The organism is Lederbergia galactosidilytica, from assembly GCF_017873565.1.
In the GTDB taxonomy this organism is placed as follows: domain Bacteria; phylum Bacillota; class Bacilli; order Bacillales; family Bacillaceae_C; genus Lederbergia; species Lederbergia galactosidilytica.
This window is the reverse complement of sequence record NZ_JAGGKH010000022.1, coordinates 1-57,671: the sequence shown is the minus strand read 5'-3', so window position 1 is coordinate 57,671 and position 57,671 is coordinate 1. Positions and strand designations below refer to the sequence as shown.

The 57,671-nt window shown below is 38.1% G+C and carries 57 protein-coding genes and 1 tRNA gene (1 of these 58 running past the window's edge); 57 read left to right on the top strand and 1 reads right to left on the bottom strand.

Annotation, left to right across the window (positions count from 1 at the left end; genetic code table 11):
- The 15 genes from dnaX to rsmI form a co-directional block, all read left to right on the top strand.
- Positions 1–1,162, top strand: the 3' portion of a protein-coding gene (dnaX, locus tag J2Z23_RS18825) for a DNA polymerase III subunit gamma/tau (RefSeq protein WP_057987634.1). It extends 521 nt beyond the left edge of the window; the window shows 1,162 of its 1,683 coding nt (coding positions 522–1,683); its start codon lies beyond the left edge, outside the window; it ends in the stop codon at positions 1,160–1,162.
- A 20-nt stretch (positions 1,163–1,182) separates the two neighbouring features.
- The gene (locus J2Z23_RS18820; RefSeq protein WP_057987636.1) at positions 1,183–1,500 is read left to right on the top strand and encodes a YbaB/EbfC family nucleoid-associated protein; all 318 of its coding nucleotides are present in this window, start codon (positions 1,183–1,185) and stop codon (positions 1,498–1,500) included.
- 14 nt (positions 1,501–1,514) lie between these two features.
- Complete coding sequence (gene recR / locus J2Z23_RS18815; protein ID WP_057987637.1) at positions 1,515–2,111, top strand: recombination mediator RecR; 597 nt, start codon at positions 1,515–1,517, stop codon at positions 2,109–2,111.
- 269 nt (positions 2,112–2,380) lie between these two features.
- On the top strand, positions 2,381–2,590 hold the full coding sequence (locus J2Z23_RS18810; RefSeq protein WP_057987639.1) for a YaaL family protein: 210 nt from the start codon (positions 2,381–2,383) through the stop codon (positions 2,588–2,590).
- Between the two features lie 139 nt (positions 2,591–2,729).
- Positions 2,730–2,993 (top strand): pro-sigmaK processing inhibitor BofA family protein, encoded by a 264-nt coding sequence (locus J2Z23_RS18805; RefSeq protein ID WP_057987641.1) that lies wholly within the window; start codon positions 2,730–2,732, stop codon positions 2,991–2,993.
- A 276-nt stretch (positions 2,994–3,269) separates the two neighbouring features.
- A complete protein-coding gene (locus J2Z23_RS18800; protein WP_057987643.1) occupies positions 3,270–3,443 on the top strand; it encodes a sigma factor G inhibitor Gin in 174 nt (57 codons plus the stop codon).
- Between the two features lie 79 nt (positions 3,444–3,522).
- Positions 3,523–4,941 carry an aminotransferase class I/II-fold pyridoxal phosphate-dependent enzyme gene (locus J2Z23_RS18795; RefSeq protein WP_057987645.1) on the top strand — a complete coding sequence of 473 codons (1,419 nt, stop codon included), beginning with the start codon at positions 3,523–3,525 and terminating at the stop codon, positions 4,939–4,941.
- A 124-nt stretch (positions 4,942–5,065) separates the two neighbouring features.
- Positions 5,066–5,701 carry a dTMP kinase gene (gene tmk / locus J2Z23_RS18790; RefSeq protein ID WP_057987647.1) on the top strand — a complete coding sequence of 212 codons (636 nt, stop codon included), beginning with the start codon at positions 5,066–5,068 and terminating at the stop codon, positions 5,699–5,701.
- Positions 5,702–5,795: 94 nt separating this feature from the next.
- A complete protein-coding gene (locus J2Z23_RS18785; RefSeq protein ID WP_057987735.1) occupies positions 5,796–6,125 on the top strand; it encodes a cyclic-di-AMP receptor in 330 nt (109 codons plus the stop codon).
- Positions 6,126–6,718: 593 nt separating this feature from the next.
- Complete coding sequence (gene holB / locus J2Z23_RS18780; protein WP_057987649.1) at positions 6,719–7,720, top strand: DNA polymerase III subunit delta'; 1,002 nt, start codon at positions 6,719–6,721, stop codon at positions 7,718–7,720.
- Complete coding sequence (locus J2Z23_RS18775; RefSeq protein WP_057987651.1) at positions 7,713–8,537, top strand: PSP1 domain-containing protein; 825 nt, start codon at positions 7,713–7,715, stop codon at positions 8,535–8,537. Before holB ends, J2Z23_RS18775 begins: the two co-directional genes overlap by 8 nt.
- 15 nt (positions 8,538–8,552) lie before the next feature.
- Complete coding sequence (gene yabA, locus J2Z23_RS18770; RefSeq protein ID WP_057987654.1) at positions 8,553–8,918, top strand: DNA replication initiation control protein YabA; 366 nt, start codon at positions 8,553–8,555, stop codon at positions 8,916–8,918.
- A 342-nt stretch (positions 8,919–9,260) separates the two neighbouring features.
- The gene (locus J2Z23_RS18765) at positions 9,261–10,007 is read left to right on the top strand and encodes a tRNA1(Val) (adenine(37)-N6)-methyltransferase (protein ID WP_057987655.1); all 747 of its coding nucleotides are present in this window, start codon (positions 9,261–9,263) and stop codon (positions 10,005–10,007) included.
- A complete protein-coding gene (locus J2Z23_RS18760; RefSeq protein ID WP_057987658.1) occupies positions 9,991–10,296 on the top strand; it encodes a GIY-YIG nuclease family protein in 306 nt (101 codons plus the stop codon). The genes J2Z23_RS18765 and J2Z23_RS18760 overlap by 17 nt, the downstream gene beginning before the upstream one ends.
- Positions 10,259–11,134, top strand: coding sequence for a 16S rRNA (cytidine(1402)-2'-O)-methyltransferase (gene rsmI, locus J2Z23_RS18755; protein ID WP_420795709.1), 876 nt, complete (start codon positions 10,259–10,261; stop codon positions 11,132–11,134). Before J2Z23_RS18760 ends, rsmI begins: the two co-directional genes overlap by 38 nt.
- 90 nt (positions 11,135–11,224) lie before the next feature.
- Here the strand turns inward: rsmI and J2Z23_RS18750 are convergent, their stop codons facing one another.
- A complete protein-coding gene (locus J2Z23_RS18750; protein ID WP_057987662.1) occupies positions 11,225–11,503 on the bottom strand; it encodes an AbrB/MazE/SpoVT family DNA-binding domain-containing protein in 279 nt (92 codons plus the stop codon).
- A 433-nt stretch (positions 11,504–11,936) separates the two neighbouring features.
- On the opposite strand from J2Z23_RS18750, the gene metG reads away from it, so the two are divergent.
- The 42 genes from metG (at position 11,937) to lysS (ending at position 57,425) form a co-directional block, all read left to right on the top strand.
- Positions 11,937–13,895, top strand: coding sequence for a methionine--tRNA ligase (gene metG / locus J2Z23_RS18745; protein WP_057987664.1), 1,959 nt, complete (start codon positions 11,937–11,939; stop codon positions 13,893–13,895).
- 176 nt (positions 13,896–14,071) lie between these two features.
- Positions 14,072–14,839, top strand: a complete 768-nt coding sequence (locus tag J2Z23_RS18740) for a TatD family hydrolase (protein WP_057987666.1) — start codon at positions 14,072–14,074, stop codon at positions 14,837–14,839.
- Positions 14,840–15,269: 430 nt separating this feature from the next.
- Complete coding sequence (locus J2Z23_RS18735; protein WP_064468021.1) at positions 15,270–16,547, top strand: G5 and 3D domain-containing protein; 1,278 nt, start codon at positions 15,270–15,272, stop codon at positions 16,545–16,547.
- Positions 16,548–16,905: 358 nt separating this feature from the next.
- Positions 16,906–17,463: a ribonuclease M5 gene (gene rnmV, locus J2Z23_RS18730; RefSeq protein WP_057987669.1), complete on the top strand. Its 558-nt coding sequence runs from the start codon at positions 16,906–16,908 to the stop codon at positions 17,461–17,463.
- Positions 17,463–18,341 carry a 16S rRNA (adenine(1518)-N(6)/adenine(1519)-N(6))-dimethyltransferase RsmA gene (rsmA, locus tag J2Z23_RS18725; protein WP_057987671.1) on the top strand — a complete coding sequence of 293 codons (879 nt, stop codon included), beginning with the start codon at positions 17,463–17,465 and terminating at the stop codon, positions 18,339–18,341. Before rnmV ends, rsmA begins: the two co-directional genes overlap by 1 nt.
- A gap of 160 nt (positions 18,342–18,501) precedes the next feature.
- Positions 18,502–19,362 (top strand): sporulation peptidase YabG, encoded by an 861-nt coding sequence (gene yabG / locus J2Z23_RS18720; RefSeq protein ID WP_209974837.1) that lies wholly within the window; start codon positions 18,502–18,504, stop codon positions 19,360–19,362.
- A 402-nt stretch (positions 19,363–19,764) separates the two neighbouring features.
- Positions 19,765–20,034 (top strand): biofilm formation stimulator Veg, encoded by a 270-nt coding sequence (gene veg, locus J2Z23_RS18715; protein WP_057987673.1) that lies wholly within the window; start codon positions 19,765–19,767, stop codon positions 20,032–20,034.
- Positions 20,035–20,545: 511 nt separating this feature from the next.
- Positions 20,546–20,731, top strand: coding sequence for a small, acid-soluble spore protein, alpha/beta type (locus J2Z23_RS18710; RefSeq protein ID WP_057987675.1), 186 nt, complete (start codon positions 20,546–20,548; stop codon positions 20,729–20,731).
- Between the two features lie 563 nt (positions 20,732–21,294).
- The gene (gene ispE, locus J2Z23_RS18705; protein WP_057987677.1) at positions 21,295–22,149 is read left to right on the top strand and encodes a 4-(cytidine 5'-diphospho)-2-C-methyl-D-erythritol kinase; all 855 of its coding nucleotides are present in this window, start codon (positions 21,295–21,297) and stop codon (positions 22,147–22,149) included.
- 91 nt (positions 22,150–22,240) lie between these two features.
- Complete coding sequence (gene purR, locus J2Z23_RS18700) at positions 22,241–23,074, top strand: pur operon repressor (protein ID WP_057987679.1); 834 nt, start codon at positions 22,241–22,243, stop codon at positions 23,072–23,074.
- A 46-nt stretch (positions 23,075–23,120) separates the two neighbouring features.
- Positions 23,121–23,495, top strand: a complete 375-nt coding sequence (locus J2Z23_RS18695) for a RidA family protein (RefSeq protein ID WP_057987681.1) — start codon at positions 23,121–23,123, stop codon at positions 23,493–23,495.
- A 392-nt stretch (positions 23,496–23,887) separates the two neighbouring features.
- A complete protein-coding gene (spoVG, locus tag J2Z23_RS18690) occupies positions 23,888–24,181 on the top strand; it encodes a septation regulator SpoVG (protein ID WP_057987739.1) in 294 nt (97 codons plus the stop codon).
- A 273-nt stretch (positions 24,182–24,454) separates the two neighbouring features.
- Positions 24,455–25,828, top strand: a complete 1,374-nt coding sequence (glmU, locus tag J2Z23_RS18685; protein WP_057987683.1) for a bifunctional UDP-N-acetylglucosamine diphosphorylase/glucosamine-1-phosphate N-acetyltransferase GlmU — start codon at positions 24,455–24,457, stop codon at positions 25,826–25,828.
- Between the two features lie 13 nt (positions 25,829–25,841).
- Entirely contained in the window at positions 25,842–26,801 is a 960-nt protein-coding gene (locus J2Z23_RS18680; protein ID WP_057987685.1) for a ribose-phosphate diphosphokinase, read from the top strand.
- A gap of 284 nt (positions 26,802–27,085) precedes the next feature.
- The gene (locus tag J2Z23_RS18675) at positions 27,086–27,712 is read left to right on the top strand and encodes a 50S ribosomal protein L25/general stress protein Ctc (protein WP_057987687.1); all 627 of its coding nucleotides are present in this window, start codon (positions 27,086–27,088) and stop codon (positions 27,710–27,712) included.
- Between the two features lie 196 nt (positions 27,713–27,908).
- A complete protein-coding gene (gene pth / locus J2Z23_RS18670) occupies positions 27,909–28,469 on the top strand; it encodes an aminoacyl-tRNA hydrolase (RefSeq protein ID WP_057987689.1) in 561 nt (186 codons plus the stop codon).
- A 67-nt stretch (positions 28,470–28,536) separates the two neighbouring features.
- A complete protein-coding gene (locus tag J2Z23_RS18665; protein ID WP_057987692.1) occupies positions 28,537–28,767 on the top strand; it encodes an anti-sigma-F factor Fin in 231 nt (76 codons plus the stop codon).
- A gap of 487 nt (positions 28,768–29,254) precedes the next feature.
- The gene (gene mfd / locus J2Z23_RS18660) at positions 29,255–32,770 is read left to right on the top strand and encodes a transcription-repair coupling factor (RefSeq protein ID WP_209974829.1); all 3,516 of its coding nucleotides are present in this window, start codon (positions 29,255–29,257) and stop codon (positions 32,768–32,770) included.
- Positions 32,771–33,593: 823 nt separating this feature from the next.
- The gene (gene spoVT, locus J2Z23_RS18655) at positions 33,594–34,130 is read left to right on the top strand and encodes a stage V sporulation protein T (protein WP_057987697.1); all 537 of its coding nucleotides are present in this window, start codon (positions 33,594–33,596) and stop codon (positions 34,128–34,130) included.
- A gap of 154 nt (positions 34,131–34,284) precedes the next feature.
- The gene (locus J2Z23_RS18650) at positions 34,285–35,871 is read left to right on the top strand and encodes a putative polysaccharide biosynthesis protein (RefSeq protein ID WP_082881286.1); all 1,587 of its coding nucleotides are present in this window, start codon (positions 34,285–34,287) and stop codon (positions 35,869–35,871) included.
- A gap of 10 nt (positions 35,872–35,881) precedes the next feature.
- Positions 35,882–37,339 carry a bifunctional methyltransferase/pyrophosphohydrolase YabN gene (yabN, locus tag J2Z23_RS18645; RefSeq protein WP_057987699.1) on the top strand — a complete coding sequence of 486 codons (1,458 nt, stop codon included), beginning with the start codon at positions 35,882–35,884 and terminating at the stop codon, positions 37,337–37,339.
- A gap of 76 nt (positions 37,340–37,415) precedes the next feature.
- Positions 37,416–37,682 (top strand): RNA-binding S4 domain-containing protein, encoded by a 267-nt coding sequence (locus tag J2Z23_RS18640; RefSeq protein WP_057987742.1) that lies wholly within the window; start codon positions 37,416–37,418, stop codon positions 37,680–37,682.
- 107 nt (positions 37,683–37,789) lie between these two features.
- A complete protein-coding gene (yabP, locus tag J2Z23_RS18635; RefSeq protein ID WP_057987701.1) occupies positions 37,790–38,089 on the top strand; it encodes a sporulation protein YabP in 300 nt (99 codons plus the stop codon).
- Complete coding sequence (gene yabQ, locus J2Z23_RS18630; protein WP_209974827.1) at positions 38,086–38,712, top strand: spore cortex biosynthesis protein YabQ; 627 nt, start codon at positions 38,086–38,088, stop codon at positions 38,710–38,712. The genes yabP and yabQ overlap by 4 nt, the downstream gene beginning before the upstream one ends.
- A gap of 18 nt (positions 38,713–38,730) precedes the next feature.
- Complete coding sequence (locus J2Z23_RS18625) at positions 38,731–39,126, top strand: FtsB family cell division protein (protein ID WP_057987705.1); 396 nt, start codon at positions 38,731–38,733, stop codon at positions 39,124–39,126.
- A 72-nt stretch (positions 39,127–39,198) separates the two neighbouring features.
- Positions 39,199–39,621 (top strand): S1 domain-containing RNA-binding protein, encoded by a 423-nt coding sequence (locus J2Z23_RS18620; RefSeq protein ID WP_057987707.1) that lies wholly within the window; start codon positions 39,199–39,201, stop codon positions 39,619–39,621.
- Positions 39,622–39,836: 215 nt separating this feature from the next.
- A tRNA-Met gene (locus tag J2Z23_RS18615) sits at positions 39,837–39,910 on the top strand.
- Positions 39,911–40,409: 499 nt separating this feature from the next.
- Positions 40,410–42,890 (top strand): stage II sporulation protein E, encoded by a 2,481-nt coding sequence (gene spoIIE, locus J2Z23_RS18610; protein ID WP_209974825.1) that lies wholly within the window; start codon positions 40,410–40,412, stop codon positions 42,888–42,890.
- 164 nt (positions 42,891–43,054) lie between these two features.
- Positions 43,055–43,789, top strand: coding sequence for a VWA domain-containing protein (locus J2Z23_RS18605; RefSeq protein WP_057987711.1), 735 nt, complete (start codon positions 43,055–43,057; stop codon positions 43,787–43,789).
- A complete protein-coding gene (locus tag J2Z23_RS18600) occupies positions 43,764–44,705 on the top strand; it encodes a protein kinase domain-containing protein (protein ID WP_338018446.1) in 942 nt (313 codons plus the stop codon). Before J2Z23_RS18605 ends, J2Z23_RS18600 begins: the two co-directional genes overlap by 26 nt.
- A gap of 240 nt (positions 44,706–44,945) precedes the next feature.
- Positions 44,946–46,379, top strand: a complete 1,434-nt coding sequence (gene tilS, locus J2Z23_RS18595; protein WP_238482857.1) for a tRNA lysidine(34) synthetase TilS — start codon at positions 44,946–44,948, stop codon at positions 46,377–46,379.
- Positions 46,376–46,921: a hypoxanthine phosphoribosyltransferase gene (gene hpt / locus J2Z23_RS18590; protein ID WP_057987715.1), complete on the top strand. Its 546-nt coding sequence runs from the start codon at positions 46,376–46,378 to the stop codon at positions 46,919–46,921. Before tilS ends, hpt begins: the two co-directional genes overlap by 4 nt.
- A gap of 99 nt (positions 46,922–47,020) precedes the next feature.
- Positions 47,021–49,024, top strand: coding sequence for an ATP-dependent zinc metalloprotease FtsH (gene ftsH, locus J2Z23_RS18585; protein WP_209974823.1), 2,004 nt, complete (start codon positions 47,021–47,023; stop codon positions 49,022–49,024).
- 301 nt (positions 49,025–49,325) lie between these two features.
- Complete coding sequence (locus J2Z23_RS18580) at positions 49,326–50,585, top strand: erythromycin esterase family protein (RefSeq protein WP_158323855.1); 1,260 nt, start codon at positions 49,326–49,328, stop codon at positions 50,583–50,585.
- Positions 50,586–50,763: 178 nt separating this feature from the next.
- Entirely contained in the window at positions 50,764–51,528 is a 765-nt protein-coding gene (locus J2Z23_RS18575) for a type III pantothenate kinase (protein ID WP_057987721.1), read from the top strand.
- A 14-nt stretch (positions 51,529–51,542) separates the two neighbouring features.
- The gene (hslO, locus tag J2Z23_RS18570) at positions 51,543–52,418 is read left to right on the top strand and encodes an Hsp33 family molecular chaperone HslO (protein WP_057987723.1); all 876 of its coding nucleotides are present in this window, start codon (positions 51,543–51,545) and stop codon (positions 52,416–52,418) included.
- Positions 52,419–52,543: 125 nt separating this feature from the next.
- Positions 52,544–53,470, top strand: coding sequence for a cysteine synthase A (gene cysK, locus J2Z23_RS18565; protein WP_057987725.1), 927 nt, complete (start codon positions 52,544–52,546; stop codon positions 53,468–53,470).
- A 136-nt stretch (positions 53,471–53,606) separates the two neighbouring features.
- Positions 53,607–54,419, top strand: a complete 813-nt coding sequence (gene folP / locus J2Z23_RS18560; RefSeq protein ID WP_338018447.1) for a dihydropteroate synthase — start codon at positions 53,607–53,609, stop codon at positions 54,417–54,419.
- A gap of 1 nt (position 54,420) precedes the next feature.
- Positions 54,421–54,783 carry a dihydroneopterin aldolase gene (gene folB, locus J2Z23_RS18555; protein WP_057987728.1) on the top strand — a complete coding sequence of 121 codons (363 nt, stop codon included), beginning with the start codon at positions 54,421–54,423 and terminating at the stop codon, positions 54,781–54,783.
- A complete protein-coding gene (folK, locus tag J2Z23_RS18550; protein WP_057987730.1) occupies positions 54,783–55,310 on the top strand; it encodes a 2-amino-4-hydroxy-6-hydroxymethyldihydropteridine diphosphokinase in 528 nt (175 codons plus the stop codon). Before folB ends, folK begins: the two co-directional genes overlap by 1 nt.
- Positions 55,262–55,480: a helix-turn-helix domain-containing protein gene (locus J2Z23_RS18545; RefSeq protein ID WP_057987731.1), complete on the top strand. Its 219-nt coding sequence runs from the start codon at positions 55,262–55,264 to the stop codon at positions 55,478–55,480. Before folK ends, J2Z23_RS18545 begins: the two co-directional genes overlap by 49 nt.
- A 457-nt stretch (positions 55,481–55,937) precedes the next feature.
- Entirely contained in the window at positions 55,938–57,425 is a 1,488-nt protein-coding gene (gene lysS / locus J2Z23_RS18540; RefSeq protein WP_064468023.1) for a lysine--tRNA ligase, read from the top strand.
- The last annotated feature ends 246 nt before the right edge of the window (positions 57,426–57,671 follow it).

Sequence of the window (57,671 nt, the reverse complement as noted above, 5' to 3'; positions counted from 1 at the left end):
TAAAAGAATAACATCACAAGATCTAGTCAATAGAATGGTTCATATTGCTTCAGAATCTGAGTTGAAGTATGAAGAAAAAGCTTTACATGTTATTGCGCAGGCAGCAAGCGGTGGGATGCGGGATGCTTTAAGTTTATTAGACCAAGCCATTTCCTTTAGCACTGATCAAGTGACAGTTGAAGATGCTTTAACGGTTACAGGATCTGTTTCGCAAAATTACTTGAACAAGTTAGTTCATGCTATCCACGAAAAGAATGTATCCGAATCTTTGTCCATCCTTGAGAAGTTAGTGTTAGATGGGAAGGATCCGATCCGCTTTGTTGAAGATTTAATTTTATATTTTCGTGATCTTTTATTGTATCAGACAGCCCCTAATCTTGAAGAGTCACTGGAAAGAGCTATGTTAGATGATGATTTCATCGAACTTGCTAAAGCTATACAACCAAGCCAAATATATGAATATATGGATGTGTTAAATAAGACACAACAGGATATGAAGTTCTCAGATCATGCAAAGATCTATCTGGAAGTATGTCTTGTGAAATTATGTCAGACGAAAACAGAAACGAATATCAATCATTTGGATGGTGTACAGGAATTACTAACAAAGATCGATAGGCTAGAGAAACAAGTAGAAGATTTAAAAGTAAATCGTCCTGTGCTGGAAGAACAACCTCAGGCAAAATCAACAAAAAAGCCAATACGAGCAAACAGAGGCTTCCAAGCGAATACAAGGAAAATTCGTGAAATATTAAATGAAGCGACACGGGATAATTTAAATCTTATTAAGAGTCAGTGGGGAAATCTCCTCGAACAACTGAATAATCGACAAATGCGATCCCAGGCAGCTCTATTAATGGATGCAGAACCTGCTGCAGCCTCACCGACTGCCTTTGTTATAAAATTTAAATATGAAATTCATTGCAAAATGGCTATGGAAAATACGAAGTTTTTAGAAGTGACTGCTAATCTCATTGAGGAAATCACTGGAAAAAGGCTTCAATTTGTAGGAGTCCCTGAACCTCAATGGCTAGAAATCCGCGAAGATTTTCTACAACATCAGGGACAGGAGCAAGACCAAGAAGGAGAAGAAACTCCAGATCCACTTATTCAGGAAGCTGTAAATCTAGTTGGAGAAGACTTAATTGAAATTAAAAACTAAATGGAAGGGAATGGAATAATATGCGTGGAATGGGAAATATGCAAGGTATGATGAAGCAAATGCAAAAGATGCAAAAGAAGATGGCTCAGGCTCAGGAGGAGCTAGGTGAAGAACGGATTGAAGCAACAGCTGGAGGCGGAATGGTGACCGTTGTTGTTTCTGGTCATAAAGAAGTACTTGAAGTGAAAATTAAGGAAGAAGTTGTTGATCCAGAGGATATAGAAATGCTTCAAGACCTTGTTTTAGCTGCTGTTAATGAAGCAATGAAGCAAGCTGATGAATTAACAAATCAGACGATGGGGCAATTTACTAAAGGAATCAACCTTCCTGGATTCTAGGAGGTTAGCTTATTATGCATTACCCCGAACCAATATCCAAGCTGATTGATAGCTTTATGAAATTGCCGGGAATTGGGCCTAAGACAGCAGCCCGCCTGGCATTTTTCGTTTTAGATATGAAGGAAGATACTGTTCTTGACTTTGCAAAGGCCCTTGTCAATGCAAAACGAGACTTAGGATTCTGTTCCGTTTGTGGGCATATTACAGATCAGGATCCTTGCTATATTTGTAAGGACTCGAAGCGAGATAGAAGTGTCATCTGTGTTGTACAGGAATCAAAAGATGTAATTGCTATGGAAAAAATGAAAGAATATCATGGCTTATATCATGTTCTTCATGGTTCTATATCTCCAATGGAAGGGATTGGACCTGAAGATATTAATATTCCTGATTTATTAAAGAGACTTCAAGATGAGACTGTTCAAGAAGTGATCTTAGCAACGAATCCAAATATTGAGGGAGAAGCAACGGCTATGTATATTTCCCGATTGCTTAAGCCGTCGGGAATTACGGTAACAAGGATTGCCCATGGTCTTCCAGTCGGTGGAGATCTGGAGTATGCGGATGAAGTAACTTTATCCAAAGCCTTGGAGGGACGTAGAGAAGTGTAAGTTTTCTTTACGGAGACCAACAGGATAGGGAGTGCTTGTGTAAACAAAACGACAGTACATCACGAACTTAGCCGATGTTCTGGTTAATAACCCTGAAGCTATAAAGGGAAAATGCACCCTTTATAGCTTCAGGAACATTTGCTTGTCGGAGGCCAACAGGATGTTGGTCAGGAAGGCGTTGCGCCAGGACGGCGCGAATTTAGCCTTTCTTCTTACATCAAGGTGCTGGTGCTTTTCTTATAAAGGACTCATTCTTAGAGGTGGCGTACATGTTTCAAAGAAAAAAGCTTCGAAAGGAATATAATCAAAAGCTTATTGAGCTAATGGAAAATGCAAAGAAAGATTGGATGTATTTTTCTCAGTTAGAAGAGATGAGTTATGAGTATGATGAAGAATTGCATCGATTAGCTCTTCTAGCAAAATCAAAGTACTTTTTTCTATTCCGGGAAGCTAAAAAAAGGAAAATCTCCATAAGATAATGGCTCAGAGAGACTATGCTTGGGATAAAGGAAACAGCGGAGAATATGAATGTTTACGTCCTTTTGCATAGTTTTCTTCGTTCTTTTTGGACAAACCTTACATATAATAGTGGAAAGGATTGATTCCAGGGGGGAAAAGATGAGTCCAATCATAGTCATATCCATTATTTCTGGAGTGGTACTTCTGCTTTTAGTGGTGGGTTTACCAACGAAGGTATTTCGCTGGATTGGCCTGTCGTTTATGAAACTTCTCATCGGTGCTTTATTTTTATTTTTTCTAAACGCTGTTGGCAATCAATTTGGCTTGGCTGTTCCGATTAATTTCATTACATCAGCTATATCTGGCTTTCTCGGATTACCGGGTGTTGCCGCCTTAGCCATCATTCAGCTATGGATCTTTTGAAAAGTTCGTTCTAGGGGAACGGACTTTTTTGTTTTTTTTTGAGTAAGAAAACATGAGTGTCAATTTCATTGCCAGTGAGTAGTAATTAATTTAATGAGATATCACTGAAATCTTATGCTTATCCGCTTCCATACAGAATATTCCTGTTTTATTTGTGGATGTACAGACACACGAAATGTTCTTATTGCATAATAATAATTGTAATTGGATTAATGTTGGAAATTGTGTATACAAATATGAGGAAGTGGCCAAACTAAATGCTACGGAGGTGGAGAAATGGAAAAGTGCATTATTTGTGAAAAGCCTCAGAAGCATGGTATTCATTTATATACATCGTTTATTTGTACAGATTGCGAGAAAGCTATGGTACAAACAAGCACCCAAGATCCTGATTATCAATTTTATATTAAACAATTAAAAGTTATTAAGGAAAATAAGATTTATTCGTAAACCAGGTGACAAGGGAGCGCCTGGTTTTTGTATGCTTAAGCATAGTATAATGAGGGAAAATAGAAATGAGGTATCATGAATGAAGCAAGAGCAGATACCAATTTATGAACGAATGATTCAATTTTATAAGGAAAAGCCGATTTCCTTTCATGTGCCGGGCCATAAAAATGGCAGATTGTATGATGGTTTAGATTCAGCCTTTGCTCAAATTGCTCAATTAGATGCAACAGAATTAACAGGTTTAGATGATTTGCATGCTCCCGAAGGAGTCATTAGAGAAGCTCAAGGTTTATTAACAGATCTTTACCAATCACGAAAAAGTTATTTTTTAGTAAATGGAACAACGATTGGAAACTTAGCTATGATTCTAGCTTGTTGCAAAGAGGGAGACATGGTGTTGGTACAGCGTCAGTGTCACCAGTCTGTTTTAAACGGATTACGTCTGGCTAAGCTTAAGCCAGTTTTTATTGCTTCTACGATAAGAGAAGATGGTGAAACAGAATTAATGGTAGAAACGGTACAAAAGGCATTTCAGCAGTACCCAGCCATTCGAGCTTGTATTTTTACTTATCCCGATTATTATGGCCAAACGTTTGAGCTCAAGACGATGATTGAAATTGCTAAGCAAAACCAAGCACTTGTTTTAATCGATGAGGCTCATGGTGCTCACTTTTGTTTAGGAGACCCGTTTCCTTCATCATCCCTTCAGCTCGGGGCTGATATTGTTGTCCATTCAGCCCATAAAACATTACCTGCTTTTACTATGGGATCTTATTTACATATTAATAGTGATTATGTGCCAGTTAAAAAAGTAGAAAGGTATTTAAAGATACTCCAATCCAGTAGTCCATCTTATTTAATCATGGCATCTTTAGATTTAGCTCGGCATTACTTGGCCCATTATTCAAAAGAGGATCTTATTTATACTAAACAGCATAGCCAAGAGTTTATGGGGAAGTTACGGCAATTTCCAGGTGTTCAGGTAATCCAAAGTGAAGATCCACTGAAAATGATGGTTCGCCATCGCACGTTGTCTGGATATGAATTACAAAATAAATTTGAACAAGCCGGAGTGTATCCTGAACTAGCAGATCCACTACAGATCCTTCTGATCTTTCCATTATTAAAAAAGGGACTGTCCTATCCATTTGATCGGGCGTTACAGCAATTACAAAGCTTATCTTGGACAGATGGACAAGCACAAAAACAGCCCATGCAAAATATAATATGGCAAGAAAGCATAGCGATTACAACATTAGCTCTTTCTTATGAAGAAATGGAAGATCGAGAGGACGAATGGGTAGTAATGGATGAGTCTGTCGGAAGAGTAGGCTCACAGATGATTACTCCTTATCCTCCGGGGATTCCCTTGATTTTGCCAGGAGAGAAAATAACGAGGTACCATATTGAGCAAATAAAAAGGCTAATGAAGTTAGGGGCAAGGTTCCAAGGAGGTATGGATTCTCTACGAAATGGGAAGTTAGCTGTTTTCAAATAAAGGGTTGAGATCATCTTATTCCTACTTCGATGATAATATAAGCAGATGACAATCTCTAGCCGCGGATTTTAAATGATAGCCGAGAATGATATAATAGCATTCGAGAAAGCTTTTGGAGGTAACTATGCACGGGATATTTATCACAATCGAGGGTCCAGAAGGGGCAGGAAAAACAACAATCATCCAAAAAGTAGCTAAGGAATTGGAAAAAAGAAGAATAGATGTAATTTTAACTAGGGAGCCTGGTGGGATTCCTATATCGGAACAAATCCGTGGTATTATACTAAATCCAGAGAATCTTACAATGGATGCTAGAACAGAAGCATTATTATATGCCGCAGCAAGAAGACAACATTTAGTAGAAAAAGTGATACCGTGTCTTCAAAATGGAGCAGTGGTGCTTTGTGATCGCTTTATAGATAGTTCTCTCGCTTATCAAGGTTATGCAAGAGAGTTAGGAATGGATGAAATTTTATCGATTAACCAGTTTGCCATTCAAGAATTAATGCCAAATAAAACCATTTATTTTGATATAGAGCCAGAAATTGGTTTAGAGAGAATTGAAGCAAATAAGGGCCGTGAAATAAATCGACTAGATCTAGAAAAATTAGATTTTCACAGAATGGTTAGGCGAGGATATAAACAACTACTACAAAAATTCCCAGATAGAATAAAGGAAATTGATGCTTCTCAACCGATGGAGCAAGTATTTCTCCATACTATGGAAATAGTGGATAAACTTTTGGAAGAGAATAAGTAGATGTTTTCAAATAATTCTTTAAAATGTTTTTGTCAGCAAAGAAGATCGTGATATACTAAAGATAGTATAATAATGAATGAGGGAGTGCATGCCGATGAAATTAATAATGGCTGTTGTACAAGACCAGGATAGCAATCGATTGATGAGTGCTTTAGTAGATAATAATTTTAGGTCGACAAAATTGGCAACAACAGGCGGCTTTTTAAAATCGGGTAACACTACATTCATGATTGGTGTAGAAGATGTGAGAGTTAATAAATGTTTACAAATTATTCGAGATAACTGTAAATCTCGTGATCAGTTAATGGCTCCAATCTCTCCAATGGGAGGAAACGCGGATTCCTACATCCCTTACCCAGTAGAAGTCTCCGTAGGCGGTGCCACCGTATTTGTATTACCAATTGACCAATTCCATCAGTTCTAAAGAAAAGCGGAGGCGCCTGTTTAGCGACGTACAAACTTTTTAGGGGCCTGACGAGATAAAGGAAACACGATGAACCCGAAGGGTGAATCGATGTTGACTTATCGTAGGAAGGTACCGAAAGTTTGCTAGTCGCTAGGCGCCGGAGCTGGACAAAGAAAAGCAGAGGGCGGTTGGTCAGGGGCGACAAGCAAATGTTCTGTAACCGAAGAAGGGTGTTTTTTCCTTCAGCGGTTACAGGTTATTTGACCTCGAGCCCCAACCGCCCGGAGCTGGACAAAGAAAAGCAGAGGGCGGTTGGTCAGGGGCGACAAGCAAATGTTCTGTAACCGAAGAAGGGTGATTTTTCCCTTCAGCGGTTACAGGTTATTTGACCTCGAGCCCCAACCGCCCGGAGCTAGACAATGAAAAGCAGAGGCTCTGTCCGGCGACGTACAAATTTTAACATGAGATTGAACGGCTGAAACGCATTGTCCTGACTCCGAGATGTACAGGCTGGTGATAAATGAATAATCTAGAAGGGGATGTTGCCCTTCCAAAGGTCTTATGTCGGGAGTCAGGCTAAGAAAAGCGTAAGAAATAAGTGAGTGGATAAAATGAATTGGCAAGACTTTGAACAAGAACAGCCCCTTGCGGCAAAAGTATTAAAAAGTGGGATTGAGAAGGATCGTGTTGCCCACGCCTATCTATTTGAAGGTGAGCACGGGACAGGCAAGCGGGCGGCAAGTATGCTGGTCGCTCAAAGTCTATTTTGTACTGAAATTGAGAATGACCTAGTCCCATGTGAGCAATGTGTGAATTGTAAAAGAATCTTGAATGGGAACCATCCTGATGTCCATATTGTGGCACCAGATGGCCTTTCTATTAAGATCGATCAAATTCGTTCATTACGAGCAGAGTTTAATAAAACTGGATTAGAATCAAAAAAGAAGTTTTATATCATTATAGATGCGGAAAAAATGACAAATTCTGCGGCAAACAGTTTATTAAAGTTTTTAGAAGAGCCTTATATGCAAACAACGGCGATTCTTTTAACAGAACAACCGCAGCGGATTTTACCAACGATTATTTCACGGTGTCAAACGATCTCGTTTCAATCACTTCCAACTAATGTTGTGACGGAAAAGTTGATAAACCTAGGGGTTCATCCTACGAAGGCGCCTTTATTATCTGCTGTGACAAACCAGGTGCAGGAAGCGCTTGAACTTAATAACGATGATTGGTTTGCACAAGCACGAAATATAGTGTTAAAATTATATGAAGTCCTAAAGCAAAATCCATTATTTGCGATGACCTCCTTACAAAATGAATGGAATGCCCATTTTAAGGAACGGGCGCAAATGGATATTGGGCTGGATCTATTATTATTTATCTATAAGGATATACTTTATATACAATTGGGGAAAGAAGAGCAATTGATCTATCCTGATCAACTGAAAAAGTTGGCGGGTGATGCTTTACAAACTTCTGCAGGGAGACTGTCTGAACAAATGACGGCAATATTGGAAGCAAAACAAATGCTACAGGCAAATATGAATCCTCAGCTGTTAATGGAACAGTTGGTGTTAAAATTGCAGGGGGGACCTTCTTTTGTATAATGTGATAGGTGTCCGGTTTAAAAAAGCCGGTAAAATATATTATTTCGATCCAGGGGAATTTCCAATCATGAAAGATGATTATGTGATTGTCGAAACAACCCGGGGAATCGAGTTTGGCAAGGCTGTAACTGAGCCTAAGCAAGTAAGTGAACATGATGTTGTATTGCCTTTAAAAAAGGTGATCCGCCTTGCTGATCAAAAGGATCAACTGAGTGTGGAAGAAAATAGGCTAGCAGCAGAAGAGGCCCATCAAATTTGTACAGACAAAATTGATGAACATCGCTTAGCGATGAAACTAGTGGATGTTGAGTTCACGTTTGATCGCAATAAAGTGATTTTTTACTTTACAGCAGACGGCAGAATTGATTTTCGTGACTTAGTAAAAGATTTGGCTGCTATTTTTAAAACGAGAATAGAGCTGAGACAAATAGGGGTACGAGATGAGGCCAAAATGCTAGGTGGAATTGGCCCATGTGGTCGGATGCTTTGCTGCTCAACCTTTTTAGGGGATTTTGAGCCAGTTTCTATTAAAATGGCTAAAGATCAAAACCTCTCTTTAAATCCATCAAAAATATCTGGACTTTGTGGTAGATTGATGTGCTGTTTGAAATATGAAAATGATGAATATGAAGCAGCTAAAGCTGAGTTGCCCGATATTGGTGAAACCATTAAAACTCCAGATGGGCTTGGCAAAGTGATTGGATTAAATATGTTAGAACGTTTAATTCAGATCGATTTGTTTGGGCAGGAAAGGCAATTGGAGTATAATTTGGAAGAAATTAAGAAGGGCTCATCATCTATCTCGGCCACGGAATAATTGGGGTGAGAAAGTATGGACAAAAAGGAGTTATTTGACTCTGTCAGTAGCATGGAAATGCAGATTGGAGAGTTATACCAGCAATTAGGGGAACTCAAACAATTTTTAGCTCATTTAATAGAAGAAAACCATGCATTAAAAATAGAGAATGACCATTTGCGAAAGCATATGGAGGGAGAAACCCCAGAAGCCTCTGACCCCGAAAAAAGTGGAGAAAATCCGGGAAAAACGGTCTATGATAAAATATCTGAAATTGGCGAAGGGTATGATAACCTCGCTAGAATCTATCAAGAAGGCTTCCATATTTGCAACATTCACTTTGGTAGTCCCCGTCGGGATGAAGATTGTTTATTTTGCTTATCTTTCTTAAATAAAAAATAATAGGCCATTTTTATGTCCAAGCCCTCCTCCTTTGTGGGGAGGGTTATTTAATAAGAATAGAGGTAAGGCCTTGTTAAAAAGATGAATGGTTGAGGGGGGTATCCTCTGGCACAACAGCAGTTAGTCCAACATCCTGTTGCCCAGACAAGCAAATGTTGCTCCAAAGAAAGGTGTTCTATACATTTATTGGACTAGGTGATGCCGTAGAACATCGGCTAAGATTGTCAAATCTGTTAGGCAAAACTTCTACCTATCCTCAGGTAGACCTAGGGAAACTGTTATGGTTCCTTACTTTAAGTTAGGCCGTTTTGAGATGAATCCTTTTGTGGAGGAAAAAAGATTATGATTGAATTATTAGAGGATGAACGATTAGATTATTTGTTAGCAGAAGAATTACAAATCATCCAAAGTCCTTCTGTTTTTGCCTTTTCTCTTGATGCTGTTTTACTTTCCCATTTTACCTATTTACCAATTCAAAAGGGACAAATTGTTGATTTATGTAGTGGGAATGGAGTTATCCCTCTTTTACTAAGTAAGCGGACAAAGGCGGAAATAATGGGTGTTGAAATACAAGAGCGTTTATATGATATGGCTAAAAGAAGTATTTCGTTCAATCAATTAGATTCTAAAATTAAAATGATCCATGGAGATCTTAAGGAAATGCCTACTCTTTTAGGTTCGAATCAATTTGACCTTGTTACTTGTAATCCTCCTTATTTTCCATCAAAGTCCCCTGATATACTGAATGAAAATGAACATTTTGCGATTGCTAGACATGAGATTCACTGTACATTAGAGGATGTTGTGAAAAGTAGTAGTCAGCTTCTTAAGCAAGGGGGAAAGGCCTCGTTTGTTCACAGACCTGAAAGGTTAATGGACTTATTTATGTATATGCGAAACTATCGTTTAGAGCCGAAAAGACTTCGATTTGTTTATCCTAAAGAAGGTAAAGAAGCTAACACAATTTTAGTTGAAGGGATAAAAGATGGTCGCCCCGGGCTTAAAGTCCACTCTCCACTATTTGTGTATAATCAACAAAATGAATATAACGAAGAAGTGAGAGCCATGTTATATGGAAATGAGAAATAACCATTATTTTTATGTATTAGAATGTAGGGATGGTTCTTATTATGGTGGATATACAATTGATCCTGAACGAAGATTAGAACAACATAATAGTGGAAAAGGTGCTAAATATACGCGGGCGAGAAGGCCGGTTAAAATGATTTATTCGGCAGAATATGAGCATAAGAGTGCAGCGTTACGGGCTGAATATGCCTTTAAGCAGCTAACACGTAAAGAAAAGGAAAAGTTTTTATTAGAGATGGGTGATGAGGGGATTGCAGACACAGAAGAGCTTTTCAATAGAAACGAATAGTGGAATTTTATACTTAGTCCCTACGCCAATTGGTAATTTAGAGGATATGACATTTCGAGCCATTCGCATTTTAAAAGAAGTAGATTTAATTGCTGCTGAAGATACTCGTAATACTAAGAGACTGTGCAATTATTATGAGATTTCGACTGGTTTAGTCAGTTATCATGAACATAATAAGGAGGCAAGTGGCAAGGAATTAATAAAAAAACTGGAGGCTGGCCAAAATCTAGCCTTGGTAAGTGATGCAGGTACACCTTGCATTTCTGATCCTGGTTATGAACTTGTGGAACAGGCGATCCAAGCGAAGATTCCAGTTGTTCCTTTACCGGGGGCAAATGCGGCCGTCACTGCTTTAATTGCATCAGGGATCAAACCCCAGCCGTTTTACTTCTATGGCTTTTTGCCAAGAGGAAAAAAGGAGAAAAAGAAAGAGTTGGAAATTCTGCGAAAGCAAGAGGCAGCGATTATTTTTTATGAGGCCCCACACCGATTAAAGGAAACGTTGAAATATATGAAAGAAGTTCTCGGAAATCGCCAAATTGTGTTATGTCGTGAGCTGACGAAGAAATTTGAGGAGTTTTTAAGAGGTTCTATTGATGAAGCATTGGAATGGACAGAGAAGCAAGAAATCCGTGGAGAATTTTGTTTGATTGTGGAGCCGGGGAAAGAAATAGAAGAAATAGATGAGTGCTGGTGGAGTACGATGAGTATGCAAAATCATGTACAGTATTATATAGATGAAAAGAGACTTTCATCGAAGGAAGCGATCAAACTAACGGCCAACGACCGACAAATATCGAAACGCGAAGTTTACCAGGCTTATCATGTTGAAAAATAATTGAATAAGTGGTTGATGATAGTGGAGAAATGATGAATAGAAAAACACCACTTTAAATGAAACAAGTGGTGTTTTTCTTCCATCCCCTGCTTATTTGCGAAAGGCACTTTGAAGCTCTCGGATTAATTGCTCTGCTCCTTCGGGACTTAGGACAAGTTTGCCGCTAGCAAAGCTTTTGTTTTCATCTGAAACAGTACCTGTAATTTCGCAAGCCATACTTGGTTTGTACTTTTTTAAAATAATACGATCATTATCTACATAGATTTCGAGCGCATCTTTAATATCAATATCTAAATTACGGCGGAGCTCAATTGGAATCACGACGCGTCCAAGCTCATCGACCTTTCTAACAATACCTGTAGATTTCATGCTCATTCCCCCTGAAAGGCATAGATCAATTTATAAATATTAGGACTTTCCTACTTTTAAAAAGGAAAAATATGTTACTTTTATCATACCAATTGTTAGCTATATAGTCAATTGGATAGGAGAAAAGGATGGGGTGTTTTCGAAAGTTGCGGAAAAAGCCTTTTTCACGTATATTTTGAAGATAGAAAAGGTTATGATGCAAAAGATGATTTGAAAATATGACAAGTGTAAATCAAGGATAATCTTCTAGTTTCAGATGGCGTTTCCATCCGCGTTGTCTAGCGAAAGTACATGAATTTATTCAATACACTAAGGTGTTTTGGAAGTGAATGAGGATCGACCTCTATCATGTCATCATAGGAGATAACGACTTAAGTCAATTTTCCTTTCTAGCCACTTGCACCTTTTTAAAAATACGATGGAGGCGACTGAATTGGAAAACAAAGCAAACACATTTTATATTACTACCCCTATATATTATCCAAGCGGGAATTTACATATAGGTCATGCTTACACAACAGTGGCTGGGGACGCCATGGCTCGCTATAAGAGGTTGCGAGGCTATGACGTTATGTATTTGACAGGAACGGATGAACATGGTCAAAAAATCCAACGGAAGGCAAAGGAACTAGGTCTTTCGCCACAGGAATATGTTGATGGGATTGTGAAGGGAATCAAGGAGCTGTGGGAGAAGCTTGATATTTCCTATGATGATTTTATTCGTACTACGGAAACACGCCATAAAAAGGTAGTGGAGAAGATATTTCAACAATTGCTTGATCAAGGTGATATTTACCTTGATGTGTATGAAGGTTGGTATTGTACTCCTTGTGAGTCCTTTTTTACGGAGCGTCAACTAGTTAATGGGAATTGCCCTGATTGTGGGCGACCAGTTGAAAAAGTAAAAGAAGAATCTTATTTCTTTAAAATGAGTAAATATGTAGATCGACTTTTAGCGTATTATGAAGAAAATCCGCAATTCATCCAACCTGACTCCCGTAAAAATGAAATGATTAATAATTTCATTAAACCAGGACTAGAGGATTTAGCTGTTTCCCGTACGACCTTTGATTGGGGAGTGAAAGTACCTGGTGATCCGAAACATGTAATCTATGTTTGGATTGATGCACTAACAAATTATATTACTGCCCTTGGCTATGGAACGGAAGATGAGACAAAGTATCAGAAATACTGGCCTGCAGATGTTCATCTTGTAGGAAAAGAAATTGTTCGTTTCCATACGATATATTGGCCGATTATGCTAATGGCGCTAGACTTACCATTACCTAAAAAGGTTTTTGCTCATGGTTGGCTGTTAATGAAGGATGGAAAGATGTCTAAGTCGAAGGGAAATGTCGTTGATCCTGTTACATTAATTGATCGCTATGGACTAGATGCTTTACGTTACTATTTATTAAGAGAAGTTCCTTTTGGCGCAGATGGGGTGTTTACACCTGAAGGCTTTGTCGAACGGATTAATTTTGACTTAGCTAATGACCTAGGAAATTTACTGAACCGCACCATCGCAATGGTCAATAAGTATTTTGATGGAGTAATTCCAACTTATCAAGGCTCAATTACGCCATTTGATGACAGTTTACGGGTTGCAAATGAAACAACTGTACAAAAATACGATGAAGCGATGGAAAAAATGGAATTCTCGATTGCCTTATCATCTGTTTGGCAATTGATTAGTCGTACGAATAAATATATTGACGAAACAGAACCATGGAAACTTGCGAAGGCAGAAGAAAAGAAGGATGAGTTAGCTAGTGTAATGGTCCATTTGGCTGATACATTAAGAAGAGTGGCGATCTTGCTAAAACCATTCTTAACACAAACACCTGACAAGATTTTACGCCAGTTAAATGTAACAGCTGATGATTTAACATCATGGGAAAGTTTAGTGAACTTTGGTTCCTTACCTGAAGGATTGGCAGTTGTGAAAAAAGGTGAACCAATATTCCCACGTTTAGATATGGAAGAAGAAATTAGCTTTATTAAAGAGAAAATGCAGGGACAATCTGTTACTACAGTGGAAAAGGAACCTGAAGAGGAACAGCACTTGCCGGAAATTACCATAGATGACTTCAAAAAGATTGAATTGCGAGTAGCAGAAGTAACAGCATGTGAGCCTATTAAAAAGGCAAATAAGCTATTAAAACTTCAGTTGGATCTTGGTTACGAAACTCGTCAAGTTGTGTCTGGTATTGCAGAACATTACAAACCAGAGGAGTTAGTTGGTAGAAAGGTAATTGTTGTCGCGAATCTAAAACCTGTGAAATTACGAGGCGAATTATCACAAGGAATGATTTTAGCTGGGGAAAAAAACGGCAAATTGTCGCTTGCATCAGTGGATTCTTCACTAGAAAAAGGTGCAATTGTAAACTAATTGTAATATTTCCTATTAAAGAGAGAATGGTTGAGACACAATAACATAGAGGAGTATGGGCAAATAAGCGTATTTTTCACCATAACTCCCTATGTTATTTTTTGTAACGTAAATGTTAAGGAATTGATATAAATGTTATTGGATTTTGGAGTATACTCTATAAAGGAGTTTTAGTCATGTTATTTGATACACATTGTCATGTAAATGATGACCAATTTGCAGAAGATCTGGAAGCGACCATGGAAAGAGCGGGCACCGCGGGTGTTCAATATATGGTTGTAGTTGGGTTTGATCGCCCAACTATTGAGAGAGCTCTTGAAATTGTTGAACGATATGATCATGTTTACGCAAGTGTCGGATGGCATCCTGTTGACGCCATTGATATGCAAGAGGAAGATCTTGTCTGGCTTGAAGAAGTTGCGGCACACCCCAAGGTTGTAGCACTTGGAGAAATGGGTTTGGATTACCATTGGGATAAATCACCGAAGGAAGTCCAAAAAGAAGTATTTCGTAAGCAAATTAACTTGGCTAAAAAGCTAAATTTGCCGATTATTATTCATAATCGAGAAGCTACAGAAGATATTATAACGATTTTAAAAGAAGAACAAGCAGAACAAGTGGGCGGGATTATGCATTGTTTCAGTGGTAGCCCCGAAACGGCCCATGAATGCTTGGCTATGAACTTTTACATTTCTCTTGGTGGGCCTGTTACTTTTAAAAATGCAAAGAAACCAAAGGAAGTAGCAGTACAAGTGCCAATGGATCGTTTGTTAGTGGAAACGGATTGCCCGTATTTGGCTCCTCATCCTTATCGAGGGAAGAGAAATGAACCTGCCTATGTAAAATTAGTAGCTGAGCAAATCGCGGAGTTAAAAGGTTTAAGTTTACAAGAAGTTGCACAACAAACAACAGCCAATGCGAAAAAAGTATTCGGCATCGATTGATAAAAATAAACGAGTCAAAAGGACATTGGATGAGGAGGCGTAGCGACTGTTGTTGCGTCTCTACCCGTCTACGCATTTGTTATCATTCAGCTCTAGCGCTTACAAACCATTAGCATGAATTCCGCTAATTAAGCGCAAAAATATTGCTTTTATCATATGCTCTCATGTTGTTGGTAAGAATAGTGTTGACGCCAGTACGGCGCGTATTTAAACCTAATGATCTTTTCGTTTGTACGCGTTCAGGCTTTTGTTGTAAAATATCCGTTTATTCTACAAACTTTGCCTCTATCATAAAGGAATTGTCGAGAACTTTCTCTTTCTTTTTCAAATCTATCTGTTCATAATAGGTTTTACCTTGTGAATGAGAGGGGGTTGACAATTAAAGACCTTTATGTGAAACTCTCGAAGAAGAAGAAGGAGGAGTGTTTTGATGAACACAACACCTAAAAAGAGATTCATCTTTTCATCAATGACACGTAAGAAATTAGGCATTTTAATTGCTAGTTTCATAGTTTTTTCAGCTACTTTGAGTGTACTTACGTATGAGGGGACAAAGAAAACTGTGGCCCTTACAATAGACGGACAGGAAATGACAGTTAAGACACATGCCAATACTGTGGGGGATATTTTAGAGGAGCTGGAGGTTCCAATAAAAGATACGGATTACTTATCACATTCTACAGATACGGCCGTAAAAAATGATTTAAATGTTGTATGGGAAAAAGCAAAGCGAGTGGCCGTGAAGATTGATGATGAAGAGACCGTATATTGGACGACAGCTAAAACAGTAGATGACTTTTTGGACGAAGAGAAAATTGAGATCAATGAACACGATGAAATTGACTTTTCTGTGCAGGATACAATACAAGACCAATTGCAGTTGAATATAGACCGGGCATTTTTACTCACTATTCAAAATGGTAAGAAAAAGGAAGAAGTTTGGACCACTTCGACTACGGTCGCTGACCTTTTAAAGCAACAGGGGGTTAAACTTGGTGATTTGGACCGTGTAGAACCAAATCTAGAAGAAGACGTGGAACCTAAGTCGGTAGTAAAAGTAGTTCGCGTTGAAAAGGTCACCGATGTAGTGGAAGAGCCTATCGATTATGCGCTTGTAACTAAAAAAGATTCAAGCCTTATGCAAGGGACTGAAAAAGTTGTTCAAGATGGTAAAGAAGGTCTCTTGAAAAAGGAGTACGAAGTAATAAAAGAGAATGGTAAAGAAGTAAAGCGTAAGCTAGTGGCAGAGGAAAAAGTGAGCGATAGTCAAGATAAAATTGTAGCTGTAGGGACAAAAGTGTTGGTTGCGCAAGTATCACGGGGGAACTCTGACAAAGCTTCAGCTAGTAATAATGATTCGAATCAAGCTACTACTAAAAAATCCTCTGCTAAAGAATCTCCCGCTGCCCCTCAAGGCGGAAATGAAATTACGATGAGTGCAACAGCTTATACGGCGAGTTGTAATGGTTGTTCTGGAGTTACGGCTACAGGGATTAATTTGAAATCAAATCCGAATGCTAAAGTGGTTGCTGTTGATCCGAGTGTTATTCCTCTTGGCTCAAAAGTATGGGTAGAAGGTTACGGCTATGCGGTAGCAGGTGATACAGGTGGTGCGATCAAAGGAAATCGAATTGATCTATTTGTATCAAGCAAAGATCAGGCTTATCGCTTTGGACGAAAAAATGTAAAAGTGCGGATATTGAATTAAATAAGTAGGGTGAGCAGAGAATACATTTCTCTGCTTTTTTATCGTTTAGGAAACTATAAAATTTATCCTTGTGGATAGCCTTTGGGCAGTTGGTATTTCAGCGCCTACCTAAGTTAATGTTGCATCGATAAGATCAGAACGCCTTTTCTATTTATTCTAATACAGAATTGTTATATAAGTTTTTTGTTCTTTTTGTAAAGGACAGTTATAATTTAAAAGCAAACTTTTAAAAAAAGACGATTACCTTTTGTTCCACTGGCATGATCCAAAAGATAATCGTCAGGAAGATAGGGGAAAACTATCTTATACTATATAAGACGTATTAGAATCAAAAACGTTTCACTTTTTTGGAGGAAAAATGAAAATAAAAGAAATAATTGTTGTAGAAGGTAAAGATGATACACGAGCTATTCATAAATCAGTAGATGCAGATACGATTGAAACAAATGGTTCTGCTGTTTCTCAGGAGACAATTGAAAAGATTAAGCATGCCCAAAAGGTAAGAGGCGTGATTGTTTTAACAGACCCAGATTTTCCGGGAGAAAAGATTCGAAAGACTATTTCTGAGCATGTGCCAGGTTGTAAACATGCTTTTATTGATAAGAAAAAGGCAATTGCTCATAATGGAAAGGGGCTTGGAGTGGAACATGCTTCAGTAGAAGTGATTCAAGAAGCATTAAAGGATGCTCAGCCCATGTTAGAATCACAACAAGAAGTCATTACAAAAGAGGATTTAATCACAGCTGGTTTGATTGGGGAACCAAAATCAAAAGAACGAAGAGAAAGAATGGGGCAATTATTAAAAATTGGTTACACAAACGGAAAACAACTTCACAAGCGGTTGAGAATGTTTCAAGTTTCAAAAACTGATTTTGAACAAGCATTAAAAAAGATTTCCCAAGAGGAGCGTATATAATGCAAAAGGATATTGCTACTCCGATACGGACAAAAGAGATTTTAAATAAGTATGGTTTTTCATTTAAAAAAAGTTTGGGGCAAAATTTTTTAATTGACCCTAATATTTTGCGGAATATTACTGAAGTAGCCGGTTTAACAAAGCATTCGGGTGCTATTGAAATTGGCCCAGGTATCGGTGCTTTGACAGAGCATTTAGCAAGAACTAGCAAAAAGGTCTTGGCGTTTGAAATTGATGGTCGTTTGCTTCCGATCTTGGAAGATACTTTATCACCCTATACAAATGTTGAAATACTTCATCAAGATGTCTTAAAGGCAAACTTAAAGACAGTGATTGCGGAGAAATTCGCCGGTATAGAGGATTTAATGGTTGTTGCGAATCTGCCCTACTATGTAACAACCCCGATAATTATGAAGCTATTGGAAGAACAACTTCCTTTGAGGGGAATCGTTGCCATGCTTCAAAAGGAAGTGGCTGATCGAATTGCAGCAAAGCCAGGAACAAAAGAGTATGGATCTTTGTCTATTGCTATCCAATACTATACAATCCCAGAAACGGCGATGATTGTTCCTAAAACTGTTTTTATGCCACAGCCTAATGTAGACTCTGCAGTTATTCGTTTGATAAAAAGGCCGCAACCAGCCGTTCAAGTTATAAATGAAGAATTCTTCTTTGATATTATTCGTAAATCTTTTGCGCAAAGGCGTAAGACGATTTTAAACAATTTATCAAATGGGTTTGGAAAGGATCAAAAGGAATTTATTTTAGACGCTTTGCATAAAACAGATATTGATCCTAAAAGACGTGGTGAAACACTTACGATTGAGGAGTTTGGAAAACTAAGTGATTCCTTATGGACATTATTCAACCCAAATTGATGATTCGTATATGCACATAGCTTGCTAGCTATGCATAGCCTAAAAGAGGATGTTCGAAAGGTAAAATAAAATAATTCTCGCTATATTTACCTTTTTGAACAGGAACTATTAGGTAACGAATGCTATTTTTTTGGAGTTGACGACTGTGGTAGAAGTCAATATGATTGTGGGCCGCGCATCCTATAATTGTGACATTATTTTTAGAGTAACAGATATCCTTGAAGTAGATGGTAAAGAGATCGCTATTCTATATGGAGAAGATTATCGGCTAATGGCGGATGCGCCACTTGCTGATCTTCTTCCAATAGATGAATCAGATCGACTTAAAAGGTCTACAACTGTTCGCTCGCTTGAAGATCAATCATTGGAGTTATTCCGACAAGATCTAGACTTATTAATGCATGAACAGGAATTTAAAGCGACACAGGGGTATCGCCAGGATTTTGAATATTTCCAATTGCCAGGGAGGATTTTGCATCTTGATGGAGATCGCTCCTATTTAGAAAAGTGTCTTCGTTTATATGAAGAATTAGGGGTAACTGTATACGGAGTTCACTGTAATGAAAAAGAAATGCATTATCGGATTGGAGAATTATTAAATTATTATCGGCCGGATGTTCTTGTAATCACTGGTCATGATGCTTATTCTAAAACTAAAGGTAAGAAATTCGACTTAAATGCATATCGACATTCAAAGTTTTTTGTTGAAACAGTAAAAGAAGCTCGAAAAAAGGTCCAGAGCCTTGATCAATTAGTTATCTTTGCTGGGGCTTGCCAATCGCATTTTGAATCGCTTATACATGCTGGAGCTAATTTTGCTAGTTCACCACAAAGAGTTAATATACATGCCCTTGATCCTGTTTATATTGTAGCTAAAATATGCTTTACCCCTTTTATGGAACGAATTAATGTATGGGATGTTTTACGCAATACATTAACTGGTGAAAAGGGGATAGGGGGAATTGAAACAAGAGGTGTGTTACGGACTGGGATGCCATATAAGCCTGTTATAGATGAATAAGCGGGTTTAAGAGGGATTGTTTCAAATGGATGAACAGCTAAGGTCGCGCCTTCCTGGCGCAATGCTGTTCTGACCAACAACCTGTTAGCCTCCACTTGGCGAACTGCTTGAAGTGGGGGAATTCCTAAAATTATAGTCTATCCATAAGTGAGATATAGAACAGGTTTAATGGACTAGGGTTTAAACTGCCGCATTTCCTTCCATGCAAAATGGTGCATTTATGTTTACCCAATCTTTTATACATAATTTTTAGAAATAAGTCCATACTAAAAAATGTAGGAAAATGGGCGATATTGTAGATAAAAAAGTGTTGACAACTTAATGTAAAGACTGTTAAAATTAATAATTTGTTTGACCATTTTTCCATCCTGTGTTATACTAAACATTAGTGAGGTGGAACCAATGCCAAAAACATTAGCAAGCATTAAACGATCTCTTGATTCAAATTTAGGAAGGAGATTAATGTTAAAAGCCAATGGAGGCCGCAGAAAGACAATTGAGCGTTCTGGGGTTTTGGCAGAAACTTATCCATCGGTTTTTGTCATCGAATTAGATCAAGAGGAAAATTCATTTGAACGTGTTTCCTATAGCTATGCAGATGTACTTACTGAAACAGTTGAATTAACATTTTTTGAGGATACAGCGGGAAGTTTAGCACTAGGGCAGCAGTAAACTAATAAAAGTTTACTGCTGTTTTTGCATTTATGGGAGTTTTTACAATGAGAGTCAACCTCGGTTCAATGCCTAGCGAAATGTCAGTCTCTTTTTAAGATTAGTCGATACAGGCGCAAACGCTTGGAGTGAAATAACTGAACCTATTACGGGTAACCCGCCATTCTAGTATTCAAAATCAATTAGCCTGCGTGATTTGAATCAAAACGATACAGAAGCTAGCAAGCTTAGCGGTCCTAAAACAGTTATTTTTATAATTTTTACCTTTGGCTAAGACAGTTGCTCATAACGATTGCGACATACAGAGGTATGCTAGTGCAACTGAAGCAAAAGGATGTTGTATTTTTGCCTCTCCGCTAAGATAGTACGCTTCTAGTGGAGTTGATTTTCGTTATTCCAGTTGAACAGGCAATTTATGTGTTCATTCTTGCATAATAGATTCCACTACTAACCAGGATAAAATACACCTTCAATGTTTAGAATAAAAAGGCGGGTAAAGGAGGAGTTTGTTTTGGGTCGTAGAAGAGGGATCATGTCTGATCAGATGAAAGAAGAGTTGGCAAAAGAACTGGGATTTTATGATGTCGTCCAGAAAGAAGGATGGGGCGGAATAAAAGCCAGAGATGCGGGAAATATGGTGAAAAGGGCCATTGAAATTGCAGAAAAACAACTTTCTAATAAACCTGATAATTTGTGATCTGAATCAACCTTGAAACAAAATACAAATTCCCGCAGCCGAAGCCGAGTGCTTCGGCTTCTTTATTAGCCTAAAAATGTTTATTAATCTAATTGCTCCCATCTATAAGCGCTCTAATAATAATTATGTAAGGTTGGGAAAAGACTTTTATGAATCCATTCCTTTTCATGTTAAAATAAAGTATCTAGCGTCCTAAGCTACAATTTGGTATGATTTATTTTATTCAAATGAGCGTAAAGTGAATGGTGTAAATCTTACATCTTTGAAGTAAGAGGTATTAAAGTTTGTCCATTATTAGAGGCAGTTATAGCCCTAGAGGCTCGCAGGAAGCAAGTCCATCGGCGTTGCCACATGAAGCGGTGTTTAGATAATGTTCTACAAAAAAATGATGGAAATAAAAGTCAAACTGTTTTTTTGCCTTAGAACATTTCTTGTCGGAGAGGATTAGGGTGTTAGTCAGAATGGCGTTGTACCAGGACGATGAGGATATAGTCGTTCTTCCAATACCAAGGTGCTTGCGCTCTTCTTAAATAAACAGATGGGAAAATAAGCAGGTGAATTTCATGCGATTGTTGGTAAAAGCACCAGCAAAAATTAATTTATCCCTTGATATACTAGGTAAACGATCAGATGGATATCATGAGATCGAAATGGTTATGACGACCATTGATTTGGCTGACCGCTTAGAGTTGGTTCTATTGGAAGAAGATCGAATTGAAGTGACATCACAAAGTCGCTATGTTCCAGATGATCAGCGAAATTTAGCTTATCAAGCGGCTAATTTGCTGAAAAAGAGATTTAGAATTAAACAAGGTGTACAAATTTCAATTGATAAAGCTATTCCTGTAGCAGCTGGACTAGCTGGTGGTAGTAGTGATGCAGCTGCTACTCTTAAGGGGCTTAATGAAATTTGGGGACTTCATCTATCGACTGAAGAACTTGCCCAGATTGGTTCAGAAATTGGCTCGGATGTTTCTTTCTGTGTACATGGGGGAACGGCATTAGCACAAGGAAGGGGAGAGAAAATCTCGCCCCTGCCAACGCCACCCAATTGTTGGGTAATTTTAGCTAAACCGGAAATAGGTGTATCCACAGCAGAAATATATAAGAATGTAAATATGAGAAATGTTGTTCATCCAAATACGACAGCCATGATAGAAGCATTAAACGGGCAATCTTATCAGGGAATCTGTAATAACTTAGGAAATGCACTTGAAGAAGTTACTTTAAAAATGTATCCGGAAGTGGCCTTAATTAAAGAACAGATGGAGAAATTCGGGGCAGATGCGGTATTGATGAGTGGGAGTGGGCCGACTGTCTTTGGTCTTGTTCAACATGATTCAAGGCTTCATAGAGTTTATAATGGTTTACGTGGCTTTTGTAGTCAAGTATTTGCTGTAAGAATGTTGGGGCATTAGTAAGGACAAGTTAAATCTTGTTTGTATCCGTACGATCATGTATATTAATTATATTAACATTCGTATTTTTGGTTGTGCAGGAGGTTAAAGAATGAAATTTCGTCGTAGCGAGCGCCTTGTGGACATGACATATTATTTAATGAATCATCCGCGAGAGCTTGTGTCGTTAACTCACTTTTCTGGTTTATATCAGGCGGCAAAGTCTTCTATTAGTGAGGATTTGGTGATTATAAAAGAAACCTTTGAAAATAGGGGAATCGGTACACTTCAAACTGTATCTGGAGCTGCTGGCGGGGTTAAATATATTCCGAAGATCAAACAAGAGGAAGCTGAGGAATTTATCCACCATTTATGTGAATTAATTGCTGATCCTGAACGCTTACTTCCCGGTGGTTATCTATATATGACCGATTTATTAGGGGATTCGCAGATTTTAAATGAGGTAGGCAAATTGCTGGCCTCGGCTGTGTCGGATTTAAATATTGATGTTGTGATGACAGTTGCAACAAAAGGTATTCCGATTGCTCAAACTGTTGCTCATCAGTTGAACGTACCATTTATTACTGTTAGAAGAGATAATAAAGTAACAGAAGGATCAACAGTAAGTATTAATTATGTTTCCGGATCGTCTAAACGCATTCAAATGATGTCTCTTTCAAAGCGTAGCTTGAAAGAAGGTTCACGTGTTTTAATTGTGGATGACTTTATGAAGGCCGGAGGAACGATTAATGGGATGGTTGATCTGCTTAAAGAGTTCAATGCAACAGTAGCAGGAATCGGTGTGCTAGTGGAGTCGGAATATCAGGAAGAGCGATTGGTTAACGAGTATATTTCTCTCGCAAAGTTAGCTAATGTTGACATGAAAGAAAAGAAAATCACTGTGACAAAGGGAAATTACTTCTCTGGTCAAGTGGACTTTCTATAAAAAGTAAACAAAAATCTGTATATCCAGAAAAGGGAGAGGATTCAATATGAAAATTGTATCAACAAATCAAGCGCCTGCGGCAATTGGCCCATATTCGCAGGGGATTATTGTTAATCAAATGTTTTATAGTTCTGGTCAAATCCCTCTAACCCCGGAAGGTGAAATTGTTCCTGGTGGCGTTGTGGAACAGACCCACCAAGTCTTCCGAAATCTTCTGGCCGTATTAGAAGAAGCTGGAGCATCTTTAGAAACAGTCATCAAAACAACTGTATTTATTCAAAATATGGATGATTTTGCCACTATTAATGAGGTATATGGAAGTTACTTCTCAACTCATAAACCAGCTCGTTCTTGTGTGGAAGTAGCAAGACTCCCAAAGGATGTATTACTAGAAATTGAAGTAATAGCACAAGTAAAATAGGATCAAGCTCTTTCTTCTATTGCTTTATAAAAAGGATAGAAAAGAGTATGGATACCGTCTAACGCCAATTAGCTCTAGGTTTAGGCGTCAGAGTGCAGTAAGACCAACGCTTTATTTTTGCTGCTATTTTGCTAAGAATTAAACTTAAGAGGGAAAAATATAAGCTTTTCCTTCTTAGGTTCAAGAGTCTTCCTACAACCGTCTATATTCTCACACTCGGTCTATTTAAATCGTGCCATAACCTTATCTTCTTCTTGGGAGAGAGTGACAAGCACTACTTTTCTCGATAAGTTTACAAATTTTAAAAAAATTTACGTTATAAAGAAGGAGATTCGAAATTTATGTTGAATACATATTTATGTCGATCTTGGGAAGAGAAGGTGGTGAGCACAATGGAAGTAACCGACGTGAGATTACGACGAGTAAACACAGAAGGTAGAATGAGAGCGATTGCATCGATTACGCTTGATGAAGAATTCGTCGTACACGACATACGTGTTATTGACGGCAATAACGGACTATTTGTGGCAATGCCAAGTAAACGCACTCCAGATGGAGAATTTCGGGATATTGCTCATCCGATCAATTCAAACACTCGCAGCAAAATCCAGGATGCTGTTTTGGCTGAATATCATCGTTTAGGAGAAGTAGGAGAACCAGAATTGGAAGAAGCTGGGGCCTCTTAAACAGATAAACTTGATTGAGACCCTGCCTTTGAGCAGGGTTTTGCATTTTATTTAAAAGGTTGAGGGTAGACAACCAGATTTGTATTCTAAATTCCCAATACTAGCTACTCTTCCAATTTTCCCCTATTTGTGTCGATCCCTTTCTTATTTCCCCAATGATGCTTATACTAAACATATTGTGTCATCTTTTTATAGAAATTACTGGATTTCTTGAAAAAAACCATTAGATAAGATATATTCAATAATGGAAAAAAGGTTATTGGAGGGCCGTTTATGGCGAATAGATTTGCTGTTATTCTTGCAGCAGGACTCGGGACCCGAATGAAGTCGAAATTTTATAAGGTACTTCATCCGGTTTGTGGAAAACCGATGGTAGAACATATTGTAGATAATATTGCGCAGCTTCAAGTAAGTAAAACGGTAACAGTTGTCGGGCATGGAGCAGAGCTGGTGAAGGCACAGTTAGAAAATAGAAGTGAATTTGTGATTCAGGAAAAACAACTTGGCACAGCCCATGCTGTGATGCAAGCTAGGGAATTACTAGATGGAAAAGAAGGGACTACACTAGTAATCTGTGGCGACACCCCTCTTATTAGTACGGATACTTTAGAAGCTTTGTTTGAGGCACATAAGCAACAGCAAGCAAAAGCAACGGTTTTAACAGCCTATACGGAAGAACCAACTGGATACGGTAGAGTCATTCGTAATCAAGCCGGACAAGTTGAAAAAATTGTCGAACATAAGGATGCGAATGAAGAAGAAAAGAATGTGAAAGAAATTAACACCGGCATGTACTGTTTCGATAATCTAGCTTTATTTCAAGCACTTGCAGAAGTTTCAAATGATAATTCTCAAGGGGAGTATTATTTGACAGATGTCATTGAAATTTTGAAAGCTAAGAATGAAATTGTCTCAGCTTTTCAAACAAATGATTTCAGTGAAACGATGGGAATAAATGATCGTTTAGCGCTATCTCAAGCAGAAAAGATTATGAAAACAAGAATTAACAAAAAACACATGGCAAATGGTGTGACAATCATTGATCCTGCTAATACTTATATTGATACAGATGTGGAAATTGGAATGGATACCATTATTCACCCAGGTTCGGTTATAAAAGGAAAGACCATAATTGGGGATGATTGTCAGATTGGACCACATAGTGAATTAATGAATGCTATTGTGGGTTCTAATACTAACATTCGCCAATCTGTTGTTCATGATAGTTCGATTGGTTCCTATGTTAATATTGGTCCTTATGCACATATCCGACCACAATCAACCATTCATGATGAAGTGAAGATCGGTAATTTTGTTGAGCTTAAAAAGGTTGACTTTGGTAAGGGTAGCAAGGCCTCACACTTGAGCTATATTGGTGATGCTGAGGTAGGATCTAATGTTAATTTAGGTTGTGGTTCAATTACGGTGAATTATGACGGAAAGAATAAAGCACTAACAAAAATTGAGGATGATGTTTTTGTTGGGTGTAATTCAAATCTTATTGCTCCTGTGACGATTAAGAAAAATTCTTATATAGCTGCAGGTTCAACGATTACGGATGATGTACCTGAAAAGGCCTTATCGATTGCACGCGCTAGACAGGTTAATAAAGAAGATTATGTCAAGAAACTAAATTTGGATAATTAATTGGAGGCTCAAAATGTCAAATCAATATCTTGACCCCAGCTTGAAAATTTTTTCATTGAGTTCGAATCGTGCATTGGCGCAAGAAATTGCCGATATTGTAGGAATGGAACTGGGGAAATGTTCGGTCCATAACTTTAGTGATGGTGAAATTCAAATTAATATTGAGGAAAGTATTCGTGGCTGTGATGTCTACGTTGTACAGTCAACAAGTTCCCCTGTTAATCATAATTTAATGGAACTTTTAATTATGATTGATGCATTAAAGAGAGCTTCCGCAAAAACAATTAATATTGTTTTACCTTACTACGGTTATGCGCGCCAAGATCGGAAGGCTAGAGCAAGAGAACCAATTACAGCTAAACTAGTTGCCAATTTAATTGAAACAGCTGGGGCGACTCGCCTTATTACGTTAGATCTACATGCACCGCAAATTCAAGGATTCTTTGATATTCCAATCGATCACTTAATGGGCGTACCGATCTTAGGAGAGTATTTTAAAGCAAAGAATTATACAAAAGATGAAATTGTAATTGTTTCTCCGGACCATGGCGGTGTTACACGCGCTAGAAAGCTGGCCGATCGTTTGAAGGCGCCAATCGCAATTATTGATAAGCGTCGTCCTCGCCCAAATGTGGCGGAGATCATGAATATTGTTGGACATGTAGATGGAAAGGTCGCTATCTTAATTGATGACATTATTGATACTGCTGGAACGATCACGCTTGCTGCAAAGGCACTTGAAGAAAATGGAGCGAAGGAAGTGTATGCATGTTGTACACACCCTGTTTTATCCGGACCAGCTATAGAGCGAATTGAAAGTTCTAATATTAAAGAATTAGTTATTACAAACTCTATTGCACTTCCTGCAGAGAAGAAAATCGATAAGATTAAGGAGCTTTCTGTTGCTTCCCTATTAAGTGAAGCCATTATTCGCGTCCATGAAAATTTATCTGTAAGTACATTATTTGATTGATTTATTCATAGGGGTACAACTAGCAAATGAGGGACATTTGTTGGTTGTTCTCCTTTTTTAAAAGAGATTGTTTTGAGTTCAATGTAAAGTATTTGGAATAGCTGTGTATATTGTGTTTACGGGTTTCTCTTGGAATATTTCGGGGAAATTTAGTTTCTCTTCAATTTGGCGAATTCAGATTATTCCTAGATTTAAAACCTTTTCATTAGAAGTTTATTTTCTTATATGGTAGGGTATAGATAGGAATATAATATTTTGAATAATTGGGAGAGGTCGTGTCATTAATGGAATCAGTTTTAACTGCAAATCGTCGTGAACACGGACGTCGTTCACAATTAACAGAAATTCGCGAACGTGGAGATATTCCAGCCGTTTTATACGGTTATCAAGTTGAAAATACACCAATCTTTGTTAATAGTATCGAATTTGTTAAAACGATGCGTGAGGTTGGGAGAAACGGTGTTATATCCCTAGATTTAGGGGGAAATAAGGTTAATGTTATTCTTCATGAATATCAACAAGACCCGTTGAAAAATGAAGTAACACATGCCGACTTTCTAGCAGTCGATATGAAGCAAGAAATTGAAGCTCAAGTTCGTGTTGAACTGGTCGGTGAAGCAGAAGGAGCTAAGCAAGGTGGGGTTCTCCAACAAATTCTTTACGAATTAAGTGTGACTGCAACACCGAAAAATATCCCAGAGGTATTTGAAGTAGATATCACTGATCAGCAAATAGGTGATACCTTAACAGTAGGAGATATTAAAGATAAATATAATATCACGATTAACCACGAAGACATAGAAGCAATTGTTACGGTACAACCACCAAGAGAAGAAGTGGAAGAATCCGATGATTCAGCAACTCAAACTGAGCCAGAAGTCATCGGTGAAGATAAATCTGCTGAAGCATAATAGAAGAGTACAACCAGGGATATCTTTTAGATAAACTGGACATTAGTCATATAAGAGTGAGATTGCGCAGCCGAAGCAAGGCTGCGCTTTGTCTCTGTGCTCATTTAATATGAATTGAAAATGGCAGTTCTTTTAAGGGAGGCTTTCCTGTATAATAAAGGGAATGGCCATGGTGATATATTGGAGTGTATAGATAATGAAATTAATTGCTGGATTAGGAAATCCAGGTCGATCATATAATCAAACAAGGCACAATATTGGCTTTGAAGTAGTAGACTGCTTAGCTGATCGAAATGGGGTTCCTTTAACAAAGACAAAATTTAATGGTTTGTATTCTATAATTCATCATAATGGGGAAAAAATCCTTATTGTAAAACCTCTCACCTATATGAATTTATCGGGAGACTGTATCCGCCCTATGATGGATTACTTTGAAATAAAGCAAGAAGATTTATTAGTGATTTATGATGATTTAGATTTGCCAGTAGGGAAGATCCGCCTAAGACAAAAGGGAAGTGCTGGTGGCCACAATGGAATAAAATCAATGATTGCCCATTTAGGGTCACAAGAGTTTAATCGTATTCGTGTAGGGATTAATCGGCCACCAGTAGGAATGACTGTACCAGATTATGTACTAGGAAAGTTCTCTAAAGAGGAATGGCGAGACATGAAGATGGTCATCGATAAATGTACAGACGCCTGTGAGGCTTGGTTTGAAAAGCCATTTCTGGAAGTTATGAATCAATTTAATGCCTAATGTGAATAACTCCTTATAAACTTGTTCATACTATATGAACCGATTGTTTGTAAGGAGGCTCGAGATCATGCGAGTTCATTATTTTTGCCGTCATTGTGCAACAAAGGTAGGCGAAATTGATGGTGGATTGCTAACTGAGGAAGAATTGGGCATTCATCAATTGAAGGAAAATGAAAAAGAAGAAATGATAACTTATAGAGGGAACGGCGATATACAAATCCAAACGATTTGTGAGAATTGCCAAGGAGCTTTTGAAGAAAATCCCGATTTGCATCAATATGACTTTTTTATTCATTAAAGCGCATGTTCAAAGAGGAAGATATGAGGACCAAGTTGGCTAAGGCTGCTACTGTCTTAGCCATGGAGGTTTAGGATCCTACATGCTCCGTAGAATTAAAACGATAGACCATCATTTTAAGGACTTTTTGAACATCCTTTAAACGCTTTGGAGTAACATCCAAAGCATTTTTCTGTTAGCGAGTTAGGGTCAACAGAAAGTTGGTTAGAACGGTGTTACCAATGAAGTGGCGTCTTTAGCCGTTTATTCTTTGTATGTCATACGGGCACTTGGGCTTTGCCTGTGCTTTAAGAAACTATAAAACCTTAGCTTGTGGATAAATTCTGATAGGAAAGATCGTCATCCAACTTCGGGGCCAACCGCTTAGGCCAAATAACTTGATCTAAAATAGTCAAATTGGCTTTATATAGATTTTGAATATTTGCTTGTTGCCGTTAGGTAGGCGCCTTGCGCTTTTGTTCAAAGCTTTTGAAAAAAGGAGTAAGTCATGGAAGCATTAACAAATTTAATTACACAACAAACGGAAATACAATCGATTTTATCTGGAATAGATGAGCACTTAGATGAACAGTTGGTTTCAGGATTAACGGGTTCTGCAAGGTCTGTAGTCATTGCATCTATTGCCAAGAAAACTGAAAAGTCAATTATTGTTGTTACTCATAATCTACTGCAAGCTCAGAAGATTTACGAAGATTTGCAGCAATTGATGGATGAAGACCGTTTATTTCTTTATCCAGCAAATGAACTAATTGCTGCGGAGATTGGCATAGCCAGCCCAGAATTGCGTGCACAACGAATTGAGACACTTAATTATATGGCTTCCGGGCAACCCGGGGTTTTCGTTGTGCCTGTTGCAGGGGTAAGGAGAATTTTGCCTACACCGACGGAATGGAAAAAGCATCTTTTGTCCATTAAGGTTGGAGGAGAGGTAAATGTAGAGGAAGAAATCCTCCGGTTTGTGGAAATGGGATATCAACGGACAGATATGGTCAGTGCCCCAGGAGAATTTAGTATGCGTGGGGGAATAATCGATATCTATCCCTTAACTGAAACAGATCCTATACGAATTGAATTATTTGATACAGAAGTAGATTCTATTCGAACGTTTTCTTTAGAAGATCAACGTTCAAAAGAAAAAAGAGAAGAAGTTTTGATTGGTCCAGCTACAGAATCACCTGTAGATCAGGAACGTTTAAAGGTTATTGCCACTAAATTGGAGGCCGCACTTGCGAACTCATTGAAAAAATTAAGAAGCCAAGATGCAAAAGCCAAAATGGCAGAGAAGATTGGGTATGACCTGGAACAATTACGAAATGGTCAGAAACCAGAGCAATTTTTCAAATATTTATCTTTTGAATATGACCCTGCAGCAAGTTTACTAGATTATCTTTCTAGTAATGGCTTACTTATCCTTGATGAGATGAGTCGCATACAAGAGATGAATGAAAGATTGGAAAAAGAAGAGGCCGAGTGGTATACATCATTATTGGAACAGGGAGAAATGGTGCATGATGTCCCTGTATCCCTACAGTTTTCAGAGTTACTGACGGCAAATCGCTCACTACCGAAAATTTACTTGTCGATGTTTTTGCGGCATATAGCTAACACGAATCCACAGAACATTTCCAATATCTCTTGTAAACCGATGCAAAATTTTCATGGTCAGATGCATTTATTAAAGGGGGAAGTGGACCGTTGGCATAAAAACCAATATTCCGTTGTTTTTTTAGCCCCTAATGAAGAGCGGGCTAATAAATTACATTCAGTTTTAGAGGATTATGAAATTGAGGCAGCCGTTGTGAAGAAGCCACTATCAACTGGTCCCGGGATTCAAATTATGAAGGGATCCCTTACTACAGGCTTTGAATTACAAGGATCCAAAATGGCTGTCATTACGGAAGAAGAAATCTTTAATAAAAAGACAAGAAAAGTAAAAAGAAAGCAAAAGTTATCAAATGCAGAACGGATTAAGAGCTATTCCGAATTGCAAGTGGGCGATTATATCGTTCATGTTAACCATGGGATCGGGAAATACCTCGGCATAGAAACACTTGTAATTAATGGAGTCCATAAAGATTATTTGCACTTAAGATATCAAGGTAGTGACAAATTATATGTACCTGTTGAACAAATAGATTTGGTGCAAAAATATGTTGCCTCTGAGGGAAAAGATCCTAAAATTTATAAATTAGGCGGCAGTGACTGGAAACGTGTAAAAAAGAAAGTGGAAACATCTGTTAAAGATATTGCAGATGATCTAATTAAATTGTATGCGGAGAGAGAAGCGGCTAAAGGTTATGCCTTTTCGCCGGATGGTGATATGCAAAGGGAATTAGAAACATCTTTCCCATATCAAGAGACAGAAGATCAGCTCCGTTCCATTATGGAGATTAAGCGAGATATGGAACGTGAAAGACCGATGGATCGACTTTTATGTGGGGATGTTGGATATGGAAAAACAGAAGTGGCAATTCGAGCTGCTTTTAAGGCAATTATGGATGGAAAACAGGTCGCTTTCCTTGTACCAACAACAATATTAGCTCAGCAACACTTTGAAACAGTAAAAGAAAGATTTCAAGATTATCCTATCAATATTAGTTTGCTTAGTCGCTTTCGTACAAGAAAGCAACAAACGGAAACATCGAAAGGGTTAAAAAACGGAACGGTGGATATTGTGATCGGCACACACCGCCTTTTATCTAAAGATATTCAATTCGCTGACTTAGGTTTATTAATTGTCGATGAAGAACAACGGTTTGGTGTTACCCATAAGGAAAAGCTGAAACAGCTAAAAGCCAATATTGACGTTTTAACTTTAACAGCAACTCCGATTCCAAGAACTTTGCATATGTCAATGCTAGGAGTACGAGATTTATCTGTTATTGAAACACCGCCGGAAAACCGCTTCCCGATCCAAACCTTTGTAATGGAATATAATGGCTCTCTAGTGAAAGAGTCGATAGAACGGGAACTTGCCAGAGGTGGCCAAGTCTATTTCTTATATAATCGAGTTGAGGATATTGAGAGAATGGCGGAAGAAGTTTCATTATTAGTACCTGACGCAAGGGTGGCCTATGCACATGGACAAATGACAGAGACAGAATTAGAATCTGTTATCCTTAGCTTCCTTGACGGAGAATTTGATGTATTAGTCACAACGACAATTATTGAAACAGGTGTTGATATACCGAATGTAAATACTTTAATTGTCCATGATGCTGATCGGATGGGACTTTCTCAGCTCTATCAATTACGTGGACGGGTTGGACGCTCAAATCGTGTGGCTTATGCGTATTTTACGTATAGAAGAAATAAGGTATTGACAGAGGTTGCCGAAAAAAGATTACAATCGATTAAAGAGTTTACTGAATTAGGTTCGGGCTTTAAGATTGCTATGCGAGATTTATCAATCCGAGGAGCTGGAAATCTGTTAGGAGCACAGCAACACGGCTTTATTGATTCTGTCGGTTTTGACTTGTACTCGCAAATGCTGAAAGAAGCAATTGACGAACGTAAAGGTGAAATGAATCAACAAGAGCCGCCTGCGTTTGAGGTAGAATTAGAATTAGATGCTTATATTCCCGATGCTTATATAAAAGATGGACGTCAGAAGATTGAAATGTACAAGCGATTCCGAAATATTGAGACACTGGAAGAACTTGGAGAACTGCAAGAAGAAATGATTGACCGTTTTGGCGATTATCCGGAGCAGGTAGAGCTATTATTTACTGTAGCTGAAATTAAAGTTTATGCCAAAGAAGCCAAATTAGAGTCAATCAAACAATCCAAGTCTGAAATCACTATCCATATGTCGGAGATTGGTACAGGTGAAACCGATGGATCAAAAGTGTTTAAAATCTGTAGTCAATTCGGAAGAAAAGTTGGCCTTGGGATGGATGGTTCCCAATTAAAAATTACCATCCAAATTGGCAAAATGCCTCAGCAAGAATGGCTAGAAATGGTCAAAAAAATGATGCGAGACCTAAAAACAGCGAAGAAGTAAGAAAAGCGAAGGCGACTGTTCAGCTGCGTACAAACTTTCTAAGGGCCTGACGAGATAAAGGAAACACGGCGAAGCATGAGCCGATGTTGACTTATCATAGGAAGGCACTGAAAGTTTGCTAGCAGGTAGGAGCCGAAGCTAGACAAAAGAAAAGCGAAGGCGACTGTTCAGCTGCGTACAAACTTTCTAAGGGCCTGACGAGATAAAGGAAACACGGCGAAGCATGAGCCGATGTTGACTTATCATAGGAAGGCACTGAAAGTTTGCTAGCAGGTAGGAGCCGAAGCTAGACAAAAGAAAAGCGAAGGCGACTGTTCAGCTGCGTACAAAGTTGAGTCTTGTAAGGATGAACGGCTAAGGATGCGCTATCTAGTGCAACACCGTTCAGACTCGAATCCTGCTGGTCTGAGATAAAGGAAACTATGAATGGTAAAAGACGGCTGCCAAGGGGCGACAGGCAAATGTTCTTAAATCTTGAAAGGGCAATTTTCCCTTGATAGGTTCAAGGTTATTTGCCCCCGATCCTACCGTCTATGCAAGCTAAAATGAAAAGGCTGGTACTTGTTTTGATAAGTATTTTGGATGGAAATATATTGTGGCTACCGAGGTTTAATAATTAAATCAAGGCTTTTTGCGAACCCTGTTAAAAAAATAAGTGAATTTATGAATAGAACTTTTCATCTGAAAGATACTAAATTTAACAACCGATGGAAATGAAAGCTAAATAGCAGAGACACTTCCTTATTTGGTAAAGATTTTCCAACCGTGTTTTTTAGGGGTTAGTGTCTTTGGAAATCATCAGATGAAAGTGAGGCAGCTTAAGATGAAAGCAACTGGAATCGTTCGTCGAATCGATGATTTGGGAAGGGTGGTTATCCCAAAAGAAATCCGTAGAACTTTAAGAATCCGTGAGGGAGATCCACTTGAGATTTTTGTGGATCGGGACGGCGAAGTTATCTTAAAGAAATATTCACCTATTAGTGAACTCGGGGATTTTGCTAAGGAATATGCAGAAGCCTTATTTGAAAGCTTAGGTAGTTCCATTTTAATTTGCGACCGCGATGGCGTCATTGCTGTAGCAGGGACTTCTAAAAAGGAATACATGAATAAACATAATGGTGAAGTAATTGAAAGGTCAATGGCAGATCGAACTTCCCGAATTGAAAAAAATGCTGGTAATACAATTTTAGTGGAAGGGAATCAAGAAGAATTGACTTCTTATGCTGTGTCGCCAATAATTGCGAGTGGTGATCCGATTGGGGCTGTTGTCATTTTTTCTAAAGACCGCACCATTGGTGAAATTGAACACAAATCTGCTGAAACAGCGGCGAGCTTCCTTGCCAGACAGATGGAGTCATAAAGGAATAATTTTTTGATAAATAATTTATTTTTGAATCACGGATAACCCGAGTGAAATTATGCTCGGGTTTTTGTTATGTTGCAAATTAAGAATGAATTGAAAACATGGTATAATACTTGTTATTCTAAGGATTAGCGAAAGGCGAGAACAGCTATTGTCTCTACAAACAAACAATCAATATATGAAGGGCGCGTTTATATTAACAATCGCTGCTTTTATTGTAAAAATTTTAAGTGCTGTATATCGAGTCCCATATCAAAATATCGTTGGTGATATTGGCTTCTATATCTATCAGCAAGTGTACCCTATCTACGGGGTCGGAATGATTTTGGCTACATCCGGATTTCCGGTGATTATTTCTAAGTTGGCTGCTGAGGATGGAACTGGAAAGCGGGAATACTTAGCCCATCGCATGCAAGCAGCTTTGATTACACTTCTTATTGTGGGGATCAGCTTATTTTGTTGCTTTTTCTTTGGTGCTTCCCTGATTGCCCAATGGATGGGGGACGCGCAATTAACCACTTTAATTAAGATGACAGCTTTTATGTTTTTACTGTTGCCATTTTTATCGATAAGTCGAGGATATTTTCAAAGTACAGGTGATATGCTTCCGACTGCAACTAGCCAAGTGGTAGAGCAAACAGTTAGAGTGTTCATTATTATGGGAGCGGCTATAATTTTAACCAGACAAGGATATTCGCTATATGATGTTGGGACTGGTGCAATTGCAGGCTCCTTTATTGGTGGAACGATTGGAGTAGGGATTCTCCTCGGCTATATGCTTAAAAGAAAAATGTTCTCTTTATTATTTATGAAGGGCCTATCCTGGAAAAAGTTTTATACAACTGCACAAATCGTTCTTGTTCATGGGGCTGTTTTTTGTCTTAGTGGATTAGTGCTTATTTTATTTCAATTTGTTGATTCCTTTAGTATATATTCAATATTGACAAGCTCAGGGATAGAAATAGAAAAGGCTAAAGCATTAAAGGGAATCTTTGACCGTGGACAACCGCTCATTCAATTAGGAACGGTTGTCGCATCCTCATTTTCACTAGCCCTCGTGCCGATTGTAACAGCTGCTTGGATAAAAGGTGATGAAGCCACTATTCAAATAAGAACAGCTAGTGCATTGAAAATAACACTTGTGGTCGCGATTGGAGCGACTATGGGGCTTATAAATATTATTAAGCCAACCAATATAATGTTATTTGCGAATGATCAAGGTTCTGGAGTGTTGTCTGTTTTAGCTATTGCTATTTTATTTAGCTCTTTGATTTTAATTTGTACAGGAATTTTACAAGCATTAGGTTATGTATTGGTTGTAGTAAAATATATTTTACTGGGACTAGGCATTAAAATAATCGGCAATTATATAGGGGTATCATTATTAGGAACAATGGGTGCTTCTCTATCAACAGTCATCGGTTTAGCTGTTATGGCTACCCTCTTTATTCGGCAGTTGCATAAGCGGGTTTCGCTGTTGGCAACAATCAAGAAAATCCTTCCTAATGTTTGTTTGGCTGCACTAGCAATGACTATTGTTTTGCAAGCATGGTTATTTTTGTTTTCCTTTTTAGGAGATGGCCGCATTTATAGTGCGATCCTCTCTTTATCCAGTGTAATCTTGGGAGCGTGTGTCTATTTATTGATTATTTTAAAAAGTGGGTGTCTTACAGAGGAAGAGCTTGCCTTTTTCCCTTTTAGTAGTAAGCTCAATCGTCTTAATTCGAACAGAAAGTGAGAAGGGTAGAATGAATGGAGAAATAACCGTCATCGGTTTAGGTCCTGGAGGCTTGGAACAGCTGCCCCTTGGAATTTATAAATTATTAAAGCAAGAGAGATTACTTTTTTTGCGAACGAAAGAACATCCCGTTGTTGCAGAATTGATAGATGAGGGACTTAGCTTTGAATCATTCGATGATATTTATGAAAAGCATGATGATTTTGCTAAGGTATACGAGGAAATTACTCAGTTTCTATTAAATAAAGCGGAAAATGAATCGATTACCTATGCGGTTCCAGGTCATCCACTTGTCGCTGAAAGAACTGTCCAACTTTTATTAGAATGGGCTCCCGAAAGAGACATAATGATTCGTATTCAAGGAGGACAAAGCTTTTTGGATCCTTTGTTTACATCTCTTAAGATAGATCCAATTGAAGGATTTCAGCTTTTAGACGGGACATCATTACAAAGAGACGAAATTCAAATTCGCCAACATGTAATCATTGGCCAAGTATACGATGCTTTTGTTGCATCTGAAGTCAAGCTCACACTTATGGAGAAATATCCGGATGATTATGAAGTATTCCTTGTGACGGCTGCAGGCAGTAAGGAGGAAAAAGTAAGAAAACTACCACTATATGAATTAGATCATGATATGACATTGGACAATCTAACAAGTTTATATGTCCCACCAATTGTGGAGCAAGCTCAGGCTTATAAAGAATTCTCCACTTTACGTCATATTATTACAGATTTACGTGGGCCCAATGGATGTCCATGGGACAAGGAACAAACTCATCTTTCTTTGAAGAAATACCTGATTGAGGAAGCCTATGAGCTGTTAGCCGCTATTGACCAAGATGATATTGAAAACATGATTGAAGAACTTGGCGATGTTTTACTGCAAATTATGCTTCATGCTCAAATCGGAGAAGATGAAGGAATGTTTTCGATTGAAGATGTGCTAGAATCGATCTCAAGCAAAATGGTTCGCCGTCATCCACACGTATTTGGGGATGTGACAGTACGAAATGCAGAAGAAGTGACAGCTAATTGGAACGAAATCAAAGCAATGGAGAAAAATAGAGATGCTTCTATTTTGGATCAAGCCGAAAAAGGACTTCCCGCTTTAATCAAAGCTTATGAATATCAAAAAAGGGCAGGTAAAGTAGGATTTGATTGGGGAGAAGCTCAGGAAGCTTGGGAAAAAGTTAAGGAAGAATTGCAGGAATTCGAGACTGAGATGGCGAAAGAAGATAAACAAGAGCAAATAAAGGAATTAGGAGATCTATTATTTGCGGTTGTGAATGTTTCCCGTCTATTGAACATACATCCAGAAGAGGCGCTAGCCAGCACAAATGAAAAGTTTTCCCGCCGCTTTACTTACATAGAAAAGAAAGTTAGGGAAAGTGGGAAAAGCTTCGAAGCATATACCCTTAAGCAGCTAGACCAGTTTTGGGATGAAGCAAAAGAAAAGGGATTATAACAAGAAAAGCGCAAGTGCCCAAAGTTAGGTAATATAATAACTATTTTTTATAAAAGAAGGTGAAAGCATGACAACTATGCGTTTAGATAAATTTTTGAAAGTTTCTCGGCTTATAAAAAGACGTACACTTGCAAAGGAAGTGGCAGATAAAGGGAGAATTTTCATTAATGGGCAGCAGGCTAAAGCAGGCTCCAATGTGAAGGTTGGCGATGAATTAGAGATTCGCTTTGGCCAAAAGCTTGTAACAGTACAGGTTACAGAGCTTCAAGAGTCTACCAAAAAAGAAGATGCTGCAAACATGTACAAGATTGTAAAAGAAGAGAATTTAACGACAACTGATTAATAATAACATTTGTTAAAAGATAAACTACTCTGATAAAGGGCTTGTTCTATTTCCTCATTTACCTTCATATGTATGAAGTAAAATCAGTACGAAAATGAGGGATAAAAATGAACCAATATCATGAATCCATGTCAAAAAGCTCAACACCAGAGCACGACTTAACTATGCGGGGTAGAAAGTTACTTGATATAACGGGTGTGAAACATGTAGAGAGTTTTGATAATGAGGAATTTCTATTAGAAACAACAATGGGATATTTATCGATACATGGACAAAATCTCCAAATGAAGAACTTAGATGTTGATCGAGGAATTGTCTCAATTAAAGGGAAAATATATGATCTTGTTTATCTTGATGATCATCATGGGGAGAAGGCTAAAGGATTCTTTGGCAAGTTGTTTCGATGACTTTATCTACCCAATTTTATACCATGCTCGCTATGATTAGTATGGGTAGCTTTTTCGGTGCCTCGCTTGATACGTACCAGCGCTTCTTAAAGCGAGGAAGCCGTAGTAAGATTCTTGTATTTATCAATGATATATTATTTTGGCTTTTACATGGTATCATTATTTTTTATGTATTATTTCTTGTTAATTATGGTGAGGTACGCTTATATCTTATCTTAGCAATTCTGTGTGGCTTTGCGGCCTATCAAGCTTTAATAAAGGGTATATACCTCCGGATATTAGAGTGGGGCATTTCCTTTTTAAAAGCGACTTGGTCCTTAATTAAAAAAATGTTCCTCTTTTTTATCTATCGTCCGATTAAAGCAATAATTTTCTTGATTTTTACTATTCTGTTAGGTATTGGGCGCTTTGCTTGGGTTCTTGTAAAAGGGATTGGAATCGTGTTATTATGGGTATTAAAGATAATCTGGTATCCGTTTACTCTCTTAGCGAAAGGTATTCTTTTATTATTGCCCAAGACTTGGATAACAATATTACAAAGAATATTTCATTCTACTACACGTATATGGAATAAAATTGTTCATTTTGTTCAAGATTATATGAAGAAATTTTTCAAAAAATAATGGTAAGGAGGTCTCAGGATGGGAATGAAAAAGGTTGCTTCATTGGAAACAAATTATATGAAACAACAAGAGATTACAATGAGGAAGGCGGCAAGAAGAAAAAAGCTTCTTATACGCAGGCTAACAGCATTCCTTATCCTGACAATTGCTCTGTCTTCATTGGTTATATCCTCCTTTGTTTCTAAAAATTCAGTGCTAGCCGAGAAACAAAAGGAAAAGGCAAAATTGGAAGAGACTCTTGCCAGCTTGGAAAAAAGACAAGCTTCATTGGAGAATGAACTTGTTAAGTTAAATGATGAAGAATACATAGCTAAACTTGCGCGAAGAGATTACTTTCTATCTGAGAAAGGGGAAATCATTTTTAATCTTCCGGAAACCAAAAAGAAAAAAGAGAAGGAAAAGGAGTCTTATTGACACCTTTTTCAAAAGTTAGATATAATATAAGGTAAGGTTACTTTTATACTTTTAAGGAGGATAAATTTTTTTATGTCGATCGAAGTAGGCAGCAAGGTACAAGGCAAGGTAACAGGCATTACTCATTTTGGGGCGTTTGTGGAATTACCCGGTGGCTCCACAGGACTTGTTCACATCAGTGAAGTGGCCGATAATTATGTAAAAGATATTAAAGACCATTTAACTGTTGGGGATGAAGTCCTCGTGAAAGTGTTAAATGTTGAGAAAGACGGTAAAATTGGCTTGTCTATTCGTAAAGCAAAAGACCAGCCATCGAGTCAATCCCATTCAAACCATCATCGTGACAATCATCGTCATAACCGGATGAATGATCGTACGAAGGAAAGCTTTGAAGCGAAAATGAATCGCTTTTTAAAGGATAGTGAGGATCGCCTATCTTCTTTAAAGCGTAATACAGAATCAAAACGTGGCGGACGTGGTGCAAGACGCGGTTAACTTGCTGTCTGTTTTTTTAAATAAAGTGACCCTTCTACTCTGTTTATGGAGTGGAGGGGTTATTTTACTTTTGAAAGACAAGAAATATTAATTGGAAAGTAGCACATTTACGTAATGATTAGCATGCAGAATTACTTACATTCTTTTAAAACAATGATTGACAAGCTTCTAAGATAATTGTATTATAGAATCTGTGCCTTTGGCATGGATAACTTGGCGGTGTAGCTCAGCTGGCTAGAGCGTACGGTTCATACCCGTGAGGTCGGGGGTTCGATCCCCTCCGCCGCTATAACGAAAAGCGAAGCCGACTGTTTAGCTGCGTACAAACCTTGGATTATAAGGATGAACAGCTAAAGACGCGCCGTCCTGGCGCAACGCTGTTCTGATCTACATCCTGTAGGCCTGAGATAAAGGAAACACGATGAATCCGAAGGGTGAATCGATGTTGACTTATCGTAGGAAGGCACCGAAAGTTTGCTAGCAGCTAGGCGCTGTAGCTGGACAAAAAGAAAAGCATAGACAACTAATTTAGTTGCGTAAAAAAATAAATAACAAAATCCAGCATTTAGGTTTAACATGTCGGATATAAATTACAAGTTTCTTGTTTTTACAAGGACTTGTTTTTTTATGTTTATTCATACTTTCTTCATAAATTTCTAAACATCTGGGATTTTGCCTCATTTAGTCGAACTTTTCTTTCAACTCCCTCCCTAGAATTGACAAAGTTTTAGAATATGCTCCTTTATAATAAATTTAATCATAACTTTGTGTGGGGAGTGCGATTAAAAATGGATAAAGGGGAAAGAGGCTTTGCGGAGACATCTATTCAGAATTCGACTTTAGGGGGAACGAGACTAGAGATTTCAAATGGCTTCAAAAAGGTAATACAGAAATTAGAGAATTTAATTTTGCAAAAGGGTTTAGCTTTATTTTTGGTTGCCTTGCTTTTAGGACGAGCTCTTATTTTGTCGCAGTTGACTCCTTTTATATTGCCGTTTTTTGCTGTTGTCTATTTAATGAGAAAGGACAAAGCCCCGATTGTATTACTTGGCCTTTTAGTAGGTTCGTTTACACTTGGGATAGGCAATACGATTTATACCTTTGGACTATGTTTTATTTATCTTATTAGTCTTAAGCTATTTTCCTTAATCACCCAACCAAGTGTGAAATTACTACCTTATGGTGTATTACTAATTTCCCTTTTTGTAAAATGTGGTTGGCTTTTTCTCCAAAATGGACAAACCATTTCACAGTTCGACGCTTTGATGGCAGGTGTAGAAGCAAGTTTAAGTTTTGTTTTAGTCTTTATTTTCATGCAAAGTATTCCTTTTCTTACAACTAAAAGGCGGAAAAAGTCTTTAAAAACAGAAGAGGTCGTAAGTCTCATCATTTTACTTGCTTCCATAATGACTGGAACAATTGGGTGGACAGTATATGATTTGTCTGTTGAACATATTTTATCTCGTTATCTTGTTATTCTCTTTGCTTTTACGGCAGGGGCAACGGTAGGCTCAACCGTTGGGGTTGTAACAGGACTTATTTTTAGCTTAGCCAGTGTAAGTAGCCTCCTTCAAATGAGCTTACTGGCATTTGCAGGGTTATTAGGTGGTTTGTTAAAAGAAGGAAAGCAATTAGGTACAGCATTTGGCCTAATGATTGCGACCTTGTTAATGGGATTGTATGGAGAAGCGAATTCTCCTTTGCTTGATACGATTTATGAATCCACTATTGCTATTTTTCTTTTATTGATTACACCTAAAAACTGGTCTGAGAATATTGCACGCTATATTCCAGGTACTAATGAGTATACTCAGGATCAGCAAAGATATGCTAGAAAAATTCGTGATATTACAGTAAAAAGGGTAGAGCAATTTTCATCTGTCTTTCAAGCATTGTCCAATAGTTTCTCACAAACGGAAAAAGCAAATGAATCAGAAAAGATAGAGCAAGAATTTGATTATTTTCTAAGTGATGTGACGGAAAAGACTTGCCAAATGTGTTATAAGAAGGCTCAATGTTGGGGTGCGGATAACTTTGATACAACCTATGATTTAATGAAGAATATTATGAATGAAATGGATGAAAATACCGGGAACATACCCAATTCTCTTAATCAACAGTTGGAGCGACAGTGTAATCGTTCGCAAAAAGTTAAAAATGCTATTCATCAAGGACTGAACGTCTACCAAGCAAATCAGCAATTGAAGTTACAGGTTAAGGAAAGTAGGAAACTCGTTGCAGAGCAATTGTTAGGGGTTTCTGAAGTAATGGGAGATTTTGCGAAGGAAATTCAGAGAGAACAAGCTAATCATCAAAAACAGGAGGAAGTAATTTTAGATGCTTTACAGGATTTTGGAATCGAGATTGAAGAAGTGGAAATTTACAGCTTAGTACCAGGTAATATCGATATCGATATTACTTTACCGGGACAAAATATACTGGGAGAATGTGAAAAGATAATTGCCCCTCTACTTTCTGATATTTTAAATGAAACAATCATTGTTCAGAAGGAGGAACAAGGATCATTTGAACTTCTGTATGCTACCTTCCGTTCTGCTAAGACATATGTTGTGGAAACAGGTGTAGCCCATGCAGCAAAAGGCGGTGGTTTTTTATCTGGGGATAGTTATTCGATGATTGAGTTAGGGCCTGGGAAATTTGCCGCTGCTATTAGTGATGGAATGGGGAATGGAGAGAGAGCCCACCATGAGAGTAGTGAGACGCTGAAACTATTGCAGAAGATTTTAAAATCAGGTATAGAAGAGAAAGTAGCAATTAAGTCAGTTAATTCAATTTTATCCTTGCGGTCAACTGATGAGATCTTCTCAACCCTAGACTTAGCTGTCATTGATTTACAAGATGCTGAGACAAAGTTTCTGAAGATTGGGTCCACTCCTAGCTTTATAAAAAGGGGAAATAAAATCTTGAAAATTGAAGCGGCCAATTTGCCGATAGGGATGATACAAGAGTTTGATGTTGATGTTGTCACCGAACAGTTAAAAGCGGGAGACTTATTAATTATGATGAGTGACGGTATTTTTGAGGGTCCAAAAAATGTAGAAAACTATGAAATTTGGATGAAACGAAAACTGCGTGAAATAGAAACGGACGATCCCCAAGCAATTTCAGACTTAATTATGGAAGAGGTGATCCGAACTTGTTCAGGAACGATATCAGATGATATGACGATTATGGCGTTGAAGATAAAGCATAACACTCCTAAGTGGGCGGCTATTCCAGTAAGAAGTAGAGAAATGAAAATCTCCTAGCAATTGTATAAAATTCCCTATTTGAGGCGAGGATGTTAAAAACAGGAGGCGAACTGAAGCACGACCGGAACAAGGGTATGTGACAACTGATGGACTTTTGCCGAATCCTAAACCAGTTGCTTGAGCATTTATTCCTGTTTAATCATCCAAACGGAGGGGAGATTATGACGAAAAGTCCTTTAAAGCAAATTTTACTCATCACAGATGGATGTTCCAATCAAGGAGAAGATCCGGTTGCGATGGCGGCTTTAGCGAATGAAAATGGGATTACAGTGAATGTTATTGGTGTTGTTGAAAATGAGTCGATTGAACATAAAGGTGTCCAAGAAATTGAAGGAATTGCGGCTTCTGGTGGTGGGATTAGTCAAATTGTGTATGCAGAACAATTATCACAAACAGTGCAAATGGTAACTAGAAAGGCGATGACCCAAACCTTACAAGGTGTAGTGAATAAAGAGTTACGACAGATCTTAGGGAAAGAGACAGATATGGAGGAACTTCCTCCAGACCAAAGAGGTGAGATCTTAGAGGTTGTCGATGAACTTGGTGAAACATCCGATATTGAAGTTTTAGTTTTGGTAGATACAAGTGCCAGTATGAAAACAAAGCTCCCAACAGTCAAAGAGGCGTTACTGGATTTGTCTTTAAGTTTAAATGCCCGTATGGGGCATAATCGCTTTGCTGTCTTTATATTTCCTGGGAAAAGGAAAGAAGTTGAAAAGCTTTTAGATTGGACGCCTAATTTAGAGTTATTAACTTCAACTTTTCCAAAATTAGCTGTTGGTGGGATAACACCAACTGGGCCCGCAATACGTGAAGCCATGACTTATTTTAAGAAAAGGCGTTCTTTGAGAGGACTGCTAGCAAATGATGATGAATACATGGAAGACTCAATGTAAATTCTTACCTGGAACCGTCATAATTGGAAAATGGCATGGTGGGAATTACCAAATTATCAGGGAACTTGGTTCTGGAGCAAATGGGATTGTCTACCTAGCTAAGGGAGTGAGAGGGCATACTGCGTTAAAAATGAGTATGGATAGCCTTTCGATTACATCCGAAGTCAATGTTCTGAAAGCTTTCTCTAAGGTCCCAGGGGATTCCCCAGGACCTTCTTTGTATGAAATGGATGATTGGGAGAGTCCACGGGGGAGAATTCACTTTTATACAATGGAATATATACAAGGTCCAGACATGCTGACCTTTATCAAGAAAAACGGGCAGACATGGGTAGGAATTTTGATTGTGCAACTGTTAGATACACTAGAGAAGCTTCACCAAGAAGGTTGGACTTTCGGTGATCTGAAGCCGGAAAATTTAATTGTATCAGGCCCACCACCTAGAATTCGCTTTATTGATGTTGGTGGCACTACTATAAAGGGAAGAGCAATCAAGGAATTCACGGAGTTTTTTGATAGGGGTTATTGGGGCTTGGGTTCTCGTAAGTCAGAACCAACCTATGATTTATTTTCTACCGCTATGCTTTTTATTCATATGTACTACCCTAAAAAGTTTTCAAGAGTCGGTGATGGAAAGAAGCAGTTGATTCAGCAAATCGATTCCCATTCTGAATTATCTCGTTTTAGTCCAGTTCTTCGGAAAGCTCTATTCGGTGAATATGGTTCAGCGAAAAAGATGAAGGGGGATCTGCTTATTTTATTATCTGATAAAAGGGATAAGCCAGTGACATATGCGAGACGGTCCGCTACAAGACAAAAGAAAAACAAAAAATCAGGTTCTATGAAGGAAACTGTAATGGTTTTATTACTCACGATTGTGCTTTATGCGCTCTATATTTATAGTTATCTTCTGTAAAATATTAGCTTGTTGCAAACATATTATATTCTAATTCCAATAAGCTTATAAAGGGAAGTTTTGCGACTGGAGATGACCGAAGTGAAATGGTAACATAATTTATGAGTAATTGTGTGATGAAAAGACAGATTGGAAAAGCGGACGAATATGTTTTAATTTAAAGACAAGCATGGTGGGAAAGAGGAACGTTATTATTTGTTAGTCTTTGAAGGTAAGTATCTGCACTTTTCTTGTAAAGGGATGGAAAAAATGTTGCAGTTTGAGAAGAAGACAGAAGCTTTTATAAAAAGTCGTGAACTGATTGAAAAAGGAGATTATCTTGTAGCAGCTGTATCAGGAGGACCTGATTCTTTGGCGCTGATTGACTATTTTATTAACCGGAAAGAAAAATATGGAATACAATTAGCTGTTGCGCATGTGGACCATATGTTAAGAGGTGAAGAATCGGTACAAGATCTTTTATTTGTAAAAGGATATTGTGAGAAAAGATCAATACCATTCCATAGTGTAGCGATTGATATTAAACGAAAAATGGAAATGGACAAAACGGGCATGCAAGAAACAGCCAGAAAGTATCGTTATCAATTTTTACTGAGAGTAATGGAAGAAATAAATGCAAATAAACTGATGGTTGCCCACCATGGGGACGATCAGATGGAGACCATTCTAATGCGACTGACGAGAGGAGCAACTGGACAGGCTAGAGCAGGAATGAAGGTTAGACGCTCATTTGGTAAGGGAGAGCTTATTCGGCCTTTGCTTGCTGTCTCTAGGCAAGAAGTTGAGGAATATTGCCATTATTATAAGTTGGAGCCGAGGATAGACCCAAGTAACGAAAAACGGGACTATGCAAGAAATCGATTCCGCCTTGATGTCCTTCCGATTCTTAAGCAAGAAAATGGACAAGCATTGGAACATTTTCAACGTTTTCATGACGATTTAACGGAAGATGAGGTCTATTTACAAAGCGAGGCAAAAGCCCGATTTAATAAAATATGTCAAGTCGATGAAAATCAAGAAATTCATTTAGATATTCCTTCCTTTTTAGTGGAACCTTTGCCTTTACAAAGAAGAGTGATTCATCTAATATTAAACTATCTTTACCAATATAATACACCTGATATTTTAGCTGTACATACTGATTTGATTCAGCGATTATTGAGGTCCGAAAATCCATCTGGAAGGCTCGATTTTCCTAAAGGAATGAAGGTTATTCGCTCTTATGCATCATGTTGCTTCACTTTTAAGGAGAGAAGTGAACTTCAGTCACCTTATTATTATGAGTTATATGAGGGGAATAAAGCGGTTTTACCAAATGGTGGAACTTTGGAATTAGGAATAGCACAAGAGATGCTTATAAAAGAGGATTTAAATTCATTTTTGATAGATGGGAGAGAAATTGAATTCCCATTAATTATTCGGACTAGAAAACCAGGTGATAGAATAAGTTTAAAAGGAATGAAGGGAAGCAAAAAGATCAAGGACATTTTTATTGACCAGAAGGTTTCTTTGGAAGAACGGAAGATTTGGCCGATCGTAGTTGATAATACTGGCAAGATCCTGTGGATCCCTGGTTTGAAAAAGTCTAGCTTTGAAGGAAAATCCCAAAATAGTCATAATTATGTTCTATTATATGATCAAACCCAAACAATTTCGGGGGGCAGGATGAATTGAAAAATGATATTAAGGAAGTTCTGATAACAGAAGAGGAAATTAATGAGAAAATTTCAGAGTTAGCGGCTCAACTTACGGAAGAATATGATGGGCGATTTCCACTCGCAATTGGTGTCCTTAAGGGAGCCATCCCGTTTATGACAGATTTATTAAAACGGGTTGATACATATTTGGAAGTAGATTTTATGGATGTCTCAAGTTATGGGGGCGGAACTGTATCCTCGGGAGAAGTTAAAATTCTAAAGGACTTGAATACCCCTGTTGAAGGCAGAGATATTTTAATTATTGAAGATATCATTGATAGTGGATTAACTTTAAGTTATCTAGTAGATCTATTCCGTTATCGGAAAGCAAAATCGATCAAAATTGTGACATTGCTTGATAAACCGTCTAACAGAAAAGGAAATATTGAAGCAGATTACGTAGGTTTTACTGTTCCAGATGCCTTTGTTGTAGGTTATGGACTTGATTATGCGGAGAAATACCGCAATCTCCCTTATATAGGGGTATTAAAACCGAAAGTTTATGAAAAGAATGAATAACGATAAAAAAGTTTCTCAACTAATGTTGAATAGTTGTAAAAATGCAAACAGCTATGATACTATTGAAGATAGTTTTTTTACCGTGGGAGGAGGTAAGGGATGAACCGGGTTTTGCGAAATGTCATTTTTTATGGACTCATCTTTCTTGTTTTAGTTGGAATTTTGAGTTGGTTTAAAAACAGTAATGAAGTGACGAAACCTATTACGTATAATGAATTTGTAGCACATTTGGAAAATGGCGATATAGAAAAATATACAATGCAGCCTGAACGAGGCGTTTATGAAATTAAAGGACAATTGAAAGGGGCAAAAGAAGGAGACTTCTTTATTACATATGTAATGAATAGTCCTGCAATGCTTGATCGCATTGATACAGCCTCAAGTGATTTGGAAGTGAAACCAGCAAAAGAGACAAGTGTTTGGGTCTCATTCTTAACTGGGATCATTCCGTTTATTATTATCTTTATTTTATTCTTCTTCCTTTTAAATCAAGCTCAAGGTGGCGGCAGCCGCGTGATGAACTTTGGGAAGAGTAAAGCAAAGTTATATTCTGAAGAAAAGAAGAAGGTGCGCTTTAGAGATGTAGCGGGCGCAGATGAAGAAAAACAAGAATTAGTAGAAGTTGTGGATTTCTTAAAGGACCCTAGAAAGTATACTGAATTGGGTGCGAGTATACCAAAAGGGATATTATTAGTTGGGCCACCTGGAACAGGTAAAACGCTTCTTGCTCGTGCAGTAGCCGGAGAAGCGGGTGTACCATTCTTCTCTATCAGTGGTTCTGACTTTGTTGAAATGTTTGTTGGTGTTGGGGCATCCCGTGTTCGTGATTTATTTGAGAATGCTAAAAAGAATTCCCCGTGTATTATCTTTATTGATGAAATAGATGCAGTTGGTCGCCAACGTGGTGCAGGTCTTGGTGGTGGGCATGATGAGCGTGAACAAACACTAAACCAGTTACTTGTTGAAATGGATGGGTTTGGTGAAAATGAAGGAATTATCATTATCGCCGCTACAAACCGTCCTGATATCTTAGACCCAGCATTATTACGTCCAGGTCGTTTTGATCGACAAATCACAGTAGATCGACCAGATGTAAAAGGTCGTGAAGCGGTATTACGCGTTCATGCCCGGAATAAGCCTCTTGATGCTTCTGTGGATTTAAAGGCGATTGCGATGAGAACGCCAGGATTTTCAGGTGCAGACTTAGAAAACTTGTTAAACGAAGCGGCGTTAGTTGCTGCTAGGGTAAATAAGAAGAAAATTGATATGGAAGATGTTGATGAAGCGACAGATCGTGTGATTGCAGGTCCTGCGAAGAAAACCCGCGTCATTTCGAAGAAGGAAAGAAATATTGTTGCTTATCATGAAGGTGGCCATACAGTTATTGGTCTTGTGTTAGAAGAAGCCGAAATGGTTCATAAAGTAACCATCGTACCACGTGGGCAAGCTGGTGGTTATGCAGTTATGCTACCTAAGGAAGATCGTTATTTTATGACGAAACCGGAATTGCTTGATAAGATTACTGGTTTATTAGGTGGGCGTGTTGCAGAAGAAATCACCTTTGGTGAAGCTTCTACAGGTGCACATAATGACTTCCAACGTGCTACTGGCATAGCGAGAAAAATGGTTACTGAATTTGGGATGAGTGAAAAACTTGGTCCCCTCCAGTTTGGTCAATCACAAGGTGGTCAAGTGTTCTTAGGCCGCGATATTAACAATGAGCAGAATTATTCTGATGCCATTGCTTATGAGATTGATTTGGAGATTCAACGCATTATTAAAGAATGTTATGATCGGGCTACAAAAATTCTTACGGAAAATAAAGATAAGCTTGAATTAATTGCCCAAACTCTTCTTGATATTGAAACATTAGATGCTGAACAAATTCGTAGCTTGTACGAAGATGGTAAGCTTCCTGAAGGTCGAACTGGCAACACTGAAAAGGTAGACCCAGCGATTACTATTCAACCTAAGGAAAAAACAGAAGAAGATTTAACAATTACAGAACAGCGTGAAGATGACCCAATTTCTGGCCAACCAGGTAAATTAGGTCCAAGTCAACGTCCAGATGGAATGGACAACGATGATACTAAAAATGAATAAGTAAAATTGCTTTTGAAGGAGGGTCTGCGACTCTCCTTTCTTGTTTGCTATAAAGGATTATGTCCGTATTGGACCCAAATTGTTTCTATTTAGGAACAATTGGGTCCTTTTTGTTTTAAACTCTGTGAGCCTCTAATTGCGATTGCCTGCTGCCACCCATCGGACCACCGGTCAATTTTATCTTGTTTATCTGATTCGGGAATTTTTTTATTGACATTTAAATATGTATGAGTGTACTATCATAGTAATACAGTTTTGGGATTTATATTGAAATGTGAAAATAGATGATGGGAGCTTACAAATGGGGATTTTTAAAAGGGGTTTACTGTTGATATTGTTTATACTGGTGATGCTATCAGGGTGCAGTAATAGTGTTGTAGAGAATGCAGATCAATACGTTTCTTCGATTGAGCAAATTACTTTGCCGGATGGAGTAAGGGTGATTGGACTTGGAGAAGCAACCCATGGAAATATTGAATTTCAGCAATTGAAGAAAGATGTATTTGAGGCGCTAATTACAAACGAGGATGTTTATGTTTTTGTTCTGGAAGGTGATTTTGGTAGTAGTCAGATTATAAATCACTTTATTTTAACAGGAGAGGGAACGGCTAAAGATGCTGTAAATGCACTCGATTATCCGATTTATCGAACTGAGCAAATGATTAAGTTTGTACAATGGATGCATGATTATAATAGGAAGGCAAACGCCGATAAAAAAATAACTTTCTATGGGAATGATATGCAACGGTACGACTATAGTAAAGAAGGTCTTCTTGATTATTATGAAGTGGTCAATCCAGAGGCGGCAAATGCTCTAACTGAACAATTGAATTATGTTTCGAATGATACAATGCGTACATTAACTGCAGCTCAGTTACAAGAAGTGAATGATATTATGGACAATATTAAATTAGATTTACAGTCAAATAAAGAGATATATGTCCAACAATCTTCACCTGATGACTTTGCTATTGCTTTACAATATATGGAGATAATAAGACAGCGCACAGAATTACTATTAACGGATGATAAACATTATGCGAGAGTTCGTGATCAATACTTGGCAGATAATTTACAATGGATCATTGATTATGAAGAAACCCGTGGTCATGATAAAATACTTATTTCGGCTCATAATGGGCATATCGAAAAAACCTCTGCCTCATTAGCTGGATATAAATCTATGGGGAATTATTTAGCTGAACGATATGGAGAGGAATACTTTGCGATTGGCACGGAATTCATGGATAATACATTTCAGGCGCTTAACGGCGGTTCAGATGAGCGTGAACAATTCACTGTAAAACATCATAGTCAATTGACGGATGCTTTTGGTGATATAGAATCAAATGAATTCTATGTCGATTTTAAAACGGCTAGTCAATCAGCTGAATTATCGAAAATTATTCATAGTGAGCAAAGGATGGGGAATATAGGCGATGATTTCCGTGCATGGTATAAGATAGCGAAGATGTTTTATACCATTAAAATGAAGCCTGTTGATGCATATGACGGCCTTATTATTGTGAAGGAGTCAAAGCCAACAACAGTACTAGAATAATCAAGGAGAATCAATATTGCGATTGTTTGGTAGCCTAGGGATCCGCTTGGGAATAACCTTTTTTATCGTTCTTACAGACTCCCTTCGTGTGCTTGAAGTGAGTCTTAATATATCCCCTCAATAAAGTATTTGTGGTATGATGTTTTGAGAAAAAGTCCAATAAAAAGTGGTGAAACGATTGATTTTAGTTTTGGATGTAGGAAATACCAATATTGTACTTGGTGTATATCATCGAGATCAGCTAAAATACCATTGGCGAATGCAAACCAATCGTCATAAAACAGAAGATGAATATGGAATGGGTATTAAAATGCTCTTTCAACATGAAGGAATTCAGTTTAAAGATATTCAAGGAGTGATTATTTCTTCTGTTGTGCCTCCATTGATGTTCACGCTAGAAAAGATGTGTGAAAAATACTTTCATGTTAACCCAAAGATTGTTGGTCCAGGTATTAAAACAGGATTAAATATAAAATATGATAATCCCCGCGAAGTAGGAGCCGATCGGATTGTCAATGCTGTTGCGGGAATTCATGAATATGGAAGTCCCCTGATTATAGTGGATTTTGGAACAGCTACGACCTTTTGCTATATCAATGAGAAAAGTGAATATATGGGTGGAGTCATTGCTCCAGGGATTGGTATTTCTACGGAAGCCCTATATAATCGAGCTGCAAAGCTTCCGAGAATAGAAATTACACATGTGGACGAAATCATTGGCAAAAATACAGTCGCAGCAATGCAAGCTGGTATTTTGTTTGGATTTGTTGGACAAGTAGAAAGTATTGTGCAGCGAATCATTGATACATGTCAGGTGAAGCCAACAGTCATCGCTACTGGAGGGCTTGCTAATTTAATTGCAACAGAGACAGAAATGATCGATATTGTAGATCCGGATCTTACTTTAAAAGGACTACAATTGATTTATAAACGAAATGAATGAAAGGTGGGCTCTTAATGGAGGACTACTTAGTGAAGGCCATTGCTTATAATGGTCAAGTGCGCGCATATGCGGCGATTACAACAAATACGGTTGGGGAAGCTCAACGTAGGCATCAAACTTGGCCCACGGCATCAGCGGCTTTAGGTCGAACGATGACCGCCGGTGTGATGATGGGTGCAATGTTAAAAGGTGAAGATAAAATAACGATTAAAGTAGAAGGGGGAGGACCGATTGGTATCGTGCTAGCAGATGCGGATGCAAAAGGGCATGTGCGTGGCTATGTAACGAACCCCCAGACGCATTTTGAATTAAATGATATTGGAAAATTGGATGTAAGACGAGCTGTAGGGGTGGATGGCACGTTAACGATTGTGAAAGATGTTGGATTAAGAGACCACTTTTCTGGCCAAGTACCTCTTGTATCAGGCGAAATTGGCGATGATTTCACGTATTATTTTGCTAAATCAGAACAAACGCCATCCTCTGTAGGAGTCGGAGTCCTTGTAAATCCGGATAATTCCATTTTGGCTGCAGGAGGTTTTATTATTCAACTAATGCCTGATGCTGATGAAGAGATTATTTCCGAGATTGAACAAAGTCTACAATCAACTCCTCCTGTTTCCAGCTTAATTGATGAGGGATATACACCCGAGAAAATGTTAGAGAGTTTTTTGAAAGATGTTAACGTCTTAGAAAAACAAGCTGTTGAATTTCGATGCACATGCTCAAAAGAACGTCTATCCAATGCGATAATCAGTTTAGGCAAAGAAGAAATTCATGCCATGATTGAAGAAGATGGGGAAGCAAATGCGCAATGTCATTTTTGTAATGAATCGTATCACTTCTCAAAAGAAGAACTGGAAGAATTGGAAGCAGAAGCCGAAAGGTAAACGAAAGAAGATGCGCTATCTTAGCCATCTTCTTTTTTAAAATAACTGTTTTTTATTGACTTTAAATAGATGTCGTGGTACTTTATAATAAACCTATAAAAATACTAGGAATTAGAGGTGGGAAGATGGCAAATATAGCAAATTCTATAACCGATCTCATTGGAAATACCCCGATTGTGAAACTCAATCGATTAACAGATGAAAATAGTGCAGATATTTATTTGAAATTAGAGTATATGAACCCTGGCAGCAGTGTAAAGGATCGTATTGCTCTAGCAATGATCGAGGCTGCTGAAAAGAGTGGTAAATTAAAAGAAGGCGATACCATTATTGAGCCAACAAGTGGGAATACGGGAATTGGCTTAGCGATGGTTGCAGCCGCTAAAGGATATCGTTCGGTTCTAGTTATGCCGGATACAATGAGTATGGAACGACGTAATTTATTGAAAGCTTATGGGGCTGATTTAATCTTAACTCCAGGAGCAGAGGGGATGAACGGAGCGATTAAAAAGGCCAATGAATTAGCTGAAGAACATGGCTATTTCATTCCTCAACAATTTGAAAATCCTTCTAACCCTGAAATTCATCGTTTAACAACAGGAAAAGAAATTGTCGAGCAAATGGGAGATCAACTTGATGGCTTCGTAGCAGGTATTGGTACAGGTGGTACAATTACTGGAGCTGGTGAAGTATTAAAAGAACATTATCCAAATATCAAGATCTATGCTGTTGAACCTGAAGATTCTCCTGTTTTATCAGGAGGTAAGCCGGGCCCGCATAAAATTCAAGGGATAGGCGCAGGATTTGTTCCAAGCATTCTAGACACGCATATTTACGACGGGATAATCAAAATCGAAAATGAAGAAGCATTTGAGTGGGCAAGAAAGGCAGCTTGTGAGGAAGGGGTACTAGGTGGTATTTCTTCTGGAGCGGCAATTGCTGCAGCTTTAAAGGTAGCAAAGGAACTTGGTAAAGGCAAAAAGGTGTTAGCTGTTATTCCAAGTAATGGAGAACGTTATTTAAGTACTCCTCTCTATCAATTTGATGATTAAATATGAAAAACTTGGTGCGAGCGCGCACCAAGTTTTTTTATTCGTGCCCGAGAAAGCCTTTCTTTTCAAAAATGATATTTAAGGGTAGACTGGAGATGTATGTTTTAATAGGAAGGTGTTTAAGTTGAAAGAAACAATAAAATGTGGCAAGTATACATTGAATTTTAAAAATAAAACGCTTATTATGGGCATTTTAAATGTAACACCGGATTCCTTTTCTGATGGTGGGCGATATAATAACGAATCATTTGCGCTACAGCATGCATTAGAAATGATAAAAAATGGGGCAGATATTATTGATATTGGCGGAGAATCAACAAGACCTGGTCATGATCCAGTTTCTGTTGACGAGGAAATAGCAAGAATAGTCCCTGTTGTTGAATCTTTGGCAGCTAAAATTAAAGTGCCTATTTCCGTTGATACATATAAAGCACAGACAGCTGAGCGGGCGGTAGATGCTGGGGCAACGATTATTAATGATATTTGGGGAGCGAAAAAGGATCCTGAAATTGCTGATGTTGCAGCAGCTAAGGGGGTCCCTATTATCCTCATGCATAATCGTGATAATCGAAATTATAACTTCTTTATCCGTGATGTGCTCCAAGATTTATATGAGAGCATATCTATTGCGAAAAAGGCTGGAGTCCCAGATGAAAATATCATTTTAGACCCTGGAATTGGCTTTGCGAAGGATTATAAGGAAAACATGGAGATGATGAGAAACTTAGATAAATTAGTAGGACTTGGTTATCCAGTTCTATTAGCGACTTCTCGTAAAAGAATGATTGGTGAGGCGTTAGATTTACCTGTTGACGAACGGGTGGAAGGAACTGGAGCGACAGTCTGCTATGGTATTCAAAAAGGATGCCATATGGTACGTGTTCATGATGTAAAAGAAGTGAGCAGAATGGCCGCTATGATGGATGCTTTAGTCAAAAGGGGCGAATAACGTGGATAAAATTTATTTAAATCAATTGGAATTCTATGGCTATCACGGCGTGCTTCCAGAAGAGAATCGACTCGGACAGAGATTTATTGTTGACCTCATAATCGAAAGCGATCTTAAAGAAGCGGGTGTAAAGGATGATTTAGCTAAGACGATCAATTACGCTGATGTCTATGAAGACTGCAGGCGAATTGTGGAGAAGGAGAAATATGAATTAATTGAAGCGATTGCTGAGAAATTAGCGTCTGTCTTGCTGAGTAAATATGAATTAATCAAGCGCGTAACAGTAAAGGTTGTAAAGCCCGATCCTCCTATCCCAGGCCATTATCATTCAGTTGCAGTGGAAATCATAAGGGAGAAATTATAATGGAAAATGTGGCATTTATATCTTTAGGTTCGAATATGGGAAATAGGTTAGAGTACCTAAAACAAGCTATTAAAAGATTGAGTCATTGTTCTGAAGTGCAAATAGAAAAGTTATCCTCCATTTATGAGACAGAGCCAATTGGCTTCACGGATCAAGATCAGTTTCTAAATATGGTTATAAAAATTTCCACGTCATTATCACCACATCAATTATTAACCCTTTGTTTAGATGTCGAGCGTGAGATTGGACGAATTCGAGAGTTTAAGTGGGGGCCAAGGGTTATCGATCTTGACATTTTATTGTATAATAAAGAAAATATTATGATGGAGGATTTACAGATCCCTCATCCGCGTATGAATGAGCGGGCTTTTGTTCTTATTCCTCTTATGGAAATAGACAGTATGCTTTTTCTTCCAAGTTCAAACGCCCCTTTAGTTGAAATCCTGGACGAAATACCTGATAAAGAAGGAGTTCGGTTATGGAAACAGATAAATGGGGAAGACGCATTCGCGCCTTTCGAAAATTAAAAGGTTTTACACAAGAAAGGCTTGCGGAAAGTTTAGGAATTTCCGTTTCCGTTTTTGGAGAAATTGAGCGTGGCACCCGTTTGCCAACTGATCATATGTTAGTGAAGATATCTGAGGTGCTTGGTGTTTCTGTTGAGGAACTCACACCAGAGGATGAAAGAATTAAATAGATAGTAAGCTAAGGTATCTTATACAATGGCTAATATGGAAATGAAAAGCCATGGTATACTTGTTGCTCCGCCATCAAGGCTTGCCCGCGCTTGAAATGGTCAACAGCTTAATTAGTTGATCACTGTACAGATGTAAGTGATCCCCAAAGTTGAATGGGGAGCAGGGGGGCTTATAATCCTGGCAATTCTATAATTTGGTTTCCTCTATAGCAGGAAGTAGACAAGCTTGATCTTTAGTCGGGTTGGCGCATTATTTTGTAGTTAAGAAGAATTTATTTGCGGCTGAAACAACGACTGAGCAACCATTAGGGGGAACAAGCAGGATAACAGAACCGTACTGCTGGTAGACACACTGGCAGTTGTTTTTGTATAGGATTAGGGTTGGTGTCTATTCCCTACACCAAATGGTAAAATTAAAGTATATCCAGCTTTTTAAATTAGATTGGAGTGTTTTTTTATGAGTCAAGAAGAATTGAACGACCAATTACTAGTCAGACGCGAAAAAATGCAAACCTTAAGGGAAGGCGGTATTGATCCTTTTGGGAAACGTTTTGAACGTACCCATAATACAGAGATAATCAAGAATTCTTATGATAAATTTTCTAAAGAGGAATTAGAAGAAAAGGGGATAGAAGTTACCCTTGCCGGTAGGGTAATGACAAAACGCGGAAAAGGGAAGGCTGGTTTCGCTCATATCCAGGATCTTCAAGGCCAAATTCAAATATATGTACGGAAAGATAGCGTTGGAGAAGAGCAGTATGAGCTTTTTAAATCTGTTGATTTAGGCGATTTAGTTGGAGTAACAGGTACTGTATTTAAAACAAAGGTTGGGGAACTCTCTGTTAAAATTACTGATTTTACTTTACTGACTAAAGCTTTACGACCTCTACCAGATAAGTTTCATGGATTAAAAGATGTCGAACAACGCTATCGTCAGCGTTATCTTGATTTAATTACAAATCAGGAGAGTAAGGAAACGTTTATTAAAAGAAGTAAAATCTTACATGAAATTAGGCATTATTTGGATGAAAAGGGGTACTTAGAAGTAGAAACTCCAATGCTACATGCAATTGCTGGTGGGGCAGCTGCTCGTCCATTTGAAACACATCACAATGCTTTGGATATGCCGTTTTATATGAGAATTGCCATTGAACTCCATTTGAAACGCTTGATTGTGGGTGGATTAGAAAAAGTTTATGAGATAGGTCGTGTTTTTAGAAATGAAGGGGTGTCTACGAGACATAACCCGGAATTTACTATGATTGAACTATACGAAGCATATGCAGACTATGAAGATATTATGGAATTAACAGAAAACCTAATTGCACATGTGGCAGAAGCGGTTCTTGGTTCAACGACTGTTCAATATGGAGACTATGAGGTTGATTTAAAACCAAGATGGCGTCGTCTACATATGGTTGATGCTGTTAAAGAATATACTGGCGTTGACTTTTGGAAAGAAATGAATGATGCCGAAGCGAAACAATTGGCTAAAGAAAATGGAATTGAAATTACTGAACATATGACATTTGGGCATATCGTTAATGAGTTTTTTGAACAGAGAGTTGAAGAAAAGCTTATACAACCAACATTTATATATGGACATCCAGTAGAGATATCTCCATTAGCTAAAAAGAATGATAAAGATCAGAGATTTACTGATCGTTTTGAATTGTTTATAGTAGGTAGAGAACATGCTAATGCCTTTACTGAACTTAACGATCCTATTGATCAAAGGCAACGTTTTGAAAGTCAGTTGCTTGAACGTGAACAAGGTAATGATGAAGCGCATGAGATGGATGAGGATTTTGTTGAAGCGCTAGAGTATGGAATGCCGCCGACAGGTGGACTTGGAATAGGGATCGACCGATTGGTAATGTTATTAACAAACGCTCCGTCTATTCGTGATGTACTTTTATTCCCATTAATGAGGAAAAAAGATTAAAAGTGATTATTTATCAGAGACATGGCGAGTTATTTCTCATGTCTCTGAAATATTTTTGATAAATATTTAAAAAAAGTGTTGCATACTTAAAAAAACGGTGGTATATTAATAGTCGTTCCTTAAAACAAGGAAAAAAGAAATTAAAGAAATAAAAAAGTTGTTGACATTGGAAAAGAGATTTGGTATTATAGAAAAGTCGCCAATGAGGGCAACGAAGTTTGATCTTTGAAAACTGAACGAAACGAA

Coding starts and splice junctions, on each gene's coding strand:
- J2Z23_RS18820 (WP_057987636.1), top strand. CDS start 1,183: ATGCGTGGAATGGGAAATATGCAAGGTATGATGAAGCAAATGCAAAAG.
- recR (WP_057987637.1), top strand. CDS start 1,515: ATGCATTACCCCGAACCAATATCCAAGCTGATTGATAGCTTTATGAAA.
- J2Z23_RS18810 (WP_057987639.1), top strand. CDS start 2,381: ATGTTTCAAAGAAAAAAGCTTCGAAAGGAATATAATCAAAAGCTTATT.
- J2Z23_RS18805 (WP_057987641.1), top strand. CDS start 2,730: ATGAGTCCAATCATAGTCATATCCATTATTTCTGGAGTGGTACTTCTG.
- J2Z23_RS18800 (WP_057987643.1), top strand. CDS start 3,270: ATGGAAAAGTGCATTATTTGTGAAAAGCCTCAGAAGCATGGTATTCAT.
- J2Z23_RS18795 (WP_057987645.1), top strand. CDS start 3,523: ATGAAGCAAGAGCAGATACCAATTTATGAACGAATGATTCAATTTTAT.
- tmk (WP_057987647.1), top strand. CDS start 5,066: ATGCACGGGATATTTATCACAATCGAGGGTCCAGAAGGGGCAGGAAAA.
- J2Z23_RS18785 (WP_057987735.1), top strand. CDS start 5,796: ATGAAATTAATAATGGCTGTTGTACAAGACCAGGATAGCAATCGATTG.
- holB (WP_057987649.1), top strand. CDS start 6,719: ATGAATTGGCAAGACTTTGAACAAGAACAGCCCCTTGCGGCAAAAGTA.
- yabA (WP_057987654.1), top strand. CDS start 8,553: ATGGACAAAAAGGAGTTATTTGACTCTGTCAGTAGCATGGAAATGCAG.
- J2Z23_RS18765 (WP_057987655.1), top strand. CDS start 9,261: ATGATTGAATTATTAGAGGATGAACGATTAGATTATTTGTTAGCAGAA.
- J2Z23_RS18760 (WP_057987658.1), top strand. CDS start 9,991: ATGGAAATGAGAAATAACCATTATTTTTATGTATTAGAATGTAGGGAT.
- J2Z23_RS18750 (WP_057987662.1), bottom strand. CDS start 11,503: ATGAAATCTACAGGTATTGTTAGAAAGGTCGATGAGCTTGGACGCGTC.
- J2Z23_RS18740 (WP_057987666.1), top strand. CDS start 14,072: ATGTTATTTGATACACATTGTCATGTAAATGATGACCAATTTGCAGAA.
- J2Z23_RS18735 (WP_064468021.1), top strand. CDS start 15,270: ATGAACACAACACCTAAAAAGAGATTCATCTTTTCATCAATGACACGT.
- rnmV (WP_057987669.1), top strand. CDS start 16,906: ATGAAAATAAAAGAAATAATTGTTGTAGAAGGTAAAGATGATACACGA.
- rsmA (WP_057987671.1), top strand. CDS start 17,463: ATGCAAAAGGATATTGCTACTCCGATACGGACAAAAGAGATTTTAAAT.
- yabG (WP_209974837.1), top strand. CDS start 18,502: ATGATTGTGGGCCGCGCATCCTATAATTGTGACATTATTTTTAGAGTA.
- veg (WP_057987673.1), top strand. CDS start 19,765: ATGCCAAAAACATTAGCAAGCATTAAACGATCTCTTGATTCAAATTTA.
- ispE (WP_057987677.1), top strand. CDS start 21,295: ATGCGATTGTTGGTAAAAGCACCAGCAAAAATTAATTTATCCCTTGAT.
- purR (WP_057987679.1), top strand. CDS start 22,241: ATGAAATTTCGTCGTAGCGAGCGCCTTGTGGACATGACATATTATTTA.
- J2Z23_RS18695 (WP_057987681.1), top strand. CDS start 23,121: ATGAAAATTGTATCAACAAATCAAGCGCCTGCGGCAATTGGCCCATAT.
- spoVG (WP_057987739.1), top strand. CDS start 23,888: ATGGAAGTAACCGACGTGAGATTACGACGAGTAAACACAGAAGGTAGA.
- glmU (WP_057987683.1), top strand. CDS start 24,455: ATGGCGAATAGATTTGCTGTTATTCTTGCAGCAGGACTCGGGACCCGA.
- J2Z23_RS18680 (WP_057987685.1), top strand. CDS start 25,842: ATGTCAAATCAATATCTTGACCCCAGCTTGAAAATTTTTTCATTGAGT.
- J2Z23_RS18675 (WP_057987687.1), top strand. CDS start 27,086: ATGGAATCAGTTTTAACTGCAAATCGTCGTGAACACGGACGTCGTTCA.
- pth (WP_057987689.1), top strand. CDS start 27,909: ATGAAATTAATTGCTGGATTAGGAAATCCAGGTCGATCATATAATCAA.
- J2Z23_RS18665 (WP_057987692.1), top strand. CDS start 28,537: ATGCGAGTTCATTATTTTTGCCGTCATTGTGCAACAAAGGTAGGCGAA.
- mfd (WP_209974829.1), top strand. CDS start 29,255: ATGGAAGCATTAACAAATTTAATTACACAACAAACGGAAATACAATCG.
- spoVT (WP_057987697.1), top strand. CDS start 33,594: ATGAAAGCAACTGGAATCGTTCGTCGAATCGATGATTTGGGAAGGGTG.
- yabN (WP_057987699.1), top strand. CDS start 35,882: ATGAATGGAGAAATAACCGTCATCGGTTTAGGTCCTGGAGGCTTGGAA.
- J2Z23_RS18640 (WP_057987742.1), top strand. CDS start 37,416: ATGCGTTTAGATAAATTTTTGAAAGTTTCTCGGCTTATAAAAAGACGT.
- yabP (WP_057987701.1), top strand. CDS start 37,790: ATGAACCAATATCATGAATCCATGTCAAAAAGCTCAACACCAGAGCAC.
- yabQ (WP_209974827.1), top strand. CDS start 38,086: ATGACTTTATCTACCCAATTTTATACCATGCTCGCTATGATTAGTATG.
- J2Z23_RS18625 (WP_057987705.1), top strand. CDS start 38,731: ATGGGAATGAAAAAGGTTGCTTCATTGGAAACAAATTATATGAAACAA.
- J2Z23_RS18620 (WP_057987707.1), top strand. CDS start 39,199: ATGTCGATCGAAGTAGGCAGCAAGGTACAAGGCAAGGTAACAGGCATT.
- spoIIE (WP_209974825.1), top strand. CDS start 40,410: ATGGATAAAGGGGAAAGAGGCTTTGCGGAGACATCTATTCAGAATTCG.
- J2Z23_RS18605 (WP_057987711.1), top strand. CDS start 43,055: ATGACGAAAAGTCCTTTAAAGCAAATTTTACTCATCACAGATGGATGT.
- J2Z23_RS18600 (WP_338018446.1), top strand. CDS start 43,764: ATGAATACATGGAAGACTCAATGTAAATTCTTACCTGGAACCGTCATA.
- tilS (WP_238482857.1), top strand. CDS start 44,946: ATGGAAAAAATGTTGCAGTTTGAGAAGAAGACAGAAGCTTTTATAAAA.
- ftsH (WP_209974823.1), top strand. CDS start 47,021: ATGAACCGGGTTTTGCGAAATGTCATTTTTTATGGACTCATCTTTCTT.
- J2Z23_RS18580 (WP_158323855.1), top strand. CDS start 49,326: ATGGGGATTTTTAAAAGGGGTTTACTGTTGATATTGTTTATACTGGTG.
- hslO (WP_057987723.1), top strand. CDS start 51,543: ATGGAGGACTACTTAGTGAAGGCCATTGCTTATAATGGTCAAGTGCGC.
- cysK (WP_057987725.1), top strand. CDS start 52,544: ATGGCAAATATAGCAAATTCTATAACCGATCTCATTGGAAATACCCCG.
- folK (WP_057987730.1), top strand. CDS start 54,783: ATGGAAAATGTGGCATTTATATCTTTAGGTTCGAATATGGGAAATAGG.
- J2Z23_RS18545 (WP_057987731.1), top strand. CDS start 55,262: ATGGAAACAGATAAATGGGGAAGACGCATTCGCGCCTTTCGAAAATTA.
- lysS (WP_064468023.1), top strand. CDS start 55,938: ATGAGTCAAGAAGAATTGAACGACCAATTACTAGTCAGACGCGAAAAA.